Here is a 54,706-nt window from a genome sequence, read left to right as displayed (position 1 = left end):
GGCCCGTGGGTCTCGACCGCCACCAGGCCACCTTCCGGATGCTCCAGAGACACATGCAAGACGCTGAACTCGCCGGTGGCGAGCATCGTCGCCCGCCTCAGCTCCGCGTCGATCGGGGTGCCGGTGACGTGCGCGATCTCGCCGATCAGCTCGGGCAGCACCGGCCCGTGGCTGCAGAGCACCGCGGTCCTCTGGTGTGCCAGCCGTTTGCGCACGACCTTCTGCACCGCGTCGTTGCCCGACTGGTAGGCGTCCTGGCTGATGGTCTCGGTCTCTTTCACCGGCATACCGAGCAACTCGGCGGTCGGCGTGATGGTGTCCACGCACCGGGTGGCGTTCGACGTGATCAGCTTGACCGGCCGGTATGCGGCGATGCCGGCGGCGATGCCCCGTGCCTGCTCGCAACCCTTCGGGATCAGCGGGCGCGTGGCATCCGGACCATCCCATTGTTCCGGGGGCGTCGCCTTGCCGTGTCGCACCGCGATGATGGCGAACGTGCGGGCGCGCCCGCGCTCCAACCGTTCTGCGAACCGCTCCACCAGCTCGACATCGTGCGCGTAGCTGAGGATACGCCTGGCGCGCTTCAGCGACACCCACTGCAGGGCCTCGATCTCGTCGTTCGAGACGAACGTGGAGTTGGCGATCGCCAACTGGCCCACCTCGGCCTGCCAGTAGTGCACGATCTTCGACCGACCGTTCGGCATCGTGTACTCCACGGTGCCGAGCGGGGCGCCAAGCGTGATCGCCAGCCCGGTCTCCTCGGCGATCTCGCGCACCGCGCACTGCGGCAGCGTCTCGCCGGGGTCGAGCTTGCCCTTGGGCAGCGAGACATCCTTGTGCTGCGTGCGGTGCACGAGCAGGATCTTCACCTTGCCCTCGGAGATTTTCCAACACACGGCACCAGCCGCGAGCACAGGAGGTTGCGCGGAGGGTGGAACCGACGTCACCGCTTTGGCCCGCGGCGTCGGGCAGAGATCCGCTGCATCAGCACGTCTTGCACGTGCTCGAGCTTCTCGTCGCTGTCGGTGCGCGCGTGCCGGGTCCACTCGCCTTCGGAGTCCAGCCACCAGGATTCGGTGGTCTCTGCCACGGCCAGCTCGAACATGTCGTTGATCTCCACCAGGTGAGCGGGATCAGTGAGGCGCACCAGGGCCTCGACGCGGCGGTCGAGGTTGCGGTGCATCATGTCGGCACTGCCGATGTAGATCTGCGGGTCACCGTTGTTCTCAAACGAGAACACTCGCGAGTGCTCCAGATAGCGGCCGAGCACCGAGCGCACGCGGATATTCTCACTCAGTCCCGGCACTCCCGGGCGCAGCCCGCAGATGCCGCGCACCCACAGGTCGATTGGAACCCCGGCGTTGCTGGCCCGGTACAGCGCGTCGATGATGGCCTCGTCGACGATCGAATTGAGCTTGATCCGGATGCCGGACGGCTTGCCGTCGAGCGCGTTCTTCTCCTCGGTGCGGATGCGCTTCAGCAGCCCCTTCCGCAGGTGCAGCGGGGCCACCAGCAGACGCTTGAACTTCTTCTCGATCGCGTAGCCGGACAGCTCGTTGAACAGCCGGGTGACGTCCTTGCCCACCTCGTCGTCGGCGGTGAACAGGCCGAGGTCTTCGTAGATGCGGCTGGTCTTCGGGTTGTAGTTGCCGGTGCCGATGTGGCTGTAATGCTTCAGCCGGCCGTTCTTCTCCTGGCGCACGACCAGCGCCAGCTTGCAGTGCGTCTTCAGCCCGACCAGGCCGTAGACCACGTGCACGCCGGCTTTCTCCAGCTTGCGTGCCCAGGTGATGTTCGCCTGCTCATCGAACCGGGCCTTCACCTCGACCAGCGCGAGCACCGCCTTGCCCGATTGGGCGGCGTCGATCAGTGCTTCCACGATCGGGCTGTCACCGCTCGTGCGGTACAGGGTCTGCTTGATGGCGAGCACGTGCGGGTCAGCGGCTGCCTGCTCCAGGAACGCCTGCACGCTGGTGGCGAATGACTCGTACGGGTGGTGGACCAGCACATCGCGGCGGGCGATGGCGCGGAACACGTCGATCGGCGCCGACGGCTCGTACGGCTGGAACTGCACGGCGGTGGTGGGCACATGCTTGGGATACTTGAGCTTCGGCCGGTCGATGCGGGTGGCCTCGAACAGCCCAGCGAGGTCCAGCGGGCCAGGCAGGCGGTAGACCTCCTGCTCGGTGATGTCGAGCTCCTGCATCAGCAGACGCAGGGTCACCTCATCCATGTCGTCGGTGATCTCCAGACGAACCGGCGGACCGAAGCGTCGCCGCAGCAGCTCCTTCTCCAGCGCCTGGATCAGATTCTCCGACTCGTCCTCGTCGACCTCGAGGTCTTCGTTGCGGGTCACCCGGAATTCATGGTGCTCCAGGATTTCCATCCCGGGGAACAGGTCGCCGAGGTGGTTGGCGATCAGATCCTCGATCGGGATGAAGCGCAACCGGCCGCTGCCGTCATCCGGCAGACGCACGAACCGGGGCAGCATCCCCGGCACCTTGAGCCGGGCGAACTCCACCCGGCTGGTCTTGGGGTTCCGCACCCGGATCGACAGGTTCAGGCTCAGTCCGGAGATATACGGGAACGGATGCGCCGGGTCGACCGCGAGCGGCATCAACACCGGGAAGATCCTCTCGGCGAACGACTGGTCGAGGGCCGCCCGGTCGACCTCGTTGAGGTCGTTCCACGTCTCGATGTGGATGCCCGCCTCGTCAAGCGCCGGCTTCACCACGTCGCGGAACGCGACGGCGTGCCGCTCCTGCAGCTCGTGCGCCTTCTCCGACATATTCGCCAGCACTTCGGTGGGCGGCGTGCCGATGTTCGTGGGCACGGCGATGCCCGTCGCGATGCGGCGCTTCAGCCCGGCGACGCGCACCATGAAGAACTCGTCGAGGTTGCTGGCGAAGATCGCCAGGAAGTTCGCGCGCTCCAGCAGCGGCACATTCGGGTCTTCGGCCAGTTCCAGCACCCGCTGGTTGAACGCGAGCCAGCTCAGTTCGCGGTCGATGAACCGATCGGCCGGGAGATTGCCCGCCTCGACCGCATATGCCTCTTCGTCGTAGTCATCGTCGAGCTGGTCGGTTGCCTCGGCAGTACCGCGAACGTAGGTCTCGCTGTCCATTCGCCTATCTTCTCACCCGAGGCGGAACACCGTGTGAACGACCTCAGCGGCGGTAGAGCACATCCACCATGTGATCGGTGTACCCAAATGCCCGGTACAACCGCATCGCCGGCTCGTTGTCGGCCTCTACATACAGGTTGGACTCGCCGATGCCGAGTGCCTTCAAGTGCGCAAGACCCGCGGCCAGCAGCGCCCGGCCGATCCCGGAGCCTGCCCTGTCGGGGTCGACGCCGAGCACGTAGATCTCACCGAGGTCATCGGCGATCTTCAGCCAGCAGTACCCGAGAATTCCACCGTCGGTGTCGCGGGCGAGCAGGAAATGCTCGGCCGGGTTCTCGGCCAGCCTCGGTTGCAGGGTGGCCAGGGTGATTGCGCCCTGCTCGGGGTGGCCCGCGAAGGCGCGCGCGTTCAGCGCCACCCACGCGGCGTCGTCGACGCCAGGGCGGAACGTGTCGATCGTGAGACCGCCGGCTGGGCCCCGCTGGTCGAGCGACTCCCGCTGGTCGAGCCCGTCGAGACCCAGCCGCAACTGCAGCAGCGTGCGATCCCGCCGCAGCCCATACCGCTCGGCCAGCACCCGGGCGGCCGGGTGGTCGCCGTGCGCCCAGGCCGCGAACGTCGGGGTGAGCACGGCGCGCAGGATCTGCTCACCGTAACCGCGGCGGCGTTCGGCCGGATCCACCACGAACTCCACCTCGTCGCCGGTCATCGCGGCGCCGACCAGCTCGCCGTCCCGTTCGAAGAAGAGCACCTCGGTCTTCTCGAGCAGGCTGGCCTCGTTGAACGGCGGTTGCCCGTCGGTCTCGAGCGCGCGGCTGATCAGCCGATCCAGACGGGCGGCGACGGATGCGTCGGAGCGGAGGTTAACCGATCGACTGAGGTGTGCGTTCACTGTCGTCCTCGTGCATGTTGAACCGGTAGCCGACGTTGCGCACCGTGCCGATCAGCGACTCCTGGTCGCCGAGCTTTGCCCGAAGCCGCCGCACGTGCACGTCGACCGTGCGGGTGCCGCCGAAGTAGTCGTAGCCCCAGACTTCGCTGAGCAACTGCTCCCGGGTGAACACGCGCGAGGGGTGCGAGGCCAGGAAGCGCAGCAGCTCGAACTCCTTGAAGGTGAGGTCGAGCGGCCGCCCGTGCACTTTCGCCGAGTAGCTGGCCTCATCGATCACGACACCGGATGCCTGGATCTTCGGCTGCGAGGAGCTGTCGCTTCCCCGGCCGATGGCCAGGCGGATGCGGGCATCCACCTCGGCGGGCCCCGCGACATCCAGCAGCACGTCGGCAACACCCCAGTCGGCGTTCACCGCGGTGAGGCCGCCCTCGGTGAGGATCACCAGCAGAGGAACGTCGAGGCCGGTGGCCGTCAGTAACTTGCAGAGCGACTTGGCCTGAGCAAGGTCGCGGCGGGCGTCGAGCATGATCAGGTCAGCGTGCGGGGCGTTCACCAACGCGGCCGGCTGGGCGGGGATGTGGCGCACCGCGTGACTCAACAGCCCCAACGCGGGAAGGACGTCGTGGTCTGCCGCAGAGGTCAGTATTAACAGCTGCGCCAATGGTCCTCCAAGATGCCGGTGCCAGTCTACTGGCGTCGACTCGGTAGCATGAGCACATGACCTGGCGGCCTATCAGCATCGTTCCGGTGTGGGTTGGTGTTGTCTTTGCCGCCGTCGCCGTGCTGATCGTCGCGCCGCCCAGTAGCTACCTGTCGTGGCTGGCCGTGATTTTCGGCACCTCGCTGCTGGTCACCTTTGCCCTGCAACTGGTGCTGCAGGAGAAGGAAGGGCTGGTCGGGCGCATCGTGCTGAGCATCGCCGGATCCGTCATCTTGCTTGCCGTGGCGACCGCCGTAGCATTGCCGATCGCAGGCATAGGATAAGAGCATGCTTCTCGCCCTGGAAATCTTCTTTATCGGTCTCCTCGCCCTCGCCAGTCTGGCTATCGCGTTCACCGCAGGGGTCGTCGTCTGGAATCTGTACCGGGGGCAGCGCTAAGCCGTGTTCGATCTCGACGCCAGCCTTGCGGCTGAGCTCGTTCCGCTCTCCTGGCTCATCGGAGTGTGGGAGGGAACCGGCGTCGTCAATTACCGGATCGGCGACGACATCGTTACCCACGAGTTCGGGCAGCGACTCTCGTTCAGCCACGACGGGCTCCCGCACCTGAACTACACCTCGTACAGCTGGCTGCTGAACGAGGCGAATACGCCGCTGGCCACCGAGGCCGGCTACTGGCGACTCAGTCGGCCGGCCGTGGACTCCGATCCGGGCCCCGGCATGCTGCCCAGCACCGGACAGCCGGCATACGCAGACGCCGAAGCGGTCGAAACGCTGCGCACCAGCGACGGCGGCTTCGAGATCGAGGTGTCGCTCGTGCACCCCGGCGGAATCAGCGAGCTGTACCTGGGTGAGGTGCACGGCCCGCGGATCGATTTGGCGACGGATGCTGTGATGCGCTCCGCCAGCGCTAAGGACTACAACGCCGCCACCCGGCTCTATGGTCTGGTTGAAGGCCACCTGCTCTGGGCGTGGGACATCGCCGCTCTCGGCCAGGATCTCCGTACTCACGCGTCTGCGAGGCTCGCCCGTGTCGACTGAATTTCTCTCCCTACCGGGCGCCGTCGGCGAGACGGTTCCGGATCACTACGGAAACCCGCTCGGTGAACAGCGCCGGCTCGCCGAAGGGCAGGCCATCGTCGACCTGTCCGACCGAGCCGTGCTCACCGTCACCGGTCCCGACCGGCTGACCTGGCTGGACTCGATCACCTCGCAACGTTTGACCGGTCTGCCGGCCGGCGAGTCGGCCGAGACGCTGCTGCTGGATGCCACCGGCCGGCTGGAACACGCCATCCGCGTGATCGACGACGGGGTCAGCACCTGGCTGCTGGTCGATGCGGGCGAGGCGGCGTCACTGGAGTCGTTCCTGCAGCGGATGAAGTTCATGCTGCGGGTGGAGATCGCCGACGTGAGCGCGGAGTACGCCACGATCGGCACTCTCGGCGAGAGGCTGGTGGCCGCGGCCGCGCCGAACGGGATGCCGCTCGAGTGGGTTGACCCGTGGCGGCAGGTGGTGTCCGGCGGGCACCAGTACGCCCAGGTGCAGGAGCATCCGGCATCCGTCTGGACCTATCGCGAAGTGCTGGTCGAACGGTCCGCGCTGGCCGGGCTCGCGACACAACCCGTGGCCGGAACGCTCGCCCTGGAGGCGCTGCGGATCGCCGCCTGGCGTCCGCGGTTCTCCACCGAGGTGGACGAGAAGACCATCCCGCACGAACTGGATTGGCTGCGCAGTGCCGTGCACCTGACCAAGGGCTGCTACCGCGGCCAGGAGACGGTCGCCAAGGTGCACAACCTCGGCCACCCGCCGCGCCGGCTGGTGCTGCTGCATCTGGACGGGTCGGACGGTGTGCTGCCGGGCCCCGGCGACGAGGTGCGCCTCGGCGAGAAGACCGTCGGCCGGATCACCAGCGCGGCCCTGCACTACGAACTCGGGCCGATCGCGCTGGCCGTGATCAAGCGCACCGTCGACCCGACGGCAGCGCTCACGGTGATCGCCGACGATCTGGAGATCGCGGCCGCGCAGGAGGTCATCGTGCCGCCGAGCGCCGGTGCCGAGGCCGATGTGCCGCGGCTGCCTCGCCTCGGCACGGTCACCCGCCCACCACGGTGAGACACCGGGCGCTGAACGGGGGCGCCGCGTTCAACGGCGCCGAGTCCGACCGGCGTGCTGCCAGCCGGCGTGGCGTCGGCGCCGTGCGATGACCTCGCAGGGCAACGCCGACCGGCTGCGGCGGCTGGAACGCAGCATCCGCTGGCGCGTCGGGTTCCGGATGTCGCTGACCCGGGTCGGCACGTCGCTGCCGGCGATCGGGCAGATCGTGATCGCCGCGCTCCTGAGCTACGCGGTGGCGCACTACCTCCTCGGCCATGCGGCGCCGGTGCTGGCGGTGACCGTGGTGGTCTCGTCGCTCGGTTTCGGCCGCGACGCCAGGCCGCGGCGCATCCTCGAGTCGGCCGTCGGCATGCTGGTCGGCATCACCCTGAGCGAGACGCTGTGGATGCTGGCCGGTTCGGGTGCCTGGCAGATCGCCGTGGCGCTGGCGGTGACGCTGGTGGTGGCCCGGTTCTCGTCGCCGAGCAACGCGTTCGCGGTGGCCGCCGGCGTGCAGTCGATGATGGTGATGATCATGCCCGCACCGGATGGCGGCGTGTACGTGCGCAGCCTCGACGGCCTGATCGGCGGCATCGTGGCGCTAATCGTGACCGCGCTGATCCCGCGCGACCCGTCATCGATCGCGCAGCGGGATGGCCGGCGGCTGTACTCCACCCTCTCCGAGGCGCTCGACTCGACCGTCGACGCGCTGCGCACCGGCAACGAGGCGGCGGCGGCGCTGGCGCTGGAACGGCTGCGGCGCACCCAGGTGCTGATCGACGACTGGACGGCCTCGCTCGACTCGGCCGTGGCGATCGCCCGCATCTCCCCGTTCCTACGCAGGCACCTGCCGGCGCTGCAGCAGCAGAAGCGGCTGCTCACCGGGGGAGACCTCAGCGTGCGACACCTGCGGCTGTTCGTGCGCCGGGTGATGTTCCTGGTGCGCGATGCCGCGGCGCGTCCCGAGCTGGCGCGCGTGGTGGAGGGCATCGCCGGCGGTGTCGTGCTGCTCGGCGACGGAGTGCGGAATCCGGCCAGCCTCGACGAGGCGCGCAGCCGCTTCGCCGCGGTCATGCGCGAGCTCGACCCGACGACCCTGCTGCCCGGTGCGCCGATGGTGGACACCGTGCTGGTGATGATGCTGCGTCCGCTGCTGGTCGACCTGCTGGTGGCCAGCGGAATGCCGGATGCCGAGGCGCGCGGGCTGCTGCCCGAGGTATAGCGGGCCCGTCAGCTCCGCGGCATCCGGCGCAATCCCGTCTCAGGCAGCGGCGCCACCGCATCCCACGCCACGGTCACCTCGCCGAGCCGCCAGCGCGCGGGGCGGCCGAGCACCGGCCAGCCGTCGGCGCGCAGCCCGGTGACCGTGGCAATCCAGCGCTGCGACGGCGCATACACCGACAGCCCGGCGTTGAACTGCCAGTGTCGGTCAAGCGCGGTGATCAGCTCGTGCACCCGCTCGCCCGGCACGTTCCGATGGATGAGCACCTTGGGCAGCCGCTCGGCCACGATGCTCGGCTTCTCCAGGTCGGTCAGCCGCAGGCTGATGGTCAGCGACTGCGGGCCGGCCGCCGTCACCTCCACCCAGCTGGCGACCCGGCCGACCTCGCTGCAGGTGCCCTCCACCAGCACACCGCCCGGCTGCAGGCGCGCCACCATCAGCTGCCATGCCCGCGCCACCTCGTGCTCGTCGTACTGCCGCAGAACATTGAACGCACGGATGACGCTGGCCCGCCGGTTGCCCGGAGCGGGCACCTCGAACCCGCCGAGCGCGAACGAGACGTGACCGGCGCCATACGACCCGCGTAGCGCACGGTTCGCGCGGGCGCTGCGCAGCGCCCGGGCCGCGGCGACATGGGAACGCCAGCGGTCCAGCTGTTCCGAGGCGAGGCGCACCCGGTCAGGGTCGATCTCGAGGCCCAGCACCTCGACATCCGGTCGCACCAAGCTCAGCCGGTGGTGCAGCTCCAGGGGCGTGCGCGCGCTGGCCCCGTACCCGAGGTCGACCACGAACGGGTCGTGCGTTCGGCGCAGCACCGGCAACTGGGTGATCCAGCGGTCGACGCGACGGAGGCGGTTCGCGCCCGTCGTGCCCCGCGTGACGCGCCCCTCGACCATGCCTCCATCCTTCCAGCCTCGCGACCCTCGGTTCGTCGAGCCTGCCTCCGGTCGAGCCTGCCTCCGTCGGTCGAGCCTGTCGAGACCCCAATAGGCTGGAGGCATGACTCATACGCTGATCCTGTTGCGCCATGGCCAGTCCGATTGGAACGAGAAAAATCTGTTCACCGGCTGGGTGGATGTGCGCCTCAGTGAGCAGGGAACCCGGGAGGCCATGCGGGCAGGCGAACTGCTCGCGGCATCCGGTCTGCACCCTGAAATTCTGTACACGAGCGTGCTCACGCGCGCCATCCAGACCGCGAACCTGGCGCTCGAAACCGCCGACCGGCTGTGGATTCCGGTGAAGCGCAGCTGGCGCCTGAACGAGCGGCACTACGGCGCGCTGCAGGGCAAGGACAAGGCGCAGACGCTGGAGCAGTACGGGCCCGAGCAGTTCAAGACCTGGCGTCGCTCGTTCGACGTTCCGCCGCCCGAGCTGGACGACGACGACGAGTACAGCCAGGCGCACGACGAGCGCTACGCAGACCTCGGCGACGACCTGCCCCGCACCGAGAGCCTGAAGCTCGTGATCGACCGGATGATGCCGTACTGGGAGTCCGACATCACCAAGGACCTGGCCGCCGGCAAGGTGGTGCTGGTCACCGCGCACGGCAACTCGCTGCGCGCACTGGTCAAGCACCTCGACGGCATCAGCGACGCCGACATCTCCGAGCTGAACATCCCCACCGGCATCCCGCTGGTGTACGAGCTCGATGACAACTTCATGCCGGTGAAGCCGGGGGAGTACCTCGACCCCGAGGCCGCGGCCGCAGGTGCCGCCGCCGTCGCCGCGCAGGGTAAGAAGTAACTCACTGAACAACGAAGCGCCCCGCATCGAGCGGGGCGCTTCGTCGTTAAGCGGATGCGGCGACTATGACGGGGTGTTGCCGTCCGGCACCCAATCGCCGGTGGCGAGGTACTGCACCTTCTTGGCAATCGAGACCGCGTGGTCACCGAAGCGCTCGTGGTAGCGGGAGGCGAGCGTCGCGTCGACGGTGTCTTCGGCGCCGCCCTTCCACGTTTCGCCGAGCAGCTTGTCGAACACGCTCAGGTGCAGATCGTCGAGCTTGTCGTCTTCGGTGCGGATCTGCTCCGCCAGCGACAGGTCCTCGGTGCGCAGCAGCTCGGTGAGCTTTCTCGCCACGTCGACATCGAGCGCGCCCATTTCAATGAACGTGTCGCGCAGCGCCTTCGGCACCACCTTCTCCGGGAACCGGTACCGCGCGAGCTGCGCGATGTGCGACCCCATGTCGCCCATCCGCTCCAGCGACGCCGAGATCCGCAACGCGCTCACGACGATCCGCAAGTCGCGGGCTACCGGCTGCTGCCGGGCCAGGATGTCGATGGCCAGCTCATCGAGCGACTTCGCGGCCGCGTCGATGCGGGCGTCGTCGGCGATGACCTGTTCGGCCAGGGCAATGTTTGAATTGTTGAAAGCCTGCGTTGCGTTCTCGATTGAGGTCGCAACCAGCGCAGCGATCTCAACGAGCCGGTCCTGCACCTCTCGCAGCTCCTGCTGGAAGACTTCGCGCATGTTTATCCTTTCGCCGTGCGGCACGACACCCACGCGGTCGCAACCAGAGTGTCCAGCGGAGGTGAACGAAGGGTGTCGGTTGCCTGAACAACTCCCAGATTAGCGGGGTCCGCCGACACTGGTGCGAAGCGGCCCGCTGGGGATCACTAATCTTAGGGGTATGAGTTCCGGCTGGTTAGTGCCGCTTTCGGTGGCATTCGGCATCTTCGTCGGCGCCGGCGTCGTACTTGTGATCTATGTCGCCGCCAGGCGCGGGCATCGAGCCGCTGCGGTGGTGGCGTCAACCGTTCCGGACGGCGTCGACCAGGTGATCGATGTGCTGGAGTCCGCGGGCGTCGTGCTCGACGGGTCGAACAACGTGATCAAGGCGTCGCCGGGGGCGATGGCGGCCGGTTTGGTCTGGAACCAGGCGCTGGTGCATCCGGAATTGGTGAAACTCGTGGATTCGGTGCGCCGGACCGGGGAACCGCGCAGCCAAGAAGTGCAGCTGCCGCGCGGGCCGTTCGGTGACGCGATGATGCACCTGTTCGTGCGTGTGGCCCGACTGGGCACCCGGTACGTGCTGCTGCTCGCGGAGGACCGTACCGAGTCGTACCGTCTTGAAGAGGTGCGTCGAGACTTCGTGGCGAACATCAGTCACGAACTGAAGACCCCGATCGGCGCCGTCTCGCTGCTCGCCGAGGCGCTTGAGTCGGCCAGCGACGACCCGGAGCAGGTGCGCCGGTTCGCGAAGCGGCTCAGCAAGGAGTCGGAGCGGCTGGTCGGCATCACCCAGGAGATCATCGAGCTCTCCCGGTTGCAGGCCGGCGAGGCACTTGCCAAGCCGGAACTGGTGGACATTGACCGGGTGCTCTCCACCGCGATCGATCAGAACCATGTCGCCGCCGACGCGGAGCAGATCTCGCTGCTGAGGGGCGGCGACAAACACGCGCAGGTCTACGGCGATCAAGCGATGCTCGTGATGGCGATCCATAATCTGATCGCGAACGCCATCCAGTATTCGCCGGCCAGGAGCCGCGTCGGGATCGGCGTGAGCGAGAGCGACGGGGTCGTGGAGATCTCGGTGACAGACCAGGGCATCGGCATCCCCGAGGATGAAGTCGATCGCGTCTTCGAGCGCTTCTTCCGGGTCGACCCCGCCCGCAGCCGCAACACCGGCGGAAGCGGACTCGGCCTCGCCATCGTCAAACACGTTGTCCAGAACCATGGCGGCGACATCCGTGTCTGGTCACAGCCAGGCAGCGGTTCAACCTTCACCGTCCGACTGCCCGAAGCATCACACGCCACAGCACAATTGGGAGCAAAAGAATGACTCGTATCCTCATCGTCGAAGACGAACCGGCGCTGAGCGAACCGCTCGAGTACCTGCTAACTCGGGAGGGCTACGAGACGACTGTCGTGGCCGATGGGCTGAGCGCCCTGGCCGAGTTTGACCGTGCAGGCGCCGACCTGGTGCTGCTTGACCTGATGCTGCCCGGCCTGTCTGGAACCGAGGTGTGCCGGCAGATCCGCCTCACCTCGTCGGTGCCGATCATCATGCTGACCGCGAAGGACAGCGAAGTGGACATCGTCGTGGGCCTCGAGCTGGGCGCCGACGACTACGTGACCAAGCCATACAAGAGTCGCGAACTGCTGGCCCGCATCCGCGCGGTGATGCGTCGTCAGACCGAGGCGGATGACGCGTTCGAGGCCATCCTCGAGTCCGGAGATGTGCGGATGGATGTCGAGCGCCACACAGTCACCGTGGCGGGACGTGACACCCCGATGCCGTTGAAGGAATTCGAGCTGCTCGAGCTGCTGCTGCGCAACGCGGGACGGGTGCTCACCCGCGGCCAGCTGATCGACCGGGTGTGGGGCGCCGACTACTTCGGCGACACCAAGACCCTGGACGTGCACATCAAGCGCATCCGTTCCAAGATCGAGAAGACCCCGTCCGACCCGCGGATGCTGGTCACCGTGCGCGGTCTCGGCTACCGCTTCGAGGCGTAACAGCCGGCCCCACGGGGCTGCAGGACATACGAAAGGCCCGGTGGAATCCACCGGGCCTTTCGTCTGTCGTCTGTCTGCCTATGGGATGAGGAGGTCTTCGTACTCGGGCAGCGAGCCGTCGAGCACGGGAACCAGCAGTTCGACGCCGGGCTCGTCGCCGTACTGCACGTAGAGCGGAAGCACGCCGCCGACCCCTGTGTCGACGCCCTCCAGGATCAGCTCTGAGTCGTCCTTGCCTAGGTCGATGTAGTCGCCGCTGGGGACGACGACGTCGGCGGAGCCGGTTGAGCCGGCTTTCACCGGCTTGATCGTGACGCTGGCGGTGCTCTCGCCGTTGTTCAGCACTCGGCCGAGGACCGAGACGTTCTCACCGTCGGCGCTCAGCGCCATCACGTTCAGCAGGTCGACCTCGCCGACGGTGCCGTTGACGCCATCGCTCGGGTCGTACTGGTTGGTTGTCGCCTGCGGGGTGAGGTAGGCGCAGCCGGCGAGGCCGACGACAATCAGGGCGGACATGGCCGCGGTTGCCGCGGTGCGCATGGAAACGGCGCCGTGTGTCACTTTGTAGACCTCCAGAGCAGGTGTGGCGGGTGATCAACCCAGTTGGATCTCAGCTTATCGATGACGACGGCCCGGCGGCTTGTTAGGCAACCCTAACTGGGAGCCCGCTGTGGTAGAATAACTCGTCTCCGAAAGGATCAAAGTCATGCTTTTTGAGGTCGGCGAGACGGTCGTCTATCCCCACCACGGTGCCGCAACAATCATCGAGGTCAAGACTCGAATCATCAAGGGCGAAGAGAAGAAGTACCTCAAGCTGAACGTCACCCAGGGTGACCTGACCATCGAGGTTCCGGCCGACAATGTCGACCTGGTCGGCGTGCGCGATGTCATCGGAAAAGAGGGGCTCGACCGCGTCTTCGACGTGCTGCGCGCCCCGTTCACCGAGGAGCCCACCAACTGGTCCCGTCGGTACAAGGCGAACCTGGAGAAGCTGGCATCCGGTGATGTGATCAAGGTCTCCGAGGTGGTGCGCGACCTGTGGCGTCGCGACCAGGACCGCGGCCTGTCCGCCGGTGAGAAGCGGATGCTCGCGAAGGCCCGCCAGATCCTGATTTCTGAGCTGGCCCTGGCCGAGAAGACCGACGAAGAGCAGGCGTCGTCAGTGCTCGACGAGGTGCTCGCCTCCTAAGTCGCAAAAACCCTCCATTGTGGGGGAGGTTTGTGGTTCGATCAGCTCATCGAACCAAAGGTGGTTGAGATGAGCAGTGATGACCGCACCCGGTCCAATCGTTTCTGGCCGCTGAGCGTTTCGCAGTGGGTGTCGATCGCGTTGCTGATTCTCGCGGTCATCTTCATCGCGCAGAACCTCGGCGAGGCGTCGGTCGGCCTGCTCTGGGTGTCCGTGCGCGCGCCGCTCTGGCTGGTGCTCGGCATCATCGCGTTGACCGGCTTCGTCGCCGGCTGGCTGATGGGCCGCCGCCGGCGTCGCCGCTAGCGCGTCAGCGTCGCCGGGCCGGGCGCACCTCCGGTCGCCGGGCTGGGGCGCACCGCGGTTGTACGCTCGGAGCATGCCCGTTCAGCCCACCGTCGCCGTCATCGTCGTGGCCGCCGGAAGCGGCACGCGCCTCGGTCGTCCCGAACCGAAGGCATTCGCGCCGCTCGCCGGCCGGCCGATCCTGGCGCACGCGCTCGACCGAGTGTTCGGCATGAGCGAGCCCGCGCAGGTGATCGTGGTGGCCCCCGCGTCGCACCACGCGGTCGGCGCTGAGCTCGCGACATCCATCGCCGGAGCCGCCGCCGAATACGTGACCGTGGTCAACGGAGGAGCCAGCCGCCAGGCCTCCGTGGCCGCTGGCCTCGCGGCGCTCTGGCCGTCGGTCGACACCGTGCTGGTGCACGACGCCGCCCGGGCGCTCACCCCGAGCGAGCAGTTCGACCTTGTCGTGCGCCGCGTGACCGAGAGTCGCGGGGGAGTGACTCCCGCGCTGCCGGTGACTGACACGATCAAGCGAGTCGGTCCGGATGTCGCGGATGTCGCGGATGCCGCGGGTTCTGTGGGTGCCGGTGCTGCGGGTGCTGTCGATGTCACGGATGCCGCGGTGCGGGGCACCGTCGACCGCTCCGAGCTTGTCGCAGTGCAGACCCCACAGGGTTTCCCCCGGGCAGCGCTGCTTGACGCCTACGCGACCGCCGCCGAAGAGTACACCGACGACGCCGCGCTGTTCGCCGCGGCAGGAGGCCCGGTTCGCACCGTCGCCGGTGCCGCCGACGCGTTCAAGATCACCACGCCGTGGGACCTGCGCCGGGCAGAGCAGGAACTCGCACCGGATGCCGCGCCGCACGGCGTGCGCACCGGCCTCGGCATCGACGTGCACGCCTTCGACGCGGCCACACCGCTGTGGCTGGGCGGCGTGCACTGGCCCGGTGAACCGGGGCTTGCCGGTCACAGTGACGGCGACGCCCTCTCCCACGCCATCTGCGACGCCCTCCTCGGCGCCGCCGGGCTGGGCGACATCGGCAGCCGGTTCGGCACCGCCGATCCGCAGTTCGAGAACGCCCGCGGCGACGTGTTCCTCACCGCGACGGTGGCCCTGCTGCGCGACGCCGGGTTCAGCATCGGCAATGTCGCGGTGCAGGTGATCGCCAACCACCCCAAGCTCGGACCGCGCCGGCACGAGGTCGAGGCGCATCTCTCCGCGATCGTCGGCGCTCCGGTGAGCGTTGCCGCCACGACATCCGATCATCTTGGATTCACCGGCCGCGGCGAGGGCATCGCCGCGATCGCGACGGCGCTGGTGCAGCAGGCGACCTAGCCAAATCAGGTGCGCGGTCCCTAGGCTGGTCGAACTGACTACCCCTCAAACGAGGGTCACGGATCGACCGAAAGGGATCATCATGGGCAACCTTGTGCACTTCACTATCGCGACCACCGCAGAGGAGAGCGCCGATTTCCGTCGCGTGCTGTGGACCGGTGAGCACAGCCAACTGGTGATCATGACCATCCCCGTCGACGGTGAAATCGGCGAGGAGACCCACCCCGACACCGACCAGATCCTCACCATCGTCAGCGGAACCGGCGAGGCGAAGGTGTCTGGCGAGACGAAGCCGATCGCGCAGGGCGACCTGGTGGTGGTTCCCGCCGGGCACAAGCACAACTTCACCAACACCGGGGTGAACCCGCTGGTGCTGTACACCGTGTACGGCCCGCCGGAGCATGCCGACGGTGCGGTGCACGCCACCAAGGAAGAAGCGGATGCCGCGGAGGAGTCGGGCCAGGACGAGCCGCCGACCGAGTAGCGCTGTTTCGCGGCATCCGCTCTCTCGTCTTCTGATCGGTACTCTGGGACAGTGACCGTGCGCCTCTACGATTCCAAATCGCAGTCCCTGAAAGACTTCGTCCCGCTCGTCGACGGCAAGGTGGGCATGTACGTGTGCGGTCCGACCGTGCAGTCGTCGCCGCACATCGGCCACCTGCGCTCGGCGCTGGTCTACGACCTGTGGCGTCGCTGGCTGAACTACCGCCGGTATGACGTGACCCTGGTGCGCAACGTCACCGACATCGACGACAAGATCCTCGTCAATGCGATCGGCAGCAGCGAACCGTGGTGGGCGCTCGCTTATCGGTATGAGCTCGAGTTCACCGCCGGCTACCACCGCCTTGGCATCCTGCCGCCGACGTACGAGCCGCGCGCCACCGCCAGCATCCAGCAGATGCAGGAGATCGTGCATCGGCTGATCGAGCGTGGGCACGCCTATGCCGCCGATGACGAATCCGGCGACGTGTACTTCGATGTGGCCACCTGGCCGTCCTACGGCGAGCTCACCAACCAGCGATTGGGCGAGATGGAGGCGTCGGCGGATGCCGAGACCCGCGGCAAGCGCGACCCCCGCGACTTCGCGCTGTGGAAGGGGCACAAGGAGGACGAGCCGGAGTCGGCGTCCTGGCCGTCGCCGTGGGGGCCCGGGCGTCCCGGCTGGCACATCGAGTGCTCGGCAATGAGCGAGCGGTACCTCGGTCGGGCGTTCGACATCCATGGCGGCGGGCTCGACCTGCGGTTCCCGCACCACGAGAACGAGCTGGCGCAGTCAACGGCCGCCGGCGACGCGTTCGCCACCTACTGGGTGCACAACGGGCTGGTCAACGTGAACGGCCAGAAGATGTCGAAGTCGCTCGGCAACTCGATCTACGCGGCCGAGTTCCTGGAACTCGCGCCGGCGCTGGTGGTGCGCTACTACCTGGGTGCCGCCCACTACCGGTCGACCATCGACTACCACGACGGGGCGCTGGTGGAGGCGGAAGCCGCCCTCGACCGGATCGAGGTGTTCCTCACCCGAGCCGAACGGCGCCTCGCCGACACCCGGTTCTCGACCCGCGGCGCCACGGTGCTGCCGGGCGAGTTCGAGTCGGCGATGGACAACGACCTTGCCATTCCGGAGGCGCTCGGGGTGCTGCACGAGCGGGTGCGCGCCGGCAACGCGGCGCTGGACGCCGAGGATCTGGACACCGTCGCGAAGATCCGCGGCGAGGTCACCGCGATGACCGACATTCTCGGAATCAACCCGCTCAGTGCAGAATGGAAGCACTCCGGTACTGATCCCTCTGGTCAGGCCCTCGCCGCCCTAGTTGAGAATCTGCTCGACGCCCGGGAGCGCGCACGCAAGGAGAAAGACTTCGCGGCTGCTGATCGCATCCGCAACGAACTGACCACGGCCGGCATCTCGATCGAAGATTCCCCGTCCGGGTCGCATTGGAGTATTGATGGTTAAGCCAGGTCGACCAGGGGCGCGCAAGACGTCCAAAGGCAAAGCCGTCGGGTCGGGCGGACAGGGCCGACAGGCGCTAGAGGGCCGCGGCCCGACACCGGCCGCCGCAGACCGCTCCTGGCACCCGGCCGGCAAGCGCAAGGCTGCCGCCGAGCGGCTCGCCGCGGCCAAGACGCGCGGCGGCAGGCCGGAGGCGCCGCGGGCGCGCCCGCAGAAGAAGCCGGACGACCACGAGATGGTGACCGGCCGCAACTCGGTGCTGGAGGCGCTGCGCGCCAAGATCCCCGCCACCACGCTGTACGTGGCCGCCCGGATCGAGATGGATGACCGGGTCAAGGAGATCCTGAACATCGCGAACAAGCGCGGCCTGCCGGTGCTTGAAGTGATGCGTCCGGAGCTCGACCGCATCACGCCGTTCGACTCTGTGCACCAGGGCCTCGCGCTGAAGGTGCCACCGTACGAGTACGCCCACCCGATGGAACTGCTCGACAAGGTCATCTCGTCCGGCCAGAAGCCGCTGTTCGTGGCGCTCGACGGCATCACCGACCCGCGCAACCTGGGCGCGATCATCCGCTCCACGGCCGCGTTCGGCGGTCAGGGCGTGATCGTGCCGCAGCGCCGCTCGGTCGGGCTCACCGCATCCGCGTGGAAGACCTCCGCCGGCGCCGCGGCCCGCACCCCGGTGGCGATGGCCCCGAACCTGACGCAGACGCTGAAGAGCCTCAAGGAGCGCGGCGTGTTCGTGCTCGGGCTCGACGGCGGCGGGGATGTCTCGCTGCCCGGACTCGCGCTGGCCAAGCAGCCCGTGGTGATCGTGGTCGGCAGCGAGGGCAAGGGGCTGTCGCGCCTCGTCGCCGAGACCTGCGACGCCATTGTGTCGATCCCGATCAGCGCCTCCACGGAGTCGCTGAACGCCGGGATCGCGGCATCCGTCACCCTGTACGAGATCTCGAAGCTGCGCGCCGCGAAGTAGGCGGGGTGCGGGCGGGTGCTCGCTCGTGCGCGTGAGGTCTGCTCGCTCGCGTGAAACCTGTTCGCTCGCGTGAGGTCTCGCCCGAGCCTTTCTTTCGTGAGGTCTGGCGTTTGGTTGTGCCCCGGGTGCGGGAACCACCATTTGCCAGACCTCACGCTTCGGGTGCGCCCTTGCCCGCCATCCCTCTTTCCGCGAGGTCTGGCGTTTAGTCGTTCCCCGAGTGCGCGAACGACCATTTGCCAGACCTCAGCGGGCGAGATGGGTGTGCCTCTGGTCCGCTGCTGGCTGGGGACATCCACAGGTGACACCCGAAGCGTGATTGAAATGGCCTCGTCCCCGACAGTGAGTGTGTGACTCAGCCGCGCATTGCACTGCCTCCGGAGCTGCGGTTCCGGCCGTTCAGCGTCAGCGAAGCGACCGAGATCCTCGGCCGCAATCGGCTACGCGGACGCGACCTCGCACAGCCGTTCTGGGGTGTGCGAGCGCCCGCGCCAGGACCCGCCTCGGTGCGAGACCTCGCCCGAGCGCGCGCTGCTCGGCTCGGCCCGCACATGTTCTACTCGCATGTCACAGCGGCGCAGTTGTGGGGAATCCCGCTGCCGTGGCATCTGGAGATCCAGCGAACGCTCGATGTCGCGGTTCCATTTGGCCGCGCGTTTCCGGTGGGCAAGGGGGTCAGGGGACACCGCTTGCAGATCGGCCAGACGGATGTCGTCAGCCTGGGTGGCCTCGCAGTGACGTCGCTCGCCCGCACCTGGTGCGACCTCGCGGCCGTGCTGAGTGACGAAGCACTTCTGGCGGCCGGTGATTTCCTGCTCTGGCGGCGCCGGCCCTACTGGTTACGGCTCACTGCCGACGACCTGACGGCGGCCATCGAACGGTTCGCGGGACGGCGCGGGTTGCCGCTCCTGCATGCGATCCTGCCCGAACTTACCGACCGAGCCGACTCTCCGCCGGAGTCATTCATCCGACTGCGTATCGTGCGGTCCAGGCTGCCGGCCGTCAGTGCGAATCCGGAGGTGCGTGACGAGCATGGGAAGTTCGTCGGCATGCCCGATCTCGCTTTCCTCGAGTTCAGGGTCGCTCTCGATTACGAGGGCGACGGGCATCGCGTCGACCCGGTGCAGTGGGAAAAGGACATTGCTCGGCAGACCCGATTTGAGGACGCCGGTTGGAGATACCTGCGCGCGGGCAAAGCCGATCTGCACAACACGCCTGAACTGCTTGTGAAACTGGAGCGGCGCCTCCGCAGCCAGGGCTGGGCCGGTCCCGACGCCTGAGAGCTGTCGCTCGCCATCGATAGGGACCAGCAGCACGGATGAGGTCTGCCGTTTGGTTGTTCGTGGGCCGAGGGAAGGGCCGTTTGCCAGACCTCACGGGAACGCGCGAGTCCGCGCGAGCGAACGACCTCACGGGAGAACGAGCGAGTCCGCGGGAGCGCGCGAGTCCACGCGCGCGGCAGGCCCGCTCAGACCTTCAGCCGCCAGTCCTCCTCGCCGGGCAGGTCGATCGGGAGGGTGATCGAACCGGTCGGCGGCGCGATCACGGTGGCTTCGTCGCGGCGATGCCGCAGGATCTCGTCGATGTAGCTGCTGAGCGCCTCCGCCAGCGGCACGTCGCGCCCGGTGTTCTGCGACATGAACCAGCGGTGATCGAGCAGCTGGTGGAAGAGCTCGGCCGGTTCCAGCTTGCCCTTCAGATCGCGCGGAATGGAGCGGATCACCGGCTCGAACACCTGCGCCGCCCAACGGTGCGCCGACTCCTCCTCGTCGAGTTTCTCGGCCTGGGTGGCCACATAGGCGTCGAGGTCGTTCAGCAACCGGCGGGCCTGGTTCTCCTGGGCGTCCAGGCCGGTCAGGCGAAGCAGCCGACGGGAGTGGTGCCCGGCGTCGACGACCTTGGGCTGGATATGCACCTGACTGCCGGCCTCATCCGTCTTGATCGACAGCTCCTCGATGTCGAAGCCCAGGTCGTTCAGACGTTCCACCCGCTGGGTGATGCGCCAGCGTTCCGAGGCGTCGAACTGCTCAGAGCCGGTCAGCTCCTTCCAGAGGTCGCGGTACTTGGCCACGATGCCGTTACTGAACTCGACCGCGTCGAGCTCGACCGACAGCCGGCCGCCGGCCTGCAGGTCAAGCAACTCGCCGGCGATGTTCACCCGGCCGATCTCCAGGTCGTTCTCGCGCTGGCCGTTGGACAGCTTGTCGTACAGCTGCCCGGTCTCGGCGTCGACCAGGTATGCGGCGAACGCACCGGCATCCCGGCGGAACAGCGTGTTCGAGAGCGACACGTCGCCCCAGAACAGGCCGACGATGTGCAGCCGCACCAGCAGCACCGCCAGCGCGTCCACGAGCCGGGTGGCGGTCTCCGGGCGGAGCGTCTGCGAGTACAGCGCCCGGTATGGCAGCGAGAACTTCAGGTGCCGGGTCACCAGCACCGACTGCAGCGGCTCGCCAGCCTCGGTGGCGCGGTTGGTGATCACCGCGATCGGCTCCACGCACGGGATCTCCAGCCGCTGCAGGGAACGCAGCATGTCGTACTCCCGCCGCGCCATCTCGGTGGTGGTCTCCTTGATGGCGATCACATACCCGCTGAGGTGCGCGAACCGCACCAGGTGCCGCGAGATGCCCTTCGGCAGGGCCGCGATGGTGTCATCCGGCCACAGGTCGAGCGGCAACTGCCAGGGCAGGTCCAGCAGCGCCGGATCGGTGATGGCTGAGGTGATTGAGAGCGATGCTGACATATCGATTCGAGACTACGGGGTGATGGCTACCGCGCCGGAACTGAAACGGGTCCGCCGTGCGAGGCACGACGGACCCGATCCGGATTTAGCGACTAGATGACGACCGGCGCGTTCAGACGGTCACCGGATGTCGTGTCGAACACGTGCACGTGGCGCTCCTCCGGGGTGATGTAGACGCGGTCGCCGGCGTTGGGGTGCGAGCGGCCGTCGACGCGTGCGACCACGTCGACCCGGTTGCCCGAGACCTCCGCGTGGCCGTACAGGTACGCGTCAGCGCCGAGCTCCTCGATGACGTCCACGTCGATCGGCAGGCCCTGCGGGTCCTTCGACACGTGCACGTCTTCTGGGCGGATGCCGATGGTGGCGGTGGTGCCGGTGGCGCTGCCCAGACGGTCGCGTTCCACCGCGGCGACGGTGTTGCCGAACTGCAGGCCACCGTCGACGATGTCGACCTCGAACAGGTTCATCGCGGGAGAGCCGATGAAGCCGGCCACGAACACGTTCCTCGGGTTCTCGTACAGGTCACGCGGGGTGCCCACCTGCTGCAACAAGCCATCCTTGAGCACCGCGATGCGGTCGCCCATGGTCAGCGCCTCGGTCTGGTCGTGGGTGACGTACACCGTGGTGACGCCGAGGCGACGCTGCAGCGATGCGATCTGGGTGCGGGTCTGCACGCGCAGCTTGGCGTCGAGGTTTGACAGCGGCTCGTCCATGAGGAACACGTGCGGCTGACGCACGATGGCGCGGCCCATGGCGACACGCTGTCGCTGACCGCCGGAGAGCGCCTTCGGCTTGCGCGCCAGGTACGGCTCCAGGTCGAGCAGCTTCGCAGCCTCCAGCACGCGGGTGGCGCGTTCTTCCTTGCCGATGCCGGCGATCTTGAGCGCGAAGCCCATGTTCTCGGCGACGGTCATGTGCGGGTACAGCGCGTAGTTCTGGAACACCATCGCGATGTCGCGGTCCTTCGGCGGCATGTCGGTGACGTTGCGGTCGCCGATGAAGATGTTGCCGCCGTCTACCTCTTCGAGGCCGGCGAGCATCCGCAGCGCCGTGGACTTTCCGCTACCGGAGGGGCCGACCATGACCAGGAATTCGCCGTCACCCACTTCGAGGCTGAGGTCTTCCACAGCCGGCTTCGTCGAGCCGGGATACAAACGGGTTGCCTTATCAAACGTCACAGACGCCATGGTGTTTCTCCTTCACCGGCAGGTACGTGCCGGACGATCCGTAGTGAATGGAATGGGATGACTTCCGTCGGGAGCGACGGTGGTCTCAGTGCACATTATGGCACCACCGATGCGAACAGTGGTGCGCTGAGTGGTTAGGCTGTGCAGCGTCCGTCTGGTCAACTCCCAGACTGAACTCGTACGATTTCGAAGGCCCTTCCCGAAAGAATCGCCGTCCATCGACGTGCGCGGCCGCAGATTTACAAGTGAGGTTTTTGTGACGAGTACCGGTTCTGGCGATGATCGCCTCAACCCGAGCCAGCGAGACATCGCGCGGGAAAAGGCCACCCAGCTTCGGCTCCAGCAGAAGAAAAACGATCGCCGCAACCGGTGGCTGCTGCAGGGCGGCCTCGCGCTCGTGGCGGTGGCGATCATCGTCACGGTCACGCTGATCATCGTGAACTCCGCCCGTCCCGCCGCGCCCGGCCCGCGCAACATGCTGAGCGACGGCATCAAGATCGGGCAGAACTTCGAGGCCGTGACCACCGCCGGGCTCAAGGAAGACCAGTCCCCGCAGCCCGCCAGCGAGAATCCGGCGGATGTCATCGACATCCGCGTCTATGTCGATTATCTGTGCCCGTACTGCGGTGATTTCGAGGCCGAGAACAACAAGCAGATCGCCGCCTGGCTGGCCGAAGGCGCCGCCACGCTCGAGATCCACCCGATCTCACTGCTCGACAGCCAGTCGGCCGCGACCCAGTACTCGACCCGCGCCGCCAATGCCGCCGCCTGCGTGGCGAACTACTCGCCGAACTCCTTCTTCGCCGTGAACGCCGCCCTGTTCGACAAGCAGCCTAAGGAGGGCGAGCCCGGCCTCACCGACGAGCAGCTGATCGACCTTGTCAAAGCCGCGGGAGTTGGCAACAACGCTGCCAAGATCAACACCTGCATCGAAGACGTGCAGTTTGAATCGTGGGTGAAGGATGCCACGGCGCGGGCCTTGAACGGACCTATTCCGAACAGCGACATCGAGTCGGTGAAGGGCACCCCCACCATCCTGGTGAACGGTGTGAAGTACGAGTACAGCTTCCCGTTTGACGCGCAGGAGTTCGCTCAGGTGGTGTCGCAGCAGGTCGGCAGCATGTTCAACAAGATGACCAGCGAGACGCCGGCTCCGGTTCCGGCCGGGTAACGTTCCACTCGTGCCACGCCCGGTAAGCTGGGCTGGTCTATTCGCCTCTTTAGCTCAGTTGGCCAGAGCACCGCTCTTGTAAAGCGGGGGTCGTCGGTTCGAATCCGACAAGGGGCTCTCTCTACGCTGTACCGTGATTCGGTGAGCTCCGCCGGATCGTCCTCGCCGACCACGCCCGCCCGAACGGCACCGCCGAAGCGCGCGCGAGTGGTTGTCGCCGTCGCGCTCGCCGTGGCGTTCGGGGCGATGCTGGCAGTGCAGTCCAAGGTGAACGGCGACCTCGGCCAGGTGCTCGGTGACGGCTACCTGACCGCGCTCATCTCGTTCGGCAGCGGCATGCTGCTGATGGTCGCGGCGCTGCCGGTGTGGGCTCCGGGCCGGCGCGGCCTCACCACGATCTGGCGGGCGATCCGCTCGAACCGGATGCCGTGGTGGTACACGATGGGCGGAGCCGCGGGCGCGGTCTTCGTCGCGTCGCAAAGCCTCACCGCCGCGGTGCTCGGTGTCGCGGTGTTCACGATCGCCGCGGTGAGCGGGCAGGTGCTGAGCGGATTGGGCATCGACCGCAGCGGGCTCGGCAGCATGCCAGCCACCCGGATCACCCTGCCCCGGCTGATCGGCTCGGCGCTGGCGCTCGCCGCCGTGGTGCTGTCGGTTTCGCCACAGTTTCAGGGCGACATCCCGATCTGGATGCTGGTGCTGCCGTTCATCGCCGGACTGGGTCAGGGGTTCCAGCAGGCCCTCAACGGCGAGCTGAACCAGGTCGGCGGATCCGCGTTCACTGCAGGGCTGATCAGTTCCGCGGTGGGAACCATGCTGCTCATCGGTGCGGCCGCGATCAGCGTGTCCGCAAACGGCTGGCCCGACGCGTATCCGACCGAGTGGTGGCTGTACACCGGCGGCGTGATCGGCGTGGTGTTCGTCGCCGGCGCCGCAATTGTCGTGCGGTTCACCGGAGTGCTGCTGCTCGGGCTCGGCATGATCGCCGGGCAGTTGGTGATGTCGCTGCTGCTTGATCTGGTCGTGCCGACGGATGCCGCGGCTCCGGTGCATCCGCTCACCATCGTCGGCGCGATCCTCACCCTGGCGGCCGTGCTCATCGCCGCCGTGCCGAGCAAGTCGCGCAAGCGGTAGCGGCCCAGCCGCGCACCCGGTAGCAGTTAGAGCTCGGAGAGCACTTCCGAGGCGTCGAACGGCCGCCGCGGCGGCAGGATGCGGTCGGTCTTGCCTCCGACGTAGAGCCAGCCGAGCAGGGTCTCGCTCGGCGTGAGTTCGTGCACCCGGCTGACCGGCTCGGTGCGGGTCTGGTGGCCGGTTCGCCACATCACGCCCCACCCGGCGTCATCGAGCAGCGCGCTCAGCACGTGCCCGACACCGGCCGCCACGGCATCCTGCTCCCAGTCGGGAACCTTGATGCTCGGCTTGTGGCACGACACCACAGCGATCAGCAGCGGCGCCCGCAGCGGCTTGGCGGCGAGCTTCTCGGCTGCCGCCCCCTCGAGCCCGGTGGCCTCGACCAGCGCCGCGCCGAGGCGCACCCTGGCGTGACCGCGCAGTTCGATTAGCCGCCACGGCCGCAGGGACGCGTGGTCGGCAACGGATGCCGCGGCCTCCACCAACGGCACCAGTTGGTCGTGTGTGGGGGCCGCGTCTGTCACGGCGGGCCAGGATCGCCGCCGCAGCATCGCGTCGGCGAGACTCACTATTCGGCGGCCTTGAAGTTGAGCGACAGCGAGTTCATGCAGTAGCGGTCGCCGGTCGGCGTGCCGAAGCCGTCGGGGAACACATGTCCCAGGTGGGAACCGCAGGCCGCGCAGCGCACCTCGGTGCGCTGCATGCCGAGGGTGTTGTCCTCGATCAGCTGCACCGCGTCGGGGTTGATCGACTCGTAGAAGCTGGGCCAGCCGCATCCGGAATCGAACTTGGTCCCGCTCTTGAACAGTTCTGCGCCGCATGCCGCACAGGCGTACAGGCCGGCGCGTTCCTCATCGAGCAGCTCGCCGGTCCAGGCGCGTTCGGTCGACGCCTGCCGCAGGATGGCGTACTGCTCGGGGCTGAGCTCCTTGCGCCATTCCTCGTCGGTCTTCGTCACTTTGTAGTTCATGGTCTGACTCCTCTAAGTCTCGTGACATTCAACACGAAACGGCAGCGGATCGTTCCCGCGCACGTCTTTCTACGTCTTTGACGCTGTCCGCGCGCCACGGTTAGGGTTAGCCCACCCTAACAAATCACGCTAACCAGGAGTCGCGTTCGTGATCCACGCACTGTCGAGCGCAATCCTTACCGGTCTGCTGGCCGTCGGCCCAGCACCGGGGTTACTCGGCGCGCCGCCCGCCGTCGCCGACTCGTCAACGCCGGCCGTCGCGTGCGCCATCACCGCCGGCGAGATCGAGTGGGGGTTCAAGGAGTCGTTCCGCTCGTACATCAGTGGAACCATCGCGAACGGCGAATGGACGGTCGCCGACGGGGCGACCTACGAGACTCCCACGTTCCGGTGGAGCGACGGCACCGGCGCGTTCCGCGACGGGCAGGGCACGGTGCGGTTCGACGGTTCCGTCACCTTCAGCGGGCACGGCGACATCCTGAGCACCACGATCTCCAGCCCAACGGTCGAAATCCACGACACCGACACCGCCATTCTGCTGGTGGATGTCTCGGGCACCACCCAGGCGGGCGACCCGGTGGATGCACCGCAGACCGAGTTCGCCGAACTGCGCCTGTCGGAGGGCACCCGCGAGGTCGCCGGCGAGCAGGTCACCCTGAGCGGAGTGCCGGTGACCCTCTTGGAGGACGGCGCCGCCGCGTTCGGCACCTACGACGCGGGCACCGCGATGGACCCGATCACGTTGCGCTATCAGACACCGGCCGGATGCAGCCCGCAGAACGCGGCGGCGTTCCCGTGGCTGCCGTGGCGACTGCTCGTGCTGGTGGCGGCGCTCGCTGCGATCGCGTTCGTCGTGACGCTGCTGCGGCGGCGCGGGGCGCCATCCGCGGTCTGAAGCGCAGCCCCGCTACTGCCCGGGCGCGTAGATGGCGCGGGCCAGCGCGTCGAGCACGTCGGGTAGTCGTGGGCCGAAGCCCAGGATGTCGCTGTCGGCCATGTCCACGAATCGCCGGTTCTGGCCGGCGGTGGTGAGCTCGATCGCCGGCATCTCGGCAACCAGGCTGTCGATGCCGCCGACGCTCTCCAGCCCGGAGCTCATCACCAGGATCAGGTCGGGATTGGCGGCGACCAGGGCCTCGTCGGTCATCGGCTTCATGCCGTCCCAGCCGATCTCGCCCGCGACATCCCGAGCTCCAAGCGCCTCGATCAGCACATCGGCGCCGGACTCCTCGCCGAACAGGTAGTAGACCCCCGCTGTGCCGCGCAGGTAGAGGAACAGCACGCGCAGCTGCTGCTCGGGGTCGCGCGGCGCGATTGCGGCGATCTCGGCTACCTTCTGGTCGATCTGCTGGCGCACGCGCTCGGCCAGCAGCTCGCCGGCCTCCGTCGCACCGAGCGCCGCCGCCACCTGACGGGCGAGCTCGGCGACGCCGTCGATGCTGGCTTCCCGGTCGACGAACACGACGGTGACCCCGGCGTCGCGCAACTGCAGCACGACGTCGATCGGGCCGATGCTGCCGTCGGTGATCACGAGGTCGGGCCGCAGCTTCAGCACCGCCTCGGCGTTGATGGTGTGCGCGCTCGAGGTGACGACCGGCATGTCGGCAACCGCCGAAAACGCGGTGGAGATGTCACGGCCGACCAGCCGGTCGGCGAACCCGAGCCCGGCGATGGTGGCCCCGATCGACCCGGCGATGTCCAGGCCGATCACGCGCTCGGCGCTGGTCACGGTGATCTCGATGTCGCCGCCCAAGTCGTGGGAGGTGACCGTCACCGGCAGGGCCTGCTCCGGGGCCTCGAGCACCGGGCTGATGTCGGACTGCTGCAGCACCGCGGTCGATCCGCCCTGGTAGCTATGCGGATCCTCCAGCGTGTCGAGTTCGGCGAGCGGCGCGGTAGACACCGGGGTGACCGATTGGGCCGCCGAGCCTGCGGTGGCCCCGGTGCATCCGGTGAGCATGGCGAGCGTTATCGCGGCCGCCGTGGCGGACAGCAGGAAACGGGCGCGCATCGGTACTCGGCTTTCGGGTGGGGATACCACCAGCGTAATGCGACAGGCCCTCGGCATGCGGGGTGCGCTCAGCCGCGCCATCCTAGGATCAGTCGTGATTGTGAAGGGACCGAGAGTGAGCGCAGAGCCTGAGCCGGCCGGGCAGACGGCGAACGACCTGTCGCCGCGTGACGCGCGCATCCTCGAGTTCGAACGCGACTGGTGGCGGCATCCCGGTGCCAAAGAAGCGGCCATCCGCGAAGAATTCGGGCTCTCGGCCGCCCGGTACTATCAAGTGCTGAACACCCTCATCGACTCGCCAGCGGCGGTGAAGCACGATCCGATGCTCGTCAAACGACTGCACCGGGTGAGGGACGCCAGAACGCGATCGAGAGCGGCTCGAGTATTCGACGCCGCATCCCTTGAACCGCGCACGGCGCGATACCCCGACTCCACTCTTTAGGACCATGGCGAGACTTCCCACAGATCAGTTCGACGAACTGCCAGATGACCTCTACCGCGTCGGCGCGCACCGCGCCGCGCCTCGCAAGGGACGCGGCTGGATCGTTGTCGTCTGGGCGGCGCTCGCCTGTGTGCTGTTGACCGCCGCCGGACTGTTCGGGCTGTCTCAGCTCGGTGGCTCGGTGTCGCTGCCCGGGCTGTCGGCCCAGGAGGCGCCGGACGAGGCCCCCGCCGCCGAGGGCGAGGCGCAGGCGGACCCGGTCACCGACCCGTCGACGATCGACGCCTCGACGATCAGCATCACGGTACTCAACGGAACGGCGACGTCGGGGCTCGCCAACGACGTCGGCGACCAGCTTGAGGAGGCTGGTTGGCCAATCGGCTCGCGAACCAACACGGCGGAGAGCAACGTCGAGAAGACCACCGTGTATTACGGCGCCGCCGAGAACGAGGGCATTGCGCGTGGCCTTGCTCAGGCCCTGGGCGCGACCGAGGTCAGCCTCTCCGATGCGTTCCCCGGAGCGCCCATCACCATCGTGCTCGGAAGCGACTACACGCCTCCGACATCCTGATGGAATCGGTTCCGGGTTGATGCGGTTGTTGCGTTCGCCGATAAATCAGGTAATTACCGGTAGATCGGCCCAATAACCCTCTACTTTTGCCGCGGTTCCCGCTACGATCTGGGATTGGTCGCCCATCTAGCCCGGTGATGGTAATGCTTTCCCGCAGCGTCGTGATCTGGCAAGGTGAACGCAGTTTTCTGCGCGCAACCCGGCGGAGCTCACTCGTGCTCACGCTGCCAGGACACAGCAGGGAGTAACACATGGCGAATGGGACCGTGAAGTGGTTCAACGCTGAAAAGGGCTACGGTTTCATCACCGTCGATGACGGGGGACAGGACGTGTTCGTCCACTACTCCGCCATCGACATGAATGGGTACAAAGTTCTTGAAGAGGGCCAGCAGGTTGTTTTCGAGGTGGGCACCGGTAACAAGGGTCCGCAGGCGGAAGCCGTTCGACTGGCCTGATCAGCCATTCGATTCCTGAGGCACGCCTCGCTAACGCCGTCCGGATGTCTCGGACGGCGTTAGTCTTTCCCTCGTGCGTGCATGGGGGAATTCACAACGTCATCGGACGATCGCGGTCATTGGCCTCGGCGTCCTCCTGCTGACCGGCTGCTCGGCCACCGAGCCACCGAAGGCGAAGCCGTCGGCCTCGGCCGGCCCGGTCTGGGACTCCAGCTATGAGGCTCCGGCGCCGACGGTGATCGCGCCGCTCACCGGCGAGACGGTGCAGAGCGACGCGCTGGATCACCCGTCGATCGCCGCGAAGATCGACAACCACCCGCTGGCTCGCGCGCAGTTCGGGCTGAACGAGACCGACATCGTGTTCGAAGAACTCGTCGAGGGCGGGATGACGCGATACGTCGGCGTCTGGCACTCGACCGTGCCCGAGATCCTCGGCCCGGTGCGCTCCATCCGCCCGATGGACCCCGACATCATCTCGCCGCTCGGCGGCATCGTGGCGTACTCCGGCGGACAGCCGGGGTTCGTCAACATGATGCAAAGCGCGCCCGTCTACAACGCCATCCACGGTCAGGCCGACACCGCCACCACCTTCTTCCGTTCCCCGGCCAAGCGGGCCCCGCACAATGTGCACGTGAAGGCGCGCGAGGTGGTCGCCCAGCATGACGACCTCAAGGCCCCGCAGCAGCACTTCGCGTTCTCTCTCGACATCCCCTCGTCCACCGCGGCGAAGGACGGCACCCCCACCGCCCGGGTCAACCTCACCTTCGGCTCGCTCGGCACGCCGTCGTGGGCCTGGGATGCCGCGACCGGCGCGTGGGGACGGTTCATGACCGGCGGAGCGACCGACACCGACAACACCGGTGCACAGTTGACCGCCACCAACCTGGTCGTACTGCGCGTGCCCGTGACGGTGAGCGCCGACATCCCCAAGACGGAGCTGATCGGCAGCGGCGAGGCGTGGGTGTCCACCGGGGGAGCCACCGTGCATGCCACCTGGCGCAAGGACTCGCAGACCGACACGATCAAGCTGGTCGACGACAACGGCGTGACCGTGCGGCTCGCGCCGGGCAACTCCTGGGTCGAGCTGGTGCCCACCCAGGGGTCAGTCGCGTTCGTCGCCCCGTAACCCCGAAAGCTGAGACGGTGATTACGACCCTGGCTCTTCCCATCGCGCTCAGAATTACGACGGGGGAGTGCACCCTGCGCCGCGCACGGGACGGCGACCTCGGCGCGCTCATGATTCTCCTTTCCGACGATCCGATCAGCGCTACGAGAGGCGACACCGCTGACGAGTCCGCAACTGCGGCCTATCAGGCGGCCCTCAGCGAACTGATCGAAGACCGTTCCAACGAGATCCTCGTCGTGGTCGTGGATGAGGTCGACGAACCCGTGGCTACCATGCAGCTCACCCGCATTCCGGGTATGGCTCGGCGCGGCTCCACTCGTCTCCTGATTGAGGCGGTGCGCGTAGCGAGCAGTCACAGATCTAGCGGCATCGGATCAGCGATGATGCGCTGGGCCACCGAGACAGCAGCGCCAACGACCGGTGCATCGCTCGTGCAGCTCACCTCTGATGAGGCGCGGGAGGATGCCCACCGCTTCTACGAGCGGCTGGGTTTCGTGGGGTCGCACCGCGGTTTCAAGTTCCGAGTGGAATGAGCCGAGGATCGCCACGTCGGCTCAGCCGGTCGGCATGAAGCCGGAGGACATCAGAAAGCGGTCGATCTCGATCCGCAGAGCGACCCGGGAAGGATTTGGCCGAGGTTCGCGATAGCGTGCGGAGTAGCAGGTCACGGCGCGAGCGACTGAGACCTCGTCGGTGACGACTCGGGCTGTGCCCTCGATCGTCGACCAGTGCCGCCCGCTCACTTGGGATGCGGCGACCCTGTCGTCGGCGGCTACGTGCTGGACCTTGCGCGAGTGTTCGTTGGTGATCACCCAGGCGCACCGTTCCTCTAGGTCCAGAGCGACACCGACCGGGACGAGGTGCGGCCTGCCGTCGGCGCGAAGCGAGGCGAGAGTGCACAGGTGCCGCTCAGTCCAGAAGTTCAGGAGGAGCGAGGGGAAGTGCGCCCAATCGGGTCTCCACGCAGTCACCCGTACATTGTCGCAGGCGGGCGGAGAGGAACAAGTCGAGTGAGAAGTGTCAGCGTTACTCGCACGCAGCGACATCCGTCTTGCACTCGACACCCTAGAGTGCTAAAACTGACATTGGCACTCCTCGCGTTTGAGTGCTAATTACTTGCGTTAGAAACGTCCGGGAGAACGAGAAAAACACATGGCAAAGATCATTGCTTTTGATGAAGAGGCCCGTCGCGGCCTGGAGCGCGGCCTCAACATTCTGGCCGACGCCGTAAAGGTCACGCTTGGCCCGCGCGGCCGTAACGTCGTGCTCGAGAAGAAGTGGGGCGCCCCCACCATCACGAACGACGGTGTGTCGATCGCCAAGGAGATCGAACTCGACGACCCGTACGAGAAGATCGGTGCCGAGCTGGTCAAGGAGGTCGCCAAGAAGACTGACGACGTCGCCGGCGATGGAACGACCACCTCTGTGGTGCTCGCCCAGGCTCTGGTTCGCGAAGGCCTGCGCAACGTCGCAGCCGGCGCCGACCCGATCAGCCTCAAGCGCGGCATCGAGAAGGCTGTTGCAGCGGTCACCGCTGAGCTGCTCTCGGGCGCCAAGGAAATCGAGACCAAGGAAGAGATCGCCGCAACCGCGTCCATCTCGGCCGGTGACTCGGCAATCGGCGAGCTCATCGCAGAGGCGATTGACAAGGTCGGCAAGGAAGGTGTTGTCACCGTTGAGGAGTCGAACACCTTCGGCACCGAGCTCGAGCTGACCGAGGGCATGCGCTTCGACAAGGGTTACCTGTCGGCATACTTCGTCACCGACCCCGAGCGTCAGGAAGCGGTCTTCGAAGACCCCTACGTCCTGATCGTCAACGGCAAGATCTCGAACATCAAGGACCTGCTGCCGATCGTCGACAAGGTGATCCAGAGCGGCAAGCAGCTGCTCATCATCGCCGAGGACGTCGACGGCGAAGCCCTTGCCACCCTCGTGGTGAACAAGATCCGTGGCATCTTCAAGTCGGTTGCCGTCAAGGCTCCGGGCTTCGGTGACCGTCGCAAGGCTCAGCTGCAGGACATCGCCATCCTCACCGGTGGTCAGGTCATCAGCGAAGAGGTCGGACTCAAGCTTGAGAACGCCACCCTCGACCTGCTCGGCCGCGCCCGCAAGGTCGTCATCACCAAGGACGAGACCACGATCGTTGAGGGCGCTGGCGACAGCGAGGCAATCGCCGGCCGTGTCAAGCAGATCCGTGCCGAGATCGAGAACACCGACAGCGACTACGACCGCGAGAAGCTGCAGGAGCGCCTGGCGAAGCTCGCCGGTGGCGTTGCCGTCATCAAGGCCGGCGCCGCAACCGAGGTTGAGCTCAAGGAGCGCAAGCACCGCATCGAGGACGCTGTCCGCAACGCGAAGGCTGCCGTCGAAGAGGGCATCGTCGCCGGTGGTGGCGTCGCCCTCATCCAGGCCGGCAAGCTCGCTTTCGAGACCAGCGCGATGACCGAGCTCGTCGGTGACGAGGCAACCGGTGCAAACATCGTGCGCGTCGCGATCGACGCCCCGCTCAAGCAGATCGCGCTGAACGCCGGTCTCGAGCCCGGTGTTGTCGCCGACAAGGTGCGTCACCTGCCCGTCGGACACGGCCTGAACGCCGCGACCGGTGAGTACGTCGACATGCTGCAGGCCGGCATCGCCGACCCGGTCAAGGTCACCCGCTCCGCGCTGCTCAACGCAGCGTCGATCGCCGGGCTGTTCCTCACCACCGAGGCCGTCGTTGCAGACAAGCCCGAGAAGAACCACGCTCCGGTCGGCGACCCGACCGGTGGCATGGACTTCTAAGCCAGTCCAGACACCAGCGGGCAGCCCTTCGGGGCTGCCCGCTTTGTCGTTAAGGTCAGAGACCGAACCGCCGCGCGTTCTGCAGCTCGATGTCGGCATAGGTTTGACCCGCCGCCCCGAGCGCGAGGTTCAACGCTGTCAGGTTCTCCTCCACCCGCTGTTCGGTGGCCCGCCACTCATTCACCACCGCCTGAAACGCGGTGGCCGCCTGGCCGGTCCACGAGCCCTGCAGGTTGGTGAGCTGGCCGTGTAGCCCGGCCACCTCCGCCTGGATGCGGCCGATCGATGTGCGCACGGCGCCGGTGGCGCTGAGCACTGCTTCGCTGTCTACCTGGTATCTGGTCATGGCCGGAACGGTACGCGCCCGGCGGTCAGCTCAGGATGCCGCAGCCTCGGCTGTGGAGGGTTCCGGGCGGTGGAGTGGTAGCGCCACCCGGAACGTCGCCCCGCCACCTGGCGTCTCGACGACGTCGACGGCGCCGTGCAGGTTGGCGACGATGGAGGACACGATCGCGAGGCCCAGCCCGCTGCCGCCGGTGTCGCGGGTGCGCGAGCTGTCGGCACGCCAGAAGCGCTGGAAGATCTTCTCCCGGATCTGCGGCGGGATGCCTTCGCCGTGGTCGATTACCGAGATGATGCCCAACCCGCGGGCGTGGTCGACCTGGATGCCGATCTCGATCGGGCTGTCTGCGGTGGTGAACCGCATGGCGTTGCCGATCAGGTTCGTCACCACCTGACGCACCTTGTTCTCCTCCGCCCAGACGACCGCGCCGGTGTCGCCGGCCGTCGCGACCGGGGCGGACACGGCGTTGGCGATGACCTTCACCGGCCGGTTGCGCAGGTTCCGCAGCCGGGCAAGCGTCGCGCCGGCGAAGGCCTTCGGGCTGTTGGAGGCGGGCACCGGCGGCGGGGGGCCGTCTGCGGAACCTGCGGTCGCGGCATCCGGTGCCTCAAGGGTGCCGATGATCGGTTCGTAGACGACGACGCTGACCGTGCGTTCCGGGGAGGAGGCCATCGTGTCCATCGCCGCATCCTGGGCGATCGGCACCAGGTCGACCGGGGCGAGTTGCAGGGGTCGTGCCTCGTCGAGTCTGGCGAGCTCGAGCATGTCCTCGACCAGTTCACCCATCCGCACCGCTTCCTTCTCGATGCGTTCCATGGCCTGCGCCACGTCGTCGGGATTCTGCAGCGCGCCCATCCGGTACAGCTCGGCGTAGCCGCGCACCGACACCAGCGGGGTGCGCAGTTCGTGGCTGGCGTCGCCGACGAACCGGCGCATCTGGTCGATGGTCTTCGCGCGGTCCTTGAAGGCGCTGTCGATGCGGCTCAGCATCGCGTTCAGCGACTGGTTCAGTCGCCCCACTTCGGTGTTCGGCGCGGCGCCGGTCAGCCGCTGGGTGAAGTCACCGTCGGCGAACCGGGCGGCGGTCTGCTCGACATCCCGCAACGGCGCGAACGTGGTGGTGACCATCAGCCGGGTGAGCGCGGCGGCGAGGATCACCACGTTGACTCCGAAGAAGAAGAAGATGGCGGTGAACTGGGCGATGATGCTGTTGGTCTCGTTGAGGTTCATGCCCACGACGAATGGGTAGTAGTCGGACTCGCCCACCGGAGTGATGGGCAGCGCGATGACCCGCCATTGACCACCCCCTCCTTCGCCGTTGCCCAGCGAGAACGGCCGACCGGCCTGAGCGGTGATGACGCTCAGATCGATGGCGGCGACGTCAGGGGCGGATTGATCGTCGGCGCGGTTGTCGCAGAGCACGTCGCCGTCGGGAGTCACGATGGCGGTGTAGTACTGCTCGGTGAGTCCCGACGTGGTGGTGCAGTCGAGGCCCTGCTCGGTCTGCACGAAGTCGGCGCGCAGCCGGAACTGCTCCACCGACTCGCTCAGTTTCTTGTCGACCTCATCGACCAGGTAGGCGCGCAGCACGCTGATGGTGCCGGTGCCGACCACGAGAAGGCCGAAGGTGACGAGAAGCACCGTGACGCCGGTGACCTTGGTGCGGAGGGAGATCGAGCTCCACCACCGGGACAGTCGCTGGTGCATCAGGCCAGATTATGCCTTGCCGGCCTTGAGCATGTACCCGAAGCCGCGTTTGGTCTGGATGATCGGCTCGGTGGAGTACTGGTCGAGCTTGCGCCGCAGGTAGGAGATGTAGCTCTCGACGATGCCGGCGTCGCCGTTGAAGTCGTATTCCCAGACGTGGTCGAGGATCTGCGCCTTCGACAGTACCCGGTTCGGGTTGAGCATCAGGTAGCGCAGCAGCTTGAACTCGGTGGGGCTCAGTTCGATCTGGGTGTCGCCGATGCTGACCTCGTGAGTGTCCTGATCCATGGTCAGTTCACCGGCGCGGATGATGGCGTCTTCGTCTTCCTGCATGGTGCGCCGCAGGATGGCCTTGATGCGGGCGACGATCTCGTCGAGGCTGAACGGCTTGGTCACGTAGTCGTCGCCGCCGACGGTGAGCCCGGTGATCTTGTCCTCGGTGTCGTCCTTGGCGGTGAGGAAGAGGATCGGCGCGGTGTAGCCGGATGCCCGCAACCGCTTGGTGACGCCGAACCCATTGATGTCGGGCAGCATCACGTCAAGGATGATCAGGTCGGGCTCTTCCTCCAGCACCGCGGAGATCGCCTGAGCGCCGTTGCCGACCGCGCGCACCGCGAACCCGGCAAAGCGCAGGCTCGTGGTGAGAAGGTCGCGGATGTTCGGTTCGTCGTCAACTATCAGGATCTTGGGGCCGTCGCTCATCCGCCAAGTATCTGCGTGTTAGCTGGACGTTGTCTGAATGTATTCGGGTATTTCGGCGGTGGAGGCAATGCGCGCGCAGCAGCGGGATCCGGGTGGCGTCGGCTCGATGCGGTGCCCGCTGTCGGCGGCCCCCTCGAGCACTCCGACAAGGAACCGGCCGTTGATTCCGCACATCGTGGCGGTGTGCGTGCGGGACAGCTGGTGGAACGGGCAGTTGGCGAAGTCCCAGCCGCCCGCGCCGTCCGGGTGCGGCTCGTAGCCGGTCTCCTCGAGCACGTGCTCGAGCGAGTCGGCGGCCTCGCCCATCCGCTGCCCCGTTTCGCGCGCGGCAACAGCAAGCGCCTCGGTCACGGGAATGCCGCTGCCGGCTGATTCGTCGATCGCCGATGCCATGATCTCGGCGGCCAGGTCGTAGCGGCGGTCGGGAACCGACACCGCCAGCTCGGACTCGAGGCGGTGGTAGAGCTTCGAGGGCCGACCGGCGCCCGGGCCCGACCGAGTGCCGAGCCGTTTGAACTCCACGCCGAGCAGGCCCGCCTCGACCAGCCGGTCGAGATGGAACGCCGCCGTGCTGCGCGCGAGGCTGAGAGCGGATGCCGCGTCATCACGGCTGATCGGAAGCTCGCTGGTCGACACCAGGGCGAACAGGGCGCGGCGCACCGGGTCATCCAGTGCCGTGACGGCGGCGACCCGGTCCTCGAGTGGTCGGCGATTCATGCGGCCAGTCTACCTCTAAAAGCAAAAACCATTGACTTAAGAATTCGACGCTCGTATGGTCGGAGCCAAGCGCGAGGAGAGTGTGCCATGACCTTGGAATCCGCAACCGATGTTGCCGCGATGAGCCCGGCAATTCTGCATGCGGTGCCGTCCGCGACATCCGACACCACACTGCCCGATGTGGACCGCCCACGGGCGATCGCGGCGGCCACCGACCTGCTGGCCGCGCTCGGCCGGGACATCGACAGCGAGCACCTGCGCGAGACGCCACGGCGGGTGGTCGCCGCGCTGCTTGAGCTGCTCACCCCTGAGGAGTTCAGCGCGACCACGTTCCCGAACTCCGACGGCTATGACCAGCTGGTGATGGTGACGGATGTCCCGTTCCAATCGCTCTGCGAACACCATCTGCTGCCGTTCCGCGGTGTCGCCCGCATCGGCTACCTGCCCGGTGACCGGCTGCTCGGTCTGTCGAAGTTCGCCCGCGTGCTCGACTACTTCAGCCGCGACCTGCAGGTGCAGGAACGACTGACCCGGCAGGTGGCCGAATGGCTAGACCGGGAGTTGCAGCCCCGCGGGGTCGGCGTGGTGCTCGAGGCCGAGCACCTGTGCATGACCCTGCGCGGCGCGCAGGCGGCCGGCAGCCGCACGGTGACATCGGCGTTCCTTGGGGAGTTGGCGCATTCAGGGGCGCACAGGGCTCAATTCGGATCGGAGACGGGCAGATGAGTACAGACACCTTGGTGATCGTCGGCGGCGGGTTGGCCGGGGCGACGGCGGCGCAGACGTTGCGCGCGGACGGCTTCGACGGGTCGATTCTGCTGTTCGGCGCCGAACCGCACCTGCCGTACATCCGTCCGCCGCTGTCGAAGGAGTACATGCTCGGCAAGGCCGGCCGCGAGAGCGTGTTCGTGCACCCAGCCGCCTGGTACGCCGAGCACGACGTCGACGTCGATGCGTCGACCACCGTCGCGAGCATCGACCCCGCGGAGCACCGGATCCGCCTCGCCGATGACCGAAGCATCCCGTACGACCGGTTGCTCCTGGCCACCGGGGCGACGCCCCGCCGGGTGTCGGTACCGGGTTCGACCGCGCACGGCATCCACTACCTGCGCACAGTGGAAGACAGCGAACGGCTGCACACCGCCCTGGCCGGCGGCGGCCGCGAGGTGGTGCTGGTCGGTGCCGGCTGGATCGGGCTGGAGATCGCGGCCGCCGCCCGTGAGTTCGGCAACAGTGTCACCGCGATCGGCCGCGAGACGATCCCGCTGCAGGGTCCGCTCGGCGACGAATTGGGTGGCGTGTTCCAGCGCATGCACGAGGAGCACGGCGTGCGGTTTCGGCTGCCCGCGGACCTGGTCGGGTTCAGTACGAGCGACGACCGGGTGACGGGCGTGATGACGGATGTCGGCGACCTGCCGGCCGACCTAGTGGTGGTGGGCATCGGGGCGGTGCCGAACACGGCACTGGCCGAGCAGGCGGGCCTCGACATCCGAAACGGCATCCTGGTCGACCAGAGCTTGGCGACGAGCGCCCCGGACGTGTTCGCAGCCGGCGACGTGGCCAACGCCTACCATCCGGTGGTCAAGCAGCACATGCGCAACGAACACTGGGCCAACGCCATCGCGAGCGGCAAGGTGGCCGCGCGGTCGATGCGCGGCACGCCGGCCGCGCTCGACGACATCCCGTACTTCTACACCGACCAGTACGACCTGGGGATGGAGTACTCCGGCTACCCACCGCTCACGCCGGGCGCCAGAGTGGTCTACCGCGGGGATGTCGCGGCGCGCGAGTTCATCGCGTTCTGGCTGGCGGATGACCGGGTGGTAGCAGGAATGAACGTGAACGTCTGGGATGTCAACGACCAGGTGCAGCGGCTGATCGCCACCGGCCGCCCGGTGGATGTCGCGCGGCTGGCCGACCCGGCGGTTCCCCTCGACGAGCTGGCGGCGGCATGACGATCGGCACGCTCAGCACCGTCGGCGCGCCGCCCGGCGGGTTCCGGCATCCGACGCTCACCCATCCCGTGCGCCGGATCGGCGGCCGCGAGTTCGACTTCTCGCGGCAGGTGGCGGTGATGGCGATCGTGAACCGCACACCGGATTCGTTCTACGACCAGGGCCGCACCTTCGGGTTTGATGCGGCGGTGGAGGCGGCACTCGCGGCGGTCGCCGACGGCGCCGACTGGGTCGACATCGGCGGGGTGAAGTTCGCGCCGGGGCCTCCGCTTCCGGTGGACGAGGAAGCCGAGCGGGTGGTTCCGGTCGTGCAGGCGGTGCACGCGGCATCCGATGTGGTGATCTCGGTCGACACCTTCCACGCCGCCGTCGCCCGGCGGGCCATTGCCGCCGGCGCCGCGGTGATCAACGACACCACCGGGTTGAGCGATCCCGACTTGGCGCGGGTGGTGGCCGACAGCGACGCCACCCTGGTGATCACCCACTCGCTGGCCGCCCCGCGCACGGCGCACCCGCGGCCGCAGTACGCCGACGTGGTGGCCGAGGTCGTCGAACGGTTGCGCGACCGGGTGGATTTGGCGGTGCGGCTCGGTGTACCGGCGGACCGGATCGTTCTCGACCCCGGGCACGATCTGAACAAGAACAGCCTGCACTCGTTGGAGCTGACCCGCCGACTCGGCGAGATCACCGGGCTCGGCCTGCCCACCCTGGTGGCGCTGTCGAACAAGGACTTCATCGGCGAGACGCTGGGTCGCCCGAAGCGGCAGCGGCTCGCCGGGTCGTTGGCCGCGGCGGTGGCCTGCGTGCTGCAGGGCGCCCGCATCGTGCGGGTGCATGAGGTGGCGCCCACCGTGGACGCGATGCGCATGCTGGAGGCGATCCAGGGCTGGCGGCAGCCGGTCGCCCTGCGACACAACGTGGTGGACGACGATGACGGATGAGGTGCTCCGGCTCGGCGCGATGTTCGCCGCCACCGACGATGAGATCACCGACTGGTACACCGTTCCGCGCCGCGCGGACCGGTGGCTGCGGGTGAACTTCATCGCCAGCCTCGACGGTGCCGCCACCCACGACGGCCGCTCTGCGGGCCTCGGCACCCCGGCAGACAAGCGGGTCTTCGGCCTGCTGCGCCGGCTGGCCGACGTGATCCTGATCGGCGCCGGCACCGTTCGCGCCGAAGGATACGGCGGACAGCTGCTGGATGACGCGGGGCGGGCGTGGCGCGAAGAGCGCGGGCTTCCGCCGCATCCGGTGGTCGCCGTCGTGTCGGCCAGGCTCGACCTCGACCCAGACAGCCCGCTGTTCTCCGCGGCCCCGGTGCGACCGCTGGTGCTCACCACTCGGCAGGCCCCGCCCGAGCGTCGCGCCGCGCTCGCCGAGGTCAGCGACGTGTTGGACAGCGGCGGAACCGCGGTCGACACCCGGTTGATGCGCGAGCTGCTGGCCGAGCGGGGACTGCGGCAGGTGCACTGCGAGGGCGGCCCGCACCTGCTCGGCACCCTGATTGAGGAGGGCACGGTCGACGAGCTGTGCCTCACTCTCAGCCCACGCCTCGAGGGCGGAACGGCGCGGCGCATCACCGACGGCGGCCGCGTCACCCCGACCGGGATGACGCTCGCCCACGTGCTCACCGGCGATGACGGCACGCTGCTGCTGCGCTACGTGCGCGCCCAGACCGTCTCGTAGCATGGGCGGATGCTTGAGCCTGCCCTCATCATCCGACCGACCACCGACACCGACTGGCGCGAGGTGCGTGCCCTGCGGCTGGAGATGCTGCAGGACACGCCGGAGGCGTTTGGCGAGACCTTCGCCGCGGCATCCGCTCACCCGGAATCGGAATGGCGGATGCGGGCAGCCCGCGGCATGAGCGCGACCGGCGCCAGCCTGGTGGCGATCTACCAGGGGGAGTGGGCAGGGACCATGGGAGTGTTCCTGCCCGAGGATGAGGACCCGATGCTGGTCGGCGTGTACGTGACCCCGCGCTTTCGCGGCCCGCAGTTCGGCGTCGCCGACGCGCTGCTGGCCGGCATCGAGGAGTGGGCGAGCACCCGCGGCAGCACGCTGACCCTGCACGTACATGAGGTCAACGCGCGCGCCCAGGCGTACTACCGCAAGCGCGGGTTCCGGGTCACCGGGCGCACCTTCCCGTACGCGCTGAACGCCCGCGAGCGCGAACTGGAGATGCAGAAGCCGCTGTAACGCTGTTGCCGCAGGATGCCCGTGCCACCGCGCGCACGGGAGGTAAACGCGCGCACGGGAGGCCGTTTCGCGGCGGAAGTGGCCGCCCGTGCGCGCGTTTACCTCCCGCGGGTACGGCGGGTTTCGAGACGCTCGCAAGCTCGCTCCTCAACCAACGAAGTCGCCGGGGCTACGCCACCGCCGCCAGGGCGTGCGCGTCGAGGATCTCGTAGCTGTAGCCCTGCTCGGCCAGGAACCGTTGCCGGTTCTGGGCGAAGTCCTGGTCGACGGTGTCGCGGGCGACAAGGGTGTAAAAGTGCGCGGGCAGGCCGCTCTCCTTCGGTCGCAGCAGCCGGCCGAGGCGCTGCGCCTCTTCTTGCCGTGAGCCGAACGAACCGGACACCTGGATCGCGACGGTGGCCTCGGGCAGGTCGACCGAGAAGTTCGCGACCTTCGACACCACGAGCACCGTGAGGGTGCCTTCCCGGAACTCCTGGAAGAGCCGTTCCCGCTCGGGTACCGGCGTGCTGCCGGTCAGCTGCGGGGCATCCAGCGCCTGACTGAGTTCCTCGATCTGGTCGAGGTACTGCCCGATCACCAGAATGCGCTCGCCGGCGTGCTTGGCGACCAGCTGCTTGACGACCTCGAGCTTGGCGGGCGCGGTGGCGGCCAGCCGGTAACGGGCGTCGTCAGCGGATGCCGCGTACTCCAGCCGTTCCTGCTGCGGCAGGTCGATGCGCACCTCGTAGCACGAGGCGGGGGAGATGTAGCCCTGCGCTTCGATCTCCTTCCACGGCGCATCGAACCGCTTCGGCCCGATCAGGCTGAACACGTCGCCCTCGCGGCCGTCCTCGCGCACCAGCGTGGCGGTGAGCCCGAGCCGGCGGCGCGCCTGCAGTTCTGCGGTGAGCTTGAACACCGGAGCCGGCAGCAGGTGCACCTCGTCGTAGACCACGAGTCCCCAGTCCAACGCGTCGAGCAGCGCCAGGTGGGCGTACTCGCCCTTCCGCTTCGCGGTGAGGATCTGGTAGGTCGCGATGGTGACCGGCTTGATCTCCTTGAGCTGCCCGGAGTACTCGCCCACCTCATCCTCGGTGAGGGTAGTGCGTTTCAACAGTTCCGCGCGCCACTGCCGGGCCGAGACGGTGTTCGTCACCAGGATCAGCGTCGTGGTCTTCGCGGTGGCCATCGCGCCGAGCCCGACCAGGGTCTTGCCCGCGCCGCAGGGCAGTACGACCACGCCTGAGCCGTGGTCGAAGAAGTTGTCCACGGCTTTCTGCTGGTAGCCGCGCAGCGACCATTCCGACTCGTCGAGGGTGATCTCGTGCGGGGTTCCCGGGGTGTAGCCGGCCAGGTCCTCGGCGGGCCAGCCGAGCTTCAGCAGCTCCTGCTTCACCTCGCCGCGCGCCCACGGCTGCAGCACGTAGGTGTGCGGGCCGCGCTTTTCGAACAGCAGCGAGGCGATCTTCTTGGCCCGGGTGATCTCGCTGAGCACCGCGGCATCCGTCGCCGTCAGGGTCAGCACGCCGTCGGGGTCGCGCTCGATCACCAGGCGGCCGTAGCGGCCCACCGTCTCGCCGATGTCGACACTGACACTCTGCGGAATCGGGAACTTGCTGTACTTCTCAAGGGTGGCCAGCATGTCTTCGGCGGTGTGTCCGGCGGCGCGGGCGTTCCACAGGCCAAGCCTGGTGATCCGGTAGCTGTGGATGTGCTCCGGCGCGCGTTCCAACTCGGCGAAGATGGCGAGATCATGGCGGGCGTCGCTGGCCAGCGGATGCGCGACCTCGAGCAGAACGGTGCGGTCGCTTTGCACGATCAGTGGGCCGTCAGTCATAACGGGCCAGTCTACTCCAGCGGAAACCGGCGGCTCAGGCGCCGGCCGGGGTCACCGCGGTGATGTGCGAGAGCGGCAGGGTGCGTTCCAGGTCGGCCCGGCGATCGCGGGCCCGCAGCCGGCCGCCCGCGATGGCCGTCGGCTCGAGCAGGTAGTCAACGTCGCGGCCATCCGGCATCCGCACGGTCACGGTGACGGTTAGCTTGGCCCGCACGGCCACATCGAGCTGTCGCGCCAGCCACGCCTGCCCGGTCTCCTTCGGCTCGGACTTGGTGCCGATCCGCAGCTTCTCCACCAGGCTCACCGCGTCGCTCGGAGGCACCGGTTTGCTGCGGGTGGCGCTGCGGCGGCGCAGCGTGATCGGCTGGCCGGCGGCGTCCTCGGCGGCCACCGGGTAGCGCGCCTCGCTGAGCCCCCAGAACACCACGTCCTGATCGAACCGGCTGACCAGCCGGTGCTCGCCAGACCGGACAAGCGACAGCGCGCTGAGCGACTGGTCGACGGCCAGCATCCCGAGCAGGTGCGTGTCATCCGATCGCACGTAGCTGCGCGCCCCGTAGTCGGCGTCGCCCGGATCAGTGTCGGCGACGATCGCGCCCACCCGCAGGGCACCGTAGCGGGCGGCGGTCTCGGTGATCAGGTAGTCAAGCGGCTGGGGGATGCCGGTGAGCGACATCTCGGTGAGCAGCGCGCGGATCGACTCCTCGGTTTCCCCCGACGCCAGCCCGCGCGTAAGGCTGCCCTGGGTGATGCGGTAGCTGGCCGCGAGCGAGCGGCTCTCCACGTCGGCGATCGCGCGCAGCCGCGCGTCGAGCCGCGGCGCCAGCGGGCCGGGCGAGATCACGCTGAGATCGTGCTGCACGTAAACGCGGTCGACCTCCGCCGGGAACAGCGTCGCCATGGCCCTGACCGCCGCCTGCGCGTCACCGGTCAGCAGCTCCTTGCCCGGCGTGGACGGGGTGTCGTGCGCGGCGATGCCGAGCAGCTCGGCGTCGCGGCTGTACACATGCACCCGGTCACGCATCCAGTCACGCCCGGCTGGATAGAGCCAGGCCACATAATCGAGCAGGCTGTCGCTCCAGCGGGAGTGCGCGCGTTCATCCAGCAGGCGACGGATGTCGGGAGCCAGATGTGAATGCCAGGCTTCGACCAGCACGCCCCACCGGTCGACGGAGGAGCGCAGCATCCAGTCGCCGGCATCCGCCGTGGGTAGCCAGCCCTCGGCCTCGAGCGCGATCAGCTCGGCGCGTTCGGCGATGCCGTGCAACGCGGTCACATCATCGAGCGGCACCCGCATGGCCTCGCCGAGGCGTTTGAGGTCGGGCAGGCCGAGGCCGCCGCGCACCAGCGGCCGGGCCGGCTCCCTGGCGAGCTCGCTGAGCAGGGCGGCGAGGGCGCCGGTGGTGGCGAAGGCGCGGTCGGCGGAGGCGCGGTCGATGGCCACGAGGTCGTCTTGCACCACGGTGTCGAGCGTCGACGGCGGTGCTTCCGTCACCAGGGCGGCAGAAGAGGGCAGCCCGAGGCTCGGCCAGCCGTGCAGCAGGTCGTGCACCGGTTCGTACGCGGAGTATCGGCCGGCGTGGGTGTCGATGAGCGCCAACTCGACCGCGGCGGACAGCAGCGCGGCGACGTCTGCGATGCGGGGCAGGGCGGCCGCGACATCCGCCGCCGTCGGTGCCGGCAGCTCGCTGACGGTGGCGATCACGGCCAGCGTCGGACGGTCGAGACGGCCGAGGGCGGACTGGATCGAGGCGCGTTCCAGCAGCGCGTCGGCGAGGTCGAAGAAGTCCCGGATGCCGGAGTCCCGCACCTCGCGCGCGCTCAGCAGGGTTTCGAGCTGCTGATCATCGAGCGTCCGCAGGCGCGACGCCAGCGCGAGCGACGCCGAACTATTTGCGGGCATCCTTCGCCGCCTGACTGCGGCGGCGGGCGTTGACGATCATCACGACGACGATGAGCACGAAGCCCAGCGGCAGCCCGAAGTACGGCACCGCGGCAACTGCCGGCCAGACGCCGGTCTGGAAGTCGGCGCCGCTGACCTGCCCGATGAACAGAGCCACGAAACAGACGAGAGAAAGCAGGATCACCGCGGCGATCATCGCCGCCAGAATGCGTTCCAGGCGACTGGCGTTCTGCGAGCTGTTATCGGGCACGATACCTAGGATACGGGGTCGTCGGCACCGGCTAGTCTGGAGGTCAGCAGTCCATAGAGGAGTACAAGCATGCCCACCGGCAAGGTCAAATTTTACGACGAGGAGAAAGGCTTCGGCTTCATCAGCACTGATGACGGCCAAGAGGTCTTTCTACACGCCTCTGCCCTGCCCGTCGGTACCACGGTGAAGGCCGGCACCCGACTGGAGTTCGGCATCGCGGACGGTAAGCGCGGCGCTCAGGCGTTGTCGGTGCGGGTGCTCGAGGCGCCGCCCAGCCTGGTGAAGATGAGCCGCAAGCCGGCCGACGACATGGCGATCATCATCGAAGACCTGGTGAAGCTGCTCGATGGCCTCGGCACCGGGCTCAAGCGCGGTCGGTACCCCGACAACGCGCACAGCCGCAAGATCGCTGCCATGCTGCGAAAGGTCGCGGACGAACTGGATGCCTGACCGTACTGAGCTTGCGAAGAACGCGCTGCTGGAGATCACCGGCGCGAGCACCATCGGCCCGCTGATCAGCGAGGTCGATGAGGGCGACGGCGTCACCACGATGCGGTTCGAGGCCAAGATGTCCGGCTACCCCGGCTGGCATTGGAACGTGAACGTGGCCACCGTCGAGGGTGAAGCCCCGACCGTGCTCGAGGCCGAACTGCAGCCGGGCGATGGGGCATTGCTTGCCCCGGAGTGGGTGCCGTGGGCCGACCGCATGGACGAGTGGCGTGCCGCCCAGTCCAGCGCCTCGGATGAAGACTCCGATGAGGACTCTGACGACGAGGACGAGGACGAGGACGAGGACTTCGACGACGACGACGTGAACGACGACGATGCGGCACTGCTGCACAGCGGCGACCTCGACGGCGTCGACATCGACTCCTACGTGGACTCCGACGACGACATCGACGACATCGACGCGGTCGATCTCGAGGCCGAGGAGATCCGCGCCGGCGAGACGCGCATCGTCGCGGTCGCCGACGAAGACGACGAAGACGACGAAGACGACGAGGATGACGAAGACGAAGACGACGAGGACACCTCGGACGACGACTTCCGCTAGTCACAACGACAGAGGGCCCGCCGACCTCGGTTCACACCGATCTCGACGGGCCCTCTGGCATTGAGCCGGCGCTAGCGGTTCTCGACCGCGAACTCGATCGAACGGATCAGCTGGCGAACATCGCTCGGCTCGATCGCGGTGAAGGTGGCAACGCGCAGCTGGTTGCGGCCGAGCTTGCGGTACGGCTCGGTGTCGACGATGCCGTTGGCGCGCAGCGTCTTGGCGATGGCGGCGGCGTCGATCGCGTCGTCGAAGTCGATGGTCACGACAACCTGCGAGCGGTGTGCCGGGTCGGTGACGAACGGGGTGGCGTAGTCCACCGACTCTGCCCAGTCGTACAGCGCCGACGACGACTCGGCGGTGCGGGCGCTGGCCCAGCTGAGGCCACCGTTGCCGTTGATCCAGTCCAGCTGGTTCTCCAGCATCAACAGGGTCGACAGCGCCGGCGTGTTCAGCGTCTGGTTGAGCCGTGAGTTGTCGACGGCGTTCTTCAGGCTGAGGAACTCCGGAATGTACCGGCCGCTCGCGGCGACGCGCTCGACGCGTTCGAGGGCGGCGGGCGAGAACAGGGCGAACCAGAGGCCGCCGTCGCTCGCGAAGTTCTTCTGCGGGGCGAAGTAGTACACGTCGGCCTGGCTGGCGTCGAAGTCGATGCCGCCGGCGGCGCTGGTGGCGTCCACCACGGTGAGAGCGCCGGCGTCGCCGTTCACGCGGGTCACGTTCGCCATCACACCGGTGGATGTCTCGTTGTGCGGCCATGCGTACACGTCGACGCCCTCGACCACCTCGATCTCGCTGCGCGAGCCGCCGGGGGCGGTGATGACGTGCGGAGCCTCAAGCCACGGGGCGGCCGCCGCAGCAGCGAACTTGGAGCCGAACTCGCCGAACGACAGGTTCTGGGCCCGCTTCTCGATCAGGCCGAACGCTGCGGCATCCCAGAATGCGGTGGATCCACCGTTGCCCAGCACCACCTCGTAGCCGTCGGGCAGACGGAACAGGTTACTGAAACCGGAGCGCACGCGACCGACGAGGTCTTTCACCGGCGCCTGCCGGTGGGAGGTGCCGAGGATGTCGGTGGCGTGCTCAGAGAGCCATGCCACCTGTTCCGGGCGGACCTTGGAGGGGCCGCATCCGAATCGTCCGTCAATCGGACGCAATTCACTGGGGATATCGAGAGCCATGGGGGAAATTCTAGGGGCGACCGCCCGGGTGCGAGCCCACAGGGAGCCGGAGAGGGCGACCGATAGGCTGGGGGAGACTTACAGACTGCTGCCTCAGGGAGGGCTTGATGACGGATCTCGTCGACACGACCGAGATGTACCTTCGCACGATCCTCGATCTCGAGGAGGAGAACATCGTGCCGCTGCGCGCACGGATCTCCGAGCGACTGGGGCACTCTGGTCCGACGGTTTCGCAGACCATTGGCCGAATGGAACGCGACGGCCTGGTGGTCGTCGAGGGCGACCGTCATCTGGCGCTCACCGAGGAGGGTCGGAAGCGCGCCACCCACGTGATGCGCAAGCACCGCCTCGCCGAGCGCCTGCTCGCCGACGTGATCGGACTCGACTGGGCTTACGTGCACGACGAGGCCTGCCGCTGGGAGCACGTGATGAGCGAGCAGGTGGAACGCCGTCTGCTCGAGATGCTCGACCACCCGACGGAGTCGCCGTACGGCAACCCGATCCCCGGACTCGAAGAACTCGGCGACGCCCCGGCAGAGAAGTTCCTCGACGGCGTGGTGAGCCTCGTCAACTTTGCCGGAGGCCGCACCGAGCCGGCATCCGCCGTCATCCGCCGCCTCGGCGAGCCGGTTCAGTTCGAGCCGGAACTGCTCCAGCAGCTGGAAGCCGCTGGCGTGAAGCCGGGCGCAACCGCGGCCGTGTCATCCGCTGGTTCCTACGTCGTGGTGCAGGTCGACGGCTTCGGCGACGGGCTGGAATTGCCCACCGAGGTGGCTGCCCACATCTACGTCCAGCGTTAAAGTTTGTTGCCAATTTGTTACTTTCCGGCCCCAACGAGATGACAAGTCATACTTAGCCGGGTACTGTGGCAAGGTCCTCAAGGCCAGAATGCCGGTCTGAGGCCGTGGCTCAAGACGTTTCGTTCACCCGTCTCTTGCGCCATGTCGTAGATACATACGAGAGCAGGACGGGGCAGCGACCTAGAGCTGTCGAAACGCAGGAGGTCACACTCTTGACATTAGGTAACAACCTCGAATCCTCGGATTCGCCCCAGATTCAACCCCAAGCACCGAAGTTCAGCTCACGTCGTGAGCTGCGCGCGAGCGAGGCTACGGCACAGCGTGCCGCTGTCACCGATCGCGTCGCTGCCACGATCGCCGCGCGCAAGGGCAAGGGCGCCCAGACCGCATCGACCGTTTCCGCTGCGAAGACTGCCGCGGGCAAGGGTTCCGCTGGCAAGCCGAAGAAGAAGCCGGCGCTGGTGAACCTCGCGGTGATGACCCTGGTCGTGCCGGGTCTGTTCGCCACGGTCGCACTGCCCGCCTACGCGTTCACCCCCGGGTCGAACACGGCATCGGAGAACGACGCTTCTGCCGCAGCGCGGAGCGCGATCCAGGCCACCCAGTCGCAGGAATTGACCGTGACGGATGTCGCGCTCACCGCCGCCACCCGGGACGCCTTCACCGCCACCACCCCCGAGCAGCTGCAGGCATCGCAGGCCGCCGCCGCGCGCCAGGTGCGCATCGCCGCACAGCGTGCCGCGCAGCAGCAGGTGTACTCCTCCTACAGCGGACCGTCGGCCGGCGACTACGTCGCGAACCCGGCGTACCCCAACTTCAGTCTCGACCAGGTGGTCTCCGTCGCCCGCTCGTACCAGGGCGTTCCGTATGTCTACGGTGGGGCCGACCCGTCGGGCTTCGACTGCTCGGGCTTCGTGCAGTTCGTGTACGCCCAGTTCGGCATCTCGCTCCCGCACTCGGTGACCGGCCAGAACCGCATGGGCACGAAGATCTCGCGTGAAGACGCCCGCCCCGGCGACGTCGTGATCTTCACCGACGGATCGCACAACGGGTTCTGGATGGGTAACGGCAACATCCTCGACGCGCCGCGTGCTGGCAAGGCCGTGCAGACCCGTCCGCTGTGGACCGACGCGTACCACATCGTCCGTCTGGGGATCTAACTCCACCGCTGTTCGCTCCCGTCGGTTGAGTATGCGCGCAGCGCCGTACCGAAACCGCGCGTTCCGGCTGTGTGAACGTCTTGTAAACCGGCGTGCCCGCGTGCGCGCGCTCAGGAATTGTGCTTTACCCTTGAATCCTTGGAGTTCACGAGTTCCTCGGGAGAGCCGCATGTTGACAGACGCGTACGTCCAATCCGTGGATGCGCGCGCCTCGTTTGACATACGGCCGAGCAGCAAGCTGGTCGTGCCCTGTCGCGCCCTGCCCACTTTGGCATCGTCACTCTGACGGTGCCTTTTCTGTTGGGTCTCCCGATCGCCCGCTGAAGTTCGAGACAGCAGTTCGAATGCCTGCAAGCCGTGCAGGCGCTTTCGAAGGGAACGCAATGCGCACACTGGTCCTCAACGCGGGATATGAGCCTCTCGCGGTCGTCTCGTTCAAGCGAGCCCTGTTGCTCGTGATGAATGGGAAGGCGACGATCCTCGCCCAAGACGACGACCATCCGGTCTTCGGAACTTCGGGCTATTGGGACCGCCCGTCGGTCATCCTGCTGCGCCGGTACGTGCGCATTCCGAGCGGCCGGGCCGTCCCCGTCTCCCGCCGCGGAGTGCTGCGGCGCGATGGACACCGCTGCGCGTACTGCCGCGGTTCGGCGTCGACGATCGATCACGTGCAGCCGCGTTCGCGCGGGGGAAGCGACAGCTGGGAGAACCTGGTTGCCTGCTGCCTCAAGTGCAACAACAAGAAGAGCGACCGCACGCCCAGCGAGATGGGCTGGACGCTGAACATCACCCCGCGCGCCCCGTTCGGCAGCGCCTGGATGGTGCGCGGAGTCGAGAACCTGGATCCCGACTGGGAGGCCTTCCTGGCCCCGGTCGCCGCGTAACACGCGCGAACTTGTAAGCCCCTACTTGGCCGTTGTGAGCAACGCCGACACCGAGTCAAGCGCGCCCGGAACCAGCGAGTAGTACGACCAGGTGCCCCGCTTCGATCGGCTGAGGAATCCGGCATCCACCAGCACCTTCAAATGATGCGAGACCGTCGGCTGGCTGAGTCCGAGCGGTTCCGTGAGATCGCAGACGCACGCTTCGGAACCTTCGGATGCCGCGACGATCGATACCAGCCGCAAGCGGGCGGGGTCGGCGAGAGCCTTGAGCGACCTGGCCAGGCTGTCGGCCTGCGCGGCGTCGATCGTTTCACGAGTGAGCGGCGCGCAGCAGGCCGCCGCGGCGGTCACCGGCAGTAATTCGGCGGTGGGCGGCAGGTCGACAGCGGGCAGCAGGTTGGCGTGCATAGTCTCACCCTAGTCGCTTCATTGACAACCGTCGATGAAGCAGTGCAGACTCTGTTCATCGACATCTATCGATGATCGAGCCGAGCCTGATCTGGAGCACCGATGACCCTCACCCAGCTGACGCTGCCCCGCCTCCGCGATTCCCGCCTAGACGGCTTGCCCGTCGCGATCGTCGGCGCCGGGCCGATTGGCCTTGCTGCCGCGGCCGAGCTGCTGGAACGCGGCATCGACTTCGTGATCTACGAGGCAGGGGCCAGCGTCGCCTCCAGCATGGAGTCGTGGGCGCACATCCGGTTGTTCTCTCCCTGGAGCGCGCTGACCGACCCCGCCGCGGTTCGCCTGCTCGAGCGCACCGGGTGGCATGCTCCCCACCCGACCCGTCTGCCCACCGCCCGCGAGCTGATCGACCGCTACCTCACCCCGCTGGCCGCGCTTCCGGAGATCGCGTCGCGCATCCGACTGGGAGCCGAAGTGCTGGCAGTGTCCCGTCAGGGCATGGACCGCACCCGGTCGACCGGCCGCGCCGAGACGCCGTTCGTGCTGCGGATCGCCACCGGCGGCGACAGCGCCACCGGACACGACGTCACCGACCAGACGGCGCGCGCCGTGATCGACGCATCCGGCACCTACCGCCGCGCCAACAGCCTCGGCTCCAGCGGACTCGAGCCGCTGGGGTTCGCCGACGCTGCGGAGTTCGTCAGCCACGCGCTGCCCGATGTCCTGGGCGCCGAGCGCGCCCGCTTCGCCGGCAAGCACACCGTGGTCGTCGGCGCCGGGCACTCGGCCGCGAACACCCTGCTGAACCTCGCCGCCCTCGCCGAGCAGGAGCCGGGCACCCGCGTAAGCTGGGTGATCCGCACCGAGCGGCCCACGCGGGTGTTCGGATCTCCCGACGATGAGCTGGCTGCCCGGGCGTCGCTCGGCGCATCCGTGCAGCAGTTGGTCGACACCGGGGCCGTGACGCTGATCGACCGATTCGAGATCGTGGCACTGCGCAGGCGGGGTGCCGGCGTGGATGTCGTCGGAAGCCGGGCCGGCGCGGGGGAGTCCCTTCAGGCGGACGTCGTGGTGAACGCCACCGGATTCCGGCCCAACCTCGGCATGCTGCAGGAGATCCGTCTCGACCTCGACGAGGTGGTGGAGGCTCCGCGGCGGATCGCCCCGCTGATCGACCCCAACCTGCACAGCTGCGGCACCGTGGAACCGCACGGTTTCGCCGAACTGCAGCAGCCGGAGCCGAACTTCTTCATCGCCGGGATGAAGAGCTACGGGCGCGCGCCCACGTTCCTGCTGGCCACCGGGTATGAGCAGGTGCGCTCGATCGTCGCCTGGCTCGCGGGCGATCTGGCCGCCGCCAGTCAGGTGCAGCTGGTGTTGCCCACGACCGGTGTCTGCTCCACCGGCGACAGCGCGGGAGGCTGCTGCTAGCGACCCGCAGGCGCCTTCGTCGGTCGAATTCCGCCTTCGTTGGTCGAGCTCGTCGAGACCCATCAACGGGCATCGATATATACTCGCCGGTATGCCAGACGCCATCGGAGTGCGGGATCTCGCGGCCACGCCCCCGGCGATGGACCGCGAGGATGCCGAGCGTCTCGCGCATACCCTGCGCATGGTCGCTGACCCCACTCGGCTGCAAGTGCTCAGCGTGATCATCGGCAGCCCGAACGGGGAGGCCCTGGTCGGCAACCTCGCGGTCGAACTCGGCATCACCCAGCCCACCGTCAGCCACCACGTGAAGGTGATGGCCGAGGAAGGCCTGCTGCAGCGCGACCGCCGCGGACGCCAGGTCTGGTACTCGATCGTTCCCTCCCGGCGCGCCGAGATCGTGGAGCGGGTGTTCGGCGCCATCACCCGGCAGCCCGACGAGGTGCGGGCACAACTGACCCGGCTGATCCTGCCTGGCACCGGCACCGGCACCGAGTCGGAATCGACGGACGTGCACCGCGACCTTCCTCCCGCCCTGACGCGCGTCATCGATGACCTCGCCGTGCGGTTCAGCGGAGTCTTCTCTCCCCAGACGATCAGTCGCTACGTCGGTGAGAGCTACGCCCTGCTGTCGGAACGGGCCGGAGTCTCCGAGCGGTTACCGTCGCTGTCTGCCCAGTTCGCCACCGACCGGCTCACCGCGCTGGCGGCGGCTGAGGCGCTCGTGCCCCGCGGCATCCCCGAGGTGCTGTTCGTGTGTGTGCAGAACGCCGGACGCTCGCAAATGGCCGCCGCGTTCCTGCGTGCGCTCGGCGGCGACCGGGTGCATGTGCGCACGGCGGGCTCTGAGCCCGCGGCATCCGTGCACCCGGTCGTGGTCGACGCGCTCGACGAGGTCGGCGTGCCACTCGCGGCAGACTTTCCCAAGCCACTCACCGACGAGGTGGTGCGTGCCGCCGACTACGTGATCACCATGGGCTGCGGCGACGCCTGCCCGGTGTACCCAGGAAGGCGATACCTGGACTGGGAGCTAGATGACCCGGTGGGTCAGCCGCTGGCGAAGGTGCGCGACATCCGCGATGACATCGAACGCCGGGTGCGCGCCCTGCTCGCCGAGCTCATCTGACGCCGGAAACGCGTGTGTCACCCTCGAGTGACATCGGCGCAAAGCGGGTGTCGGCTACGGCGCCGTCGGCATCACCGCGGGCTCCGCGGTGGCGGCGACCCGCGACCGGCTGTACAGCACCCGCACCACCAGTAGGCCCACGGCGCCGCCGATCAGCTGCGCGGCAATGAATCCCAGAACAGCGGATGGCGCGATTCCGGCGAATGAGTCGCTGAAGACGCGCCCGATCGTGATCGCTGGGTTGGCGAAGCTGGTCGAGCTGGTGAAATAGTAGGCCGCCGCGATGTAGGCGCCGACGCCGGCCGCGGCGTAGTGGCTGCGTCCGGTCTGGGTCAGCGCGAAGATCACCAGCACCAGGCCCGCCGTCGCCACAATCTCGGCCAGGAAGTGCCCGCCGGTCAGCCGGTCGTTGGTGCTGATCGAGACCGGAGCGAGGTCGAACATCAGGTTCGCGAGCACGGCACCCAGGATGCAGCCCAGCACCTGCGCCGGAAGATAGGCCGCGACATCCCGCCACCGCCGTTCACCGAGCGCGGCGTCGACCAGCGTGACCACCGGGTTGAAGTGGGCGCCACTGGCCGGGCCGAACATCAGGATGATGGCGAACAGCCCGGCGCCGGTGGCGATCGCGTTCTGCAGCAGCTGCAGGCCGGTGTCGCTCGGCGACAGGTTCTGCGCGGCGATGCCGGAGCCGATCACGATGGTGGCGAGCAGGGCGCTGCCGAGCAGTTCGGCGAGGGCGCGACGGGGGAGACTCAGTGCTTTCACGGGCCAAGTCTGGCACATATAGATTGACATCTATTGTTCCGGCATTCATACTGATCGATAGATCGTCGTCAATTGATTAGAAGGTGCCCGATGTCTGAGAAGCCCACCGTCCTGTTTGTCTGCGTGCACAATGCGGGTCGTTCCCAGATGGCCGCCGGATACCTGCAGGCGCTCGCCGGCGACCGGGTGCAGGTGCTGTCGGCCGGCTCCGAGCCGAAGGACCAGATCAACCCCACCGCGATCGCGGCGATGGCCGAAGAGGGCATCGACATCACCGGCAACACCCCGAAGATCCTCACCACCGAGGCCGTCAAGGATTCGGATGTCGTGATCACCATGGGCTGCGGCGACGCCTGCCCGATCTTCCCCGGCAAGCGCTACGAGGACTGGGAGCTGGATGACCCGGCCGGCCAGACCATCGAGAACGTGCGGCCGATCCGTGACGACATCAAGGCGCGCATCGAGAATCTGCTTGCCGAGATCCTGCCCGCGAACGCCTGATCATGGACCTCTCGGCGCGTCGTGGAATGCCGGGCCTGGCGTATCCGGAGGAGTTCCTCCGTCGTCTGGCCGCTGAGCTGTCGGAGACCTTCGCCGGCACCTTCACGCCCGAGACCGTGCAGCGCTACGTGCTCGAGTCGTACGCCAGCCTGCTGCGCACCTCCAAGGTGAAGGCGCACCTCGCCTCGCGCACGACCCGGTTCACCAAGGACCGGCTCACCGCGCTGGCGCAGGCCATGGGCGCGATCGACCGACCGGTTCCCGAGGTGCTGTTCGTCTGCGAGCAAAACGCCGGCCGCTCCCAGATGGCCGCCGTGCTGACCGAGCACCTGTCCGGCGGCACCGTGCACGTGCGCTCGGCCGGCTCGATGCCGGCGCACGAGATCAACCCCGCCGTGATCGAGGCGATGGCGGAGATCGGCCTGGACATGAACCAGGCGTTCCCGAAACCGCTCACCGACGACGTGGTGCAGGCCGCGGATGTCGTGATCACGATGGGCTGCGGCGACGCCTGCCCGGTCTACCCCGGCAAGCAGTACCGCGACTGGGACCTGCTCGACCCGGAGGGGCAGCCGATCGAGGTGGTGCGCATGCTGCGCGACGAGATCACGCATAACGTGCAAGCGCTCCTCAACAACCTGCGCCGAGACGCCACGAGCTCCGAAGCCACCGACGCCGCGGGCTCCGACACCGGCGTCTAAACCGACAGCTCACCGTGACGACAGTCGCATCGAGCGGCGCAGGTACAGGGCCAGCCCGCTGGGGTCGAACCCCGCAGCCCGGTAGCCGATGTGCCCGTCCGGGCGCACCACCAGCTGCGCCACCTGCCCCGGCGTGAGCCCCAGCCGGCGAAACGCGTCACCGCTGCTGTCGACGAGCGCGCCGGGAACGTCGGATGCCGCCAGCCGATGCACCCGCAGCACGCCGGTCCACCGATCCAGCCGTCGTGTCACCTGCTCCCAGTCGTCGGATGCGCCGCAGAGCAGCACGTGCACGAACGGCGCCGCCAGCGCCTGATGCAGGGTGGTTT

61 protein-coding genes and 1 tRNA gene (2 of these 62 only partly in view) are annotated in these 54,706 nt (G+C 67.7%); 38 read left to right on the top strand and 24 right to left on the bottom strand.

The window, feature by feature from the left end; genetic code table 11:
- The 4 genes in view from HCT51_RS14085 to HCT51_RS14070 are tightly spaced (at most 47 nt apart) and all read right to left on the bottom strand, a layout consistent with a single transcriptional unit that may run on beyond the window.
- Positions 1-896, bottom strand: the 5' portion of a protein-coding gene (locus tag HCT51_RS14085; protein WP_224760512.1) for an NUDIX hydrolase. Its footprint begins 10 nt before the window's first position; 896 of the gene's 906 nt are visible here — the first part of the coding sequence; it begins with the start codon at positions 894-896; its stop codon lies off the left edge, out of view.
- Between the two features lie 47 nt (positions 897-943).
- A complete protein-coding gene (locus tag HCT51_RS14080) occupies positions 944-3,124 on the bottom strand; it encodes an RNA degradosome polyphosphate kinase (protein ID WP_166877459.1) in 2,181 nt (726 codons plus the stop codon).
- A 43-nt stretch (positions 3,125-3,167) separates the two neighbouring features.
- Entirely contained in the window at positions 3,168-4,016 is an 849-nt protein-coding gene (gene mshD / locus HCT51_RS14075) for a mycothiol synthase (protein WP_166877462.1), read from the bottom strand.
- Entirely contained in the window at positions 3,988-4,677 is a 690-nt protein-coding gene (locus tag HCT51_RS14070; protein ID WP_166877465.1) for a response regulator transcription factor, read from the bottom strand. Before HCT51_RS14070 ends, mshD begins: the two co-directional genes overlap by 29 nt.
- Before the next feature lie 56 nt (positions 4,678-4,733).
- Here HCT51_RS14070 and HCT51_RS14065 point away from each other — a divergent pair, with 56 nt between their 5' ends.
- The 4 genes from HCT51_RS14065 (at position 4,734) to HCT51_RS14050 (ending at position 7,991) form a co-directional block, all read left to right on the top strand.
- Positions 4,734-5,000, top strand: a complete 267-nt coding sequence (locus HCT51_RS14065) for a hypothetical protein (protein WP_166877468.1) — start codon at positions 4,734-4,736, stop codon at positions 4,998-5,000.
- A gap of 118 nt (positions 5,001-5,118) precedes the next feature.
- On the top strand, positions 5,119-5,715 hold the full coding sequence (locus tag HCT51_RS14060) for a nitrobindin family protein (RefSeq protein WP_166877471.1): 597 nt from the start codon (positions 5,119-5,121) through the stop codon (positions 5,713-5,715).
- Positions 5,705-6,787, top strand: coding sequence for a CAF17-like 4Fe-4S cluster assembly/insertion protein YgfZ (ygfZ, locus tag HCT51_RS14055; protein WP_224760511.1), 1,083 nt, complete (start codon positions 5,705-5,707; stop codon positions 6,785-6,787). Before HCT51_RS14060 ends, ygfZ begins: the two co-directional genes overlap by 11 nt.
- A gap of 88 nt (positions 6,788-6,875) precedes the next feature.
- Positions 6,876-7,991 carry an FUSC family protein gene (locus HCT51_RS14050; protein ID WP_166877477.1) on the top strand — a complete coding sequence of 372 codons (1,116 nt, stop codon included), beginning with the start codon at positions 6,876-6,878 and terminating at the stop codon, positions 7,989-7,991.
- Positions 7,992-7,999: 8 nt separating this feature from the next.
- Here the strand turns inward: HCT51_RS14050 and HCT51_RS14045 are convergent, their stop codons facing one another.
- Positions 8,000-8,887 (bottom strand): class I SAM-dependent methyltransferase, encoded by an 888-nt coding sequence (locus HCT51_RS14045; protein WP_166877481.1) that lies wholly within the window; start codon positions 8,885-8,887, stop codon positions 8,000-8,002.
- 103 nt (positions 8,888-8,990) lie between these two features.
- Here HCT51_RS14045 and HCT51_RS14040 point away from each other — a divergent pair, with 103 nt between their 5' ends.
- A complete protein-coding gene (locus HCT51_RS14040) occupies positions 8,991-9,734 on the top strand; it encodes a phosphoglyceromutase (protein ID WP_166877484.1) in 744 nt (247 codons plus the stop codon).
- 63 nt (positions 9,735-9,797) lie between these two features.
- Here HCT51_RS14040 and phoU read toward each other — a convergent pair whose 3' ends face one another.
- Positions 9,798-10,460 carry a phosphate signaling complex protein PhoU gene (gene phoU, locus HCT51_RS14035; protein WP_166877488.1) on the bottom strand — a complete coding sequence of 221 codons (663 nt, stop codon included), beginning with the start codon at positions 10,458-10,460 and terminating at the stop codon, positions 9,798-9,800.
- Between the two features lie 160 nt (positions 10,461-10,620).
- Between phoU and HCT51_RS14030 the strand changes: the two genes are divergently transcribed.
- Both HCT51_RS14030 and HCT51_RS14025 read left to right on the top strand, forming a co-directional pair.
- A complete protein-coding gene (locus tag HCT51_RS14030) occupies positions 10,621-11,772 on the top strand; it encodes a sensor histidine kinase (protein WP_166877493.1) in 1,152 nt (383 codons plus the stop codon).
- Positions 11,769-12,449 (top strand): response regulator transcription factor, encoded by a 681-nt coding sequence (locus tag HCT51_RS14025; RefSeq protein ID WP_166877497.1) that lies wholly within the window; start codon positions 11,769-11,771, stop codon positions 12,447-12,449. Before HCT51_RS14030 ends, HCT51_RS14025 begins: the two co-directional genes overlap by 4 nt.
- Positions 12,450-12,527: 78 nt before the next feature.
- On the opposite strand, the gene HCT51_RS14020 is transcribed toward HCT51_RS14025, so the two are convergent.
- On the bottom strand, positions 12,528-12,989 hold the full coding sequence (locus HCT51_RS14020; RefSeq protein ID WP_166877501.1) for a hypothetical protein: 462 nt from the start codon (positions 12,987-12,989) through the stop codon (positions 12,528-12,530).
- Positions 12,990-13,155: 166 nt separating this feature from the next.
- Here HCT51_RS14020 and HCT51_RS14015 point away from each other — a divergent pair, with 166 nt between their 5' ends.
- From HCT51_RS14015 to HCT51_RS13985, 7 genes are all read left to right on the top strand, one after another.
- Entirely contained in the window at positions 13,156-13,638 is a 483-nt protein-coding gene (locus tag HCT51_RS14015; protein WP_166877507.1) for a CarD family transcriptional regulator, read from the top strand.
- 69 nt (positions 13,639-13,707) lie between these two features.
- Positions 13,708-13,944, top strand: a complete 237-nt coding sequence (locus tag HCT51_RS14010; protein ID WP_166877513.1) for a LapA family protein — start codon at positions 13,708-13,710, stop codon at positions 13,942-13,944.
- Between the two features lie 73 nt (positions 13,945-14,017).
- Complete coding sequence (gene ispD, locus HCT51_RS14005; RefSeq protein WP_166877517.1) at positions 14,018-15,262, top strand: 2-C-methyl-D-erythritol 4-phosphate cytidylyltransferase; 1,245 nt, start codon at positions 14,018-14,020, stop codon at positions 15,260-15,262.
- 82 nt (positions 15,263-15,344) lie between these two features.
- Positions 15,345-15,746 (top strand): cupin domain-containing protein, encoded by a 402-nt coding sequence (locus HCT51_RS14000; RefSeq protein WP_166877520.1) that lies wholly within the window; start codon positions 15,345-15,347, stop codon positions 15,744-15,746.
- A gap of 51 nt (positions 15,747-15,797) precedes the next feature.
- On the top strand, positions 15,798-17,216 hold the full coding sequence (cysS, locus tag HCT51_RS13995) for a cysteine--tRNA ligase (protein WP_166877523.1): 1,419 nt from the start codon (positions 15,798-15,800) through the stop codon (positions 17,214-17,216).
- A complete protein-coding gene (gene rlmB / locus HCT51_RS13990; RefSeq protein WP_166877526.1) occupies positions 17,209-18,186 on the top strand; it encodes a 23S rRNA (guanosine(2251)-2'-O)-methyltransferase RlmB in 978 nt (325 codons plus the stop codon). Before cysS ends, rlmB begins: the two co-directional genes overlap by 8 nt.
- 350 nt (positions 18,187-18,536) lie before the next feature.
- A complete protein-coding gene (locus HCT51_RS13985) occupies positions 18,537-19,466 on the top strand; it encodes a hypothetical protein (protein WP_166877529.1) in 930 nt (309 codons plus the stop codon).
- Positions 19,467-19,654: 188 nt separating this feature from the next.
- Here the strand turns inward: HCT51_RS13985 and HCT51_RS13980 are convergent, their stop codons facing one another.
- Together HCT51_RS13980 and HCT51_RS13975 are read right to left on the bottom strand one after the other, a co-directional pair.
- Complete coding sequence (locus HCT51_RS13980; protein WP_166877532.1) at positions 19,655-20,929, bottom strand: DUF4032 domain-containing protein; 1,275 nt, start codon at positions 20,927-20,929, stop codon at positions 19,655-19,657.
- A 92-nt stretch (positions 20,930-21,021) separates the two neighbouring features.
- On the bottom strand, positions 21,022-22,116 hold the full coding sequence (locus tag HCT51_RS13975; protein WP_166877535.1) for an ABC transporter ATP-binding protein: 1,095 nt from the start codon (positions 22,114-22,116) through the stop codon (positions 21,022-21,024).
- 256 nt (positions 22,117-22,372) lie between these two features.
- On the opposite strand from HCT51_RS13975, the gene HCT51_RS13970 reads away from it, so the two are divergent.
- From HCT51_RS13970 to HCT51_RS13960, 3 genes are all read left to right on the top strand, one after another.
- Positions 22,373-23,287, top strand: a complete 915-nt coding sequence (locus tag HCT51_RS13970) for a DsbA family protein (RefSeq protein WP_166877538.1) — start codon at positions 22,373-22,375, stop codon at positions 23,285-23,287.
- Positions 23,288-23,330: 43 nt separating this feature from the next.
- Positions 23,331-23,404, top strand: a tRNA-Thr gene (locus HCT51_RS13965).
- Between the two features lie 24 nt (positions 23,405-23,428).
- Entirely contained in the window at positions 23,429-24,421 is a 993-nt protein-coding gene (locus HCT51_RS13960; RefSeq protein ID WP_166877542.1) for a DMT family transporter, read from the top strand.
- 26 nt (positions 24,422-24,447) lie between these two features.
- Here HCT51_RS13960 and HCT51_RS13955 read toward each other — a convergent pair whose 3' ends face one another.
- Both HCT51_RS13955 and msrB read right to left on the bottom strand, forming a co-directional pair.
- Positions 24,448-24,990, bottom strand: a complete 543-nt coding sequence (locus tag HCT51_RS13955) for a nitroreductase family protein (RefSeq protein ID WP_370626837.1) — start codon at positions 24,988-24,990, stop codon at positions 24,448-24,450.
- Positions 24,990-25,391: a peptide-methionine (R)-S-oxide reductase MsrB gene (gene msrB / locus HCT51_RS13950; RefSeq protein WP_166877547.1), complete on the bottom strand. Its 402-nt coding sequence runs from the start codon at positions 25,389-25,391 to the stop codon at positions 24,990-24,992. The genes HCT51_RS13955 and msrB overlap by 1 nt, the downstream gene beginning before the upstream one ends.
- A 148-nt stretch (positions 25,392-25,539) precedes the next feature.
- On the opposite strand from msrB, the gene HCT51_RS13945 reads away from it, so the two are divergent.
- Positions 25,540-26,286: an HtaA domain-containing protein gene (locus HCT51_RS13945; protein WP_166877550.1), complete on the top strand. Its 747-nt coding sequence runs from the start codon at positions 25,540-25,542 to the stop codon at positions 26,284-26,286.
- Between the two features lie 12 nt (positions 26,287-26,298).
- On the opposite strand, the gene HCT51_RS13940 is transcribed toward HCT51_RS13945, so the two are convergent.
- Positions 26,299-27,402, bottom strand: a complete 1,104-nt coding sequence (locus HCT51_RS13940; RefSeq protein ID WP_166877553.1) for a heme/hemin ABC transporter substrate-binding protein — start codon at positions 27,400-27,402, stop codon at positions 26,299-26,301.
- 115 nt (positions 27,403-27,517) lie between these two features.
- Here HCT51_RS13940 and HCT51_RS13935 point away from each other — a divergent pair, with 115 nt between their 5' ends.
- The 5 genes from HCT51_RS13935 (at position 27,518) to HCT51_RS13915 (ending at position 30,529) form a co-directional block, all read left to right on the top strand.
- Positions 27,518-27,844: a DUF3263 domain-containing protein gene (locus tag HCT51_RS13935; protein ID WP_224760510.1), complete on the top strand. Its 327-nt coding sequence runs from the start codon at positions 27,518-27,520 to the stop codon at positions 27,842-27,844.
- A gap of 4 nt (positions 27,845-27,848) precedes the next feature.
- Positions 27,849-28,415: a LytR C-terminal domain-containing protein gene (locus tag HCT51_RS13930; protein WP_166877556.1), complete on the top strand. Its 567-nt coding sequence runs from the start codon at positions 27,849-27,851 to the stop codon at positions 28,413-28,415.
- A 251-nt stretch (positions 28,416-28,666) separates the two neighbouring features.
- Positions 28,667-28,870, top strand: a complete 204-nt coding sequence (locus HCT51_RS13925; protein ID WP_166877558.1) for a cold-shock protein — start codon at positions 28,667-28,669, stop codon at positions 28,868-28,870.
- A 73-nt stretch (positions 28,871-28,943) separates the two neighbouring features.
- Positions 28,944-29,996 carry a DUF3048 domain-containing protein gene (locus HCT51_RS13920; RefSeq protein WP_166877561.1) on the top strand — a complete coding sequence of 351 codons (1,053 nt, stop codon included), beginning with the start codon at positions 28,944-28,946 and terminating at the stop codon, positions 29,994-29,996.
- Between the two features lie 17 nt (positions 29,997-30,013).
- Positions 30,014-30,529 (top strand): GNAT family N-acetyltransferase, encoded by a 516-nt coding sequence (locus HCT51_RS13915; RefSeq protein WP_224760509.1) that lies wholly within the window; start codon positions 30,014-30,016, stop codon positions 30,527-30,529.
- A gap of 21 nt (positions 30,530-30,550) precedes the next feature.
- On the opposite strand, the gene HCT51_RS13910 is transcribed toward HCT51_RS13915, so the two are convergent.
- A complete protein-coding gene (locus HCT51_RS13910; protein WP_224760508.1) occupies positions 30,551-30,967 on the bottom strand; it encodes a pyridoxamine 5'-phosphate oxidase family protein in 417 nt (138 codons plus the stop codon).
- A 181-nt stretch (positions 30,968-31,148) separates the two neighbouring features.
- On the opposite strand from HCT51_RS13910, the gene groL reads away from it, so the two are divergent.
- Complete coding sequence (gene groL / locus HCT51_RS13905; RefSeq protein ID WP_166877564.1) at positions 31,149-32,777, top strand: chaperonin GroEL; 1,629 nt, start codon at positions 31,149-31,151, stop codon at positions 32,775-32,777.
- Between the two features lie 55 nt (positions 32,778-32,832).
- Here the strand turns inward: groL and HCT51_RS13900 are convergent, their stop codons facing one another.
- The 4 genes from HCT51_RS13900 to HCT51_RS13885 are packed head-to-tail and all read right to left on the bottom strand — an operon-like array spanning position 32,833 to position 36,246.
- Positions 32,833-33,123, bottom strand: a complete 291-nt coding sequence (locus tag HCT51_RS13900) for a WXG100 family type VII secretion target (RefSeq protein WP_166877567.1) — start codon at positions 33,121-33,123, stop codon at positions 32,833-32,835.
- Between the two features lie 30 nt (positions 33,124-33,153).
- A complete protein-coding gene (locus HCT51_RS13895; RefSeq protein ID WP_166877570.1) occupies positions 33,154-34,827 on the bottom strand; it encodes a sensor histidine kinase in 1,674 nt (557 codons plus the stop codon).
- 9 nt (positions 34,828-34,836) lie between these two features.
- Complete coding sequence (locus tag HCT51_RS13890; protein ID WP_166877573.1) at positions 34,837-35,529, bottom strand: response regulator transcription factor; 693 nt, start codon at positions 35,527-35,529, stop codon at positions 34,837-34,839.
- An 18-nt stretch (positions 35,530-35,547) separates the two neighbouring features.
- Positions 35,548-36,246: a helix-turn-helix transcriptional regulator gene (locus HCT51_RS13885; protein ID WP_166877578.1), complete on the bottom strand. Its 699-nt coding sequence runs from the start codon at positions 36,244-36,246 to the stop codon at positions 35,548-35,550.
- An 87-nt stretch (positions 36,247-36,333) separates the two neighbouring features.
- On the opposite strand from HCT51_RS13885, the gene folE reads away from it, so the two are divergent.
- The 5 genes from folE to HCT51_RS13860 are packed head-to-tail and all read left to right on the top strand — an operon-like array spanning position 36,334 to position 40,400.
- Positions 36,334-36,972, top strand: a complete 639-nt coding sequence (gene folE / locus HCT51_RS13880) for a GTP cyclohydrolase I (RefSeq protein WP_224760507.1) — start codon at positions 36,334-36,336, stop codon at positions 36,970-36,972.
- Positions 36,969-38,201: an NAD(P)/FAD-dependent oxidoreductase gene (locus tag HCT51_RS13875; RefSeq protein WP_166877581.1), complete on the top strand. Its 1,233-nt coding sequence runs from the start codon at positions 36,969-36,971 to the stop codon at positions 38,199-38,201. Before folE ends, HCT51_RS13875 begins: the two co-directional genes overlap by 4 nt.
- Positions 38,198-39,142 carry a dihydropteroate synthase gene (gene folP / locus HCT51_RS13870; RefSeq protein WP_166877585.1) on the top strand — a complete coding sequence of 315 codons (945 nt, stop codon included), beginning with the start codon at positions 38,198-38,200 and terminating at the stop codon, positions 39,140-39,142. Before HCT51_RS13875 ends, folP begins: the two co-directional genes overlap by 4 nt.
- Entirely contained in the window at positions 39,132-39,887 is a 756-nt protein-coding gene (locus HCT51_RS13865; protein ID WP_166877588.1) for a pyrimidine reductase family protein, read from the top strand. Before folP ends, HCT51_RS13865 begins: the two co-directional genes overlap by 11 nt.
- Before the next feature lie 9 nt (positions 39,888-39,896).
- A complete protein-coding gene (locus HCT51_RS13860) occupies positions 39,897-40,400 on the top strand; it encodes a GNAT family N-acetyltransferase (RefSeq protein ID WP_166877590.1) in 504 nt (167 codons plus the stop codon).
- A gap of 169 nt (positions 40,401-40,569) precedes the next feature.
- Here the strand turns inward: HCT51_RS13860 and HCT51_RS13855 are convergent, their stop codons facing one another.
- The 3 genes from HCT51_RS13855 to HCT51_RS13845 are packed head-to-tail and all read right to left on the bottom strand — an operon-like array spanning position 40,570 to position 44,369.
- The gene (locus tag HCT51_RS13855) at positions 40,570-42,216 is read right to left on the bottom strand and encodes a DNA repair helicase XPB (protein WP_166877593.1); all 1,647 of its coding nucleotides are present in this window, start codon (positions 42,214-42,216) and stop codon (positions 40,570-40,572) included.
- Between the two features lie 34 nt (positions 42,217-42,250).
- On the bottom strand, positions 42,251-44,119 hold the full coding sequence (locus HCT51_RS13850) for a helicase-associated domain-containing protein (protein WP_166877597.1): 1,869 nt from the start codon (positions 44,117-44,119) through the stop codon (positions 42,251-42,253).
- Positions 44,106-44,369: a multidrug ABC transporter ATPase gene (locus tag HCT51_RS13845; protein WP_224760506.1), complete on the bottom strand. Its 264-nt coding sequence runs from the start codon at positions 44,367-44,369 to the stop codon at positions 44,106-44,108. Before HCT51_RS13845 ends, HCT51_RS13850 begins: the two co-directional genes overlap by 14 nt.
- A 69-nt stretch (positions 44,370-44,438) precedes the next feature.
- On the opposite strand from HCT51_RS13845, the gene HCT51_RS13840 reads away from it, so the two are divergent.
- Positions 44,439-44,819, top strand: a complete 381-nt coding sequence (locus HCT51_RS13840; protein ID WP_166877600.1) for a cold-shock protein — start codon at positions 44,439-44,441, stop codon at positions 44,817-44,819.
- Positions 44,812-45,423 carry a DUF3027 domain-containing protein gene (locus HCT51_RS13835; protein ID WP_166877603.1) on the top strand — a complete coding sequence of 204 codons (612 nt, stop codon included), beginning with the start codon at positions 44,812-44,814 and terminating at the stop codon, positions 45,421-45,423. The genes HCT51_RS13840 and HCT51_RS13835 overlap by 8 nt, the downstream gene beginning before the upstream one ends.
- Before the next feature lie 71 nt (positions 45,424-45,494).
- Here the strand turns inward: HCT51_RS13835 and serC are convergent, their stop codons facing one another.
- Positions 45,495-46,604: a phosphoserine transaminase gene (gene serC / locus HCT51_RS13830; protein WP_166877606.1), complete on the bottom strand. Its 1,110-nt coding sequence runs from the start codon at positions 46,602-46,604 to the stop codon at positions 45,495-45,497.
- Between the two features lie 107 nt (positions 46,605-46,711).
- Between serC and HCT51_RS13825 the strand changes: the two genes are divergently transcribed.
- From HCT51_RS13825 to HCT51_RS13815, 3 genes are all read left to right on the top strand, one after another.
- On the top strand, positions 46,712-47,404 hold the full coding sequence (locus HCT51_RS13825; protein WP_166877609.1) for an iron-dependent transcriptional repressor DtxR: 693 nt from the start codon (positions 46,712-46,714) through the stop codon (positions 47,402-47,404).
- A 212-nt stretch (positions 47,405-47,616) separates the two neighbouring features.
- Positions 47,617-48,564 carry a C40 family peptidase gene (locus HCT51_RS13820; RefSeq protein WP_166877612.1) on the top strand — a complete coding sequence of 316 codons (948 nt, stop codon included), beginning with the start codon at positions 47,617-47,619 and terminating at the stop codon, positions 48,562-48,564.
- 383 nt (positions 48,565-48,947) lie between these two features.
- Positions 48,948-49,448, top strand: coding sequence for an HNH endonuclease (locus HCT51_RS13815; RefSeq protein WP_166877615.1), 501 nt, complete (start codon positions 48,948-48,950; stop codon positions 49,446-49,448).
- Positions 49,449-49,469: 21 nt separating this feature from the next.
- On the opposite strand, the gene HCT51_RS13810 is transcribed toward HCT51_RS13815, so the two are convergent.
- On the bottom strand, positions 49,470-49,856 hold the full coding sequence (locus tag HCT51_RS13810) for an ArsR/SmtB family transcription factor (protein ID WP_166877618.1): 387 nt from the start codon (positions 49,854-49,856) through the stop codon (positions 49,470-49,472).
- Between the two features lie 102 nt (positions 49,857-49,958).
- Here HCT51_RS13810 and HCT51_RS13805 point away from each other — a divergent pair, with 102 nt between their 5' ends.
- Positions 49,959-51,284 (top strand): FAD-dependent oxidoreductase, encoded by a 1,326-nt coding sequence (locus HCT51_RS13805; RefSeq protein ID WP_166877622.1) that lies wholly within the window; start codon positions 49,959-49,961, stop codon positions 51,282-51,284.
- Between the two features lie 91 nt (positions 51,285-51,375).
- On the top strand, positions 51,376-52,407 hold the full coding sequence (locus HCT51_RS13800) for a metalloregulator ArsR/SmtB family transcription factor (RefSeq protein WP_224760505.1): 1,032 nt from the start codon (positions 51,376-51,378) through the stop codon (positions 52,405-52,407).
- A 54-nt stretch (positions 52,408-52,461) separates the two neighbouring features.
- Here HCT51_RS13800 and HCT51_RS13795 read toward each other — a convergent pair whose 3' ends face one another.
- A complete protein-coding gene (locus HCT51_RS13795) occupies positions 52,462-53,175 on the bottom strand; it encodes an MIP/aquaporin family protein (RefSeq protein ID WP_224760504.1) in 714 nt (237 codons plus the stop codon).
- Between the two features lie 90 nt (positions 53,176-53,265).
- Between HCT51_RS13795 and HCT51_RS13790 the strand changes: the two genes are divergently transcribed.
- Both HCT51_RS13790 and HCT51_RS13785 read left to right on the top strand, forming a co-directional pair.
- A complete protein-coding gene (locus HCT51_RS13790; RefSeq protein WP_166877626.1) occupies positions 53,266-53,676 on the top strand; it encodes an arsenate reductase ArsC in 411 nt (136 codons plus the stop codon).
- A gap of 2 nt (positions 53,677-53,678) precedes the next feature.
- Positions 53,679-54,377, top strand: a complete 699-nt coding sequence (locus tag HCT51_RS13785; RefSeq protein ID WP_166877630.1) for an arsenate reductase ArsC — start codon at positions 53,679-53,681, stop codon at positions 54,375-54,377.
- A gap of 9 nt (positions 54,378-54,386) precedes the next feature.
- On the opposite strand, the gene HCT51_RS13780 is transcribed toward HCT51_RS13785, so the two are convergent.
- On the bottom strand, positions 54,387-54,706 hold the 3' portion of the coding sequence (locus HCT51_RS13780; protein ID WP_166877633.1) for an FAD-dependent monooxygenase. Its footprint extends 1,363 nt past the window's final position; 320 of the gene's 1,683 nt are visible here — the last part of the coding sequence; the start codon falls outside the window, past its right edge; it ends in the stop codon at positions 54,387-54,389.

The organism is Salinibacterium sp. ZJ450 (genome assembly GCF_011751885.2).
Taxonomy (GTDB): domain Bacteria; phylum Actinomycetota; class Actinomycetes; order Actinomycetales; family Microbacteriaceae; genus Ruicaihuangia.
Note: the sequence above shows the minus strand (reverse complement) of the source record. Positions and strands in the feature narration are given on the sequence as shown.

Coding starts and splice junctions, on each gene's coding strand:
- HCT51_RS14020 (WP_166877501.1), bottom strand. CDS start 12,989: ATGCGCACCGCGGCAACCGCGGCCATGTCCGCCCTGATTGTCGTCGGC.
- HCT51_RS13850 (WP_166877597.1), bottom strand. CDS start 44,119: ATGCCCGCAAATAGTTCGGCGTCGCTCGCGCTGGCGTCGCGCCTGCGG.
- HCT51_RS13980 (WP_166877532.1), bottom strand. CDS start 20,929: ATGTCAGCATCGCTCTCAATCACCTCAGCCATCACCGATCCGGCGCTG.
- HCT51_RS13875 (WP_166877581.1), top strand. CDS start 36,969: ATGAGTACAGACACCTTGGTGATCGTCGGCGGCGGGTTGGCCGGGGCG.
- HCT51_RS13840 (WP_166877600.1), top strand. CDS start 44,439: ATGCCCACCGGCAAGGTCAAATTTTACGACGAGGAGAAAGGCTTCGGC.
- msrB (WP_166877547.1), bottom strand. CDS start 25,391: ATGAACTACAAAGTGACGAAGACCGACGAGGAATGGCGCAAGGAGCTC.
- HCT51_RS13930 (WP_166877556.1), top strand. CDS start 27,849: ATGGCGAGACTTCCCACAGATCAGTTCGACGAACTGCCAGATGACCTC.
- HCT51_RS14050 (WP_166877477.1), top strand. CDS start 6,876: ATGACCTCGCAGGGCAACGCCGACCGGCTGCGGCGGCTGGAACGCAGC.
- HCT51_RS14010 (WP_166877513.1), top strand. CDS start 13,708: ATGAGCAGTGATGACCGCACCCGGTCCAATCGTTTCTGGCCGCTGAGC.
- rlmB (WP_166877526.1), top strand. CDS start 17,209: ATGGTTAAGCCAGGTCGACCAGGGGCGCGCAAGACGTCCAAAGGCAAA.
- HCT51_RS13810 (WP_166877618.1), bottom strand. CDS start 49,856: ATGCACGCCAACCTGCTGCCCGCTGTCGACCTGCCGCCCACCGCCGAA.
- phoU (WP_166877488.1), bottom strand. CDS start 10,460: ATGCGCGAAGTCTTCCAGCAGGAGCTGCGAGAGGTGCAGGACCGGCTC.
- HCT51_RS14015 (WP_166877507.1), top strand. CDS start 13,156: ATGCTTTTTGAGGTCGGCGAGACGGTCGTCTATCCCCACCACGGTGCC.
- HCT51_RS13855 (WP_166877593.1), bottom strand. CDS start 42,216: ATGACTGACGGCCCACTGATCGTGCAAAGCGACCGCACCGTTCTGCTC.
- HCT51_RS14065 (WP_166877468.1), top strand. CDS start 4,734: ATGACCTGGCGGCCTATCAGCATCGTTCCGGTGTGGGTTGGTGTTGTC.
- HCT51_RS13805 (WP_166877622.1), top strand. CDS start 49,959: ATGACCCTCACCCAGCTGACGCTGCCCCGCCTCCGCGATTCCCGCCTA.
- HCT51_RS13800 (WP_224760505.1), top strand. CDS start 51,376: ATGCCAGACGCCATCGGAGTGCGGGATCTCGCGGCCACGCCCCCGGCG.
- HCT51_RS14000 (WP_166877520.1), top strand. CDS start 15,345: ATGGGCAACCTTGTGCACTTCACTATCGCGACCACCGCAGAGGAGAGC.
- HCT51_RS13925 (WP_166877558.1), top strand. CDS start 28,667: ATGGCGAATGGGACCGTGAAGTGGTTCAACGCTGAAAAGGGCTACGGT.
- HCT51_RS13865 (WP_166877588.1), top strand. CDS start 39,132: ATGACGGATGAGGTGCTCCGGCTCGGCGCGATGTTCGCCGCCACCGAC.
- serC (WP_166877606.1), bottom strand. CDS start 46,604: ATGGCTCTCGATATCCCCAGTGAATTGCGTCCGATTGACGGACGATTC.
- HCT51_RS13825 (WP_166877609.1), top strand. CDS start 46,712: ATGACGGATCTCGTCGACACGACCGAGATGTACCTTCGCACGATCCTC.
- HCT51_RS13890 (WP_166877573.1), bottom strand. CDS start 35,529: ATGAGCGACGGCCCCAAGATCCTGATAGTTGACGACGAACCGAACATC.
- HCT51_RS14080 (WP_166877459.1), bottom strand. CDS start 3,124: ATGGACAGCGAGACCTACGTTCGCGGTACTGCCGAGGCAACCGACCAG.
- HCT51_RS13790 (WP_166877626.1), top strand. CDS start 53,266: ATGTCTGAGAAGCCCACCGTCCTGTTTGTCTGCGTGCACAATGCGGGT.
- HCT51_RS14025 (WP_166877497.1), top strand. CDS start 11,769: ATGACTCGTATCCTCATCGTCGAAGACGAACCGGCGCTGAGCGAACCG.
- HCT51_RS13860 (WP_166877590.1), top strand. CDS start 39,897: ATGCTTGAGCCTGCCCTCATCATCCGACCGACCACCGACACCGACTGG.
- HCT51_RS13900 (WP_166877567.1), bottom strand. CDS start 33,123: ATGACCAGATACCAGGTAGACAGCGAAGCAGTGCTCAGCGCCACCGGC.
- HCT51_RS13940 (WP_166877553.1), bottom strand. CDS start 27,402: ATGCGCGCCCGTTTCCTGCTGTCCGCCACGGCGGCCGCGATAACGCTC.
- HCT51_RS13815 (WP_166877615.1), top strand. CDS start 48,948: ATGCGCACACTGGTCCTCAACGCGGGATATGAGCCTCTCGCGGTCGTC.
- HCT51_RS13895 (WP_166877570.1), bottom strand. CDS start 34,827: ATGCACCAGCGACTGTCCCGGTGGTGGAGCTCGATCTCCCTCCGCACC.
- HCT51_RS13835 (WP_166877603.1), top strand. CDS start 44,812: ATGCCTGACCGTACTGAGCTTGCGAAGAACGCGCTGCTGGAGATCACC.
- ispD (WP_166877517.1), top strand. CDS start 14,018: ATGCCCGTTCAGCCCACCGTCGCCGTCATCGTCGTGGCCGCCGGAAGC.
- groL (WP_166877564.1), top strand. CDS start 31,149: ATGGCAAAGATCATTGCTTTTGATGAAGAGGCCCGTCGCGGCCTGGAG.
- HCT51_RS14030 (WP_166877493.1), top strand. CDS start 10,621: ATGAGTTCCGGCTGGTTAGTGCCGCTTTCGGTGGCATTCGGCATCTTC.
- HCT51_RS13975 (WP_166877535.1), bottom strand. CDS start 22,116: ATGGCGTCTGTGACGTTTGATAAGGCAACCCGTTTGTATCCCGGCTCG.
- folE (WP_224760507.1), top strand. CDS start 36,334: ATGACCTTGGAATCCGCAACCGATGTTGCCGCGATGAGCCCGGCAATT.
- HCT51_RS14045 (WP_166877481.1), bottom strand. CDS start 8,887: ATGGTCGAGGGGCGCGTCACGCGGGGCACGACGGGCGCGAACCGCCTC.
- HCT51_RS13885 (WP_166877578.1), bottom strand. CDS start 36,246: ATGAATCGCCGACCACTCGAGGACCGGGTCGCCGCCGTCACGGCACTG.
- HCT51_RS14040 (WP_166877484.1), top strand. CDS start 8,991: ATGACTCATACGCTGATCCTGTTGCGCCATGGCCAGTCCGATTGGAAC.
- folP (WP_166877585.1), top strand. CDS start 38,198: ATGACGATCGGCACGCTCAGCACCGTCGGCGCGCCGCCCGGCGGGTTC.
- HCT51_RS13785 (WP_166877630.1), top strand. CDS start 53,679: ATGGACCTCTCGGCGCGTCGTGGAATGCCGGGCCTGGCGTATCCGGAG.